At 66.4% G+C, this 56390-nt stretch carries 51 protein-coding genes, 1 tRNA gene and 3 pseudogenes (2 of these 55 only partly in view); 26 read left to right on the top strand and 29 right to left on the bottom strand.

Translation table 11 applies throughout. The annotated features are described in order from the left end of the window. From lipB to AABM56_RS05445, 11 genes are all read right to left on the bottom strand, one after another. Positions 1-334, bottom strand: partial view of a lipoyl(octanoyl) transferase LipB gene (lipB, locus tag AABM56_RS05495; protein ID WP_133863158.1) — the 5' portion only. It extends 323 nt beyond the left edge of the window; the window shows 334 of its 657 coding nt (coding positions 1-334); it begins with the start codon at positions 332-334; its stop codon lies beyond the left edge, outside the window. Further along, positions 334-609, bottom strand: a complete 276-nt coding sequence (locus tag AABM56_RS05490) for a DUF493 domain-containing protein (RefSeq protein WP_133863157.1) — start codon at positions 607-609, stop codon at positions 334-336. The genes lipB and AABM56_RS05490 overlap by 1 nt, the downstream gene beginning before the upstream one ends. 73 nt (positions 610-682) lie before the next feature. Beyond that, complete coding sequence (locus AABM56_RS05485; RefSeq protein WP_133863156.1) at positions 683-1843, bottom strand: D-alanyl-D-alanine carboxypeptidase family protein; 1161 nt, start codon at positions 1841-1843, stop codon at positions 683-685. A gap of 126 nt (positions 1844-1969) precedes the next feature. Continuing rightward, positions 1970-2959, bottom strand: coding sequence for a septal ring lytic transglycosylase RlpA family protein (locus tag AABM56_RS05480; protein ID WP_133863161.1), 990 nt, complete (start codon positions 2957-2959; stop codon positions 1970-1972). After that, a complete protein-coding gene (gene mltB / locus AABM56_RS05475; protein ID WP_027602476.1) occupies positions 2959-3981 on the bottom strand; it encodes a lytic murein transglycosylase B in 1023 nt (340 codons plus the stop codon). Before mltB ends, AABM56_RS05480 begins: the two co-directional genes overlap by 1 nt. Before the next feature lie 21 nt (positions 3982-4002). Next, positions 4003-5106, bottom strand: a complete 1104-nt coding sequence (gene rodA / locus AABM56_RS05470; RefSeq protein WP_133863160.1) for a rod shape-determining protein RodA — start codon at positions 5104-5106, stop codon at positions 4003-4005. A gap of 44 nt (positions 5107-5150) precedes the next feature. Then, the gene (mrdA, locus tag AABM56_RS05465) at positions 5151-7058 is read right to left on the bottom strand and encodes a penicillin-binding protein 2 (protein ID WP_133863155.1); all 1908 of its coding nucleotides are present in this window, start codon (positions 7056-7058) and stop codon (positions 5151-5153) included. A 12-nt stretch (positions 7059-7070) separates the two neighbouring features. Continuing rightward, entirely contained in the window at positions 7071-7538 is a 468-nt protein-coding gene (gene rlmH, locus AABM56_RS05460; protein ID WP_007159668.1) for a 23S rRNA (pseudouridine(1915)-N(3))-methyltransferase RlmH, read from the bottom strand. Between the two features lie 5 nt (positions 7539-7543). Beyond that, positions 7544-7894, bottom strand: a complete 351-nt coding sequence (gene rsfS / locus AABM56_RS05455; RefSeq protein ID WP_007159669.1) for a ribosome silencing factor — start codon at positions 7892-7894, stop codon at positions 7544-7546. A gap of 10 nt (positions 7895-7904) precedes the next feature. After that, complete coding sequence (gene nadD / locus AABM56_RS05450; RefSeq protein ID WP_133863154.1) at positions 7905-8567, bottom strand: nicotinate-nucleotide adenylyltransferase; 663 nt, start codon at positions 8565-8567, stop codon at positions 7905-7907. Next, positions 8567-9826 carry a glutamate-5-semialdehyde dehydrogenase gene (locus AABM56_RS05445; RefSeq protein WP_133863153.1) on the bottom strand — a complete coding sequence of 420 codons (1260 nt, stop codon included), beginning with the start codon at positions 9824-9826 and terminating at the stop codon, positions 8567-8569. Before AABM56_RS05445 ends, nadD begins: the two co-directional genes overlap by 1 nt. A 251-nt stretch (positions 9827-10077) precedes the next feature. Here AABM56_RS05445 and AABM56_RS05440 point away from each other — a divergent pair, with 251 nt between their 5' ends. The 6 genes and pseudogenes from AABM56_RS05440 (at position 10078) to AABM56_RS05415 (ending at position 20046) form a co-directional block, all read left to right on the top strand. Continuing rightward, positions 10078-13095 (top strand): cellulose synthase subunit BcsC-related outer membrane protein, encoded by a 3018-nt coding sequence (locus AABM56_RS05440; RefSeq protein WP_347883893.1) that lies wholly within the window; start codon positions 10078-10080, stop codon positions 13093-13095. A gap of 364 nt (positions 13096-13459) precedes the next feature. Next, on the top strand, positions 13460-14557 hold the full coding sequence (locus AABM56_RS05435) for a cellulose synthase operon protein YhjQ/BcsQ (protein WP_347883892.1): 1098 nt from the start codon (positions 13460-13462) through the stop codon (positions 14555-14557). A gap of 2 nt (positions 14558-14559) precedes the next feature. Then, positions 14560-15720 (top strand): annotated as a pseudogene (locus AABM56_RS05430) (glycosyltransferase); the annotation flags it as partial. An 8-nt stretch (positions 15721-15728) separates the two neighbouring features. Next, positions 15729-15986: pseudogene (locus AABM56_RS05425) on the top strand (cell division protein FtsQ); the annotation flags it as partial. A 62-nt stretch (positions 15987-16048) separates the two neighbouring features. Then, the gene (locus AABM56_RS05420) at positions 16049-17377 is read left to right on the top strand and encodes a bifunctional DedA family/phosphatase PAP2 family protein (protein ID WP_347883891.1); all 1329 of its coding nucleotides are present in this window, start codon (positions 16049-16051) and stop codon (positions 17375-17377) included. 101 nt (positions 17378-17478) lie between these two features. Further along, a complete protein-coding gene (locus AABM56_RS05415) occupies positions 17479-20046 on the top strand; it encodes an ATP-binding protein (RefSeq protein WP_133863149.1) in 2568 nt (855 codons plus the stop codon). Between the two features lie 30 nt (positions 20047-20076). On the opposite strand, the gene bfr is transcribed toward AABM56_RS05415, so the two are convergent. The 6 genes from bfr to AABM56_RS05385 form a co-directional block, all read right to left on the bottom strand. After that, complete coding sequence (gene bfr / locus AABM56_RS05410; protein ID WP_007159675.1) at positions 20077-20574, bottom strand: bacterioferritin; 498 nt, start codon at positions 20572-20574, stop codon at positions 20077-20079. Between the two features lie 120 nt (positions 20575-20694). Next, positions 20695-21585: a PA4780 family RIO1-like protein kinase gene (locus AABM56_RS05405; protein ID WP_017642530.1), complete on the bottom strand. Its 891-nt coding sequence runs from the start codon at positions 21583-21585 to the stop codon at positions 20695-20697. Between the two features lie 150 nt (positions 21586-21735). Then, on the bottom strand, positions 21736-22668 hold the full coding sequence (locus tag AABM56_RS05400; RefSeq protein WP_133863148.1) for a biotin-dependent carboxyltransferase family protein: 933 nt from the start codon (positions 22666-22668) through the stop codon (positions 21736-21738). Continuing rightward, positions 22665-23342 carry a 5-oxoprolinase subunit PxpB gene (gene pxpB, locus AABM56_RS05395; protein WP_133863147.1) on the bottom strand — a complete coding sequence of 226 codons (678 nt, stop codon included), beginning with the start codon at positions 23340-23342 and terminating at the stop codon, positions 22665-22667. The genes AABM56_RS05400 and pxpB overlap by 4 nt, the downstream gene beginning before the upstream one ends. Beyond that, complete coding sequence (locus tag AABM56_RS05390; RefSeq protein ID WP_133863146.1) at positions 23339-24085, bottom strand: 5-oxoprolinase subunit PxpA; 747 nt, start codon at positions 24083-24085, stop codon at positions 23339-23341. The genes pxpB and AABM56_RS05390 overlap by 4 nt, the downstream gene beginning before the upstream one ends. A gap of 105 nt (positions 24086-24190) precedes the next feature. After that, positions 24191-25111, bottom strand: a complete 921-nt coding sequence (locus AABM56_RS05385) for a LysR family transcriptional regulator (protein ID WP_017642534.1) — start codon at positions 25109-25111, stop codon at positions 24191-24193. Between the two features lie 272 nt (positions 25112-25383). Between AABM56_RS05385 and AABM56_RS05380 the strand changes: the two genes are divergently transcribed. From AABM56_RS05380 to AABM56_RS05350, 7 genes are all read left to right on the top strand, one after another. Further along, positions 25384-26091: a DUF969 domain-containing protein gene (locus tag AABM56_RS05380; RefSeq protein ID WP_133863145.1), complete on the top strand. Its 708-nt coding sequence runs from the start codon at positions 25384-25386 to the stop codon at positions 26089-26091. Then, positions 26088-27038, top strand: coding sequence for a DUF979 domain-containing protein (locus tag AABM56_RS05375; RefSeq protein WP_133863144.1), 951 nt, complete (start codon positions 26088-26090; stop codon positions 27036-27038). The genes AABM56_RS05380 and AABM56_RS05375 overlap by 4 nt, the downstream gene beginning before the upstream one ends. 8 nt (positions 27039-27046) lie before the next feature. Further along, entirely contained in the window at positions 27047-27685 is a 639-nt protein-coding gene (gene pcp, locus AABM56_RS05370) for a pyroglutamyl-peptidase I (RefSeq protein ID WP_347883890.1), read from the top strand. A 79-nt stretch (positions 27686-27764) separates the two neighbouring features. After that, a complete protein-coding gene (locus AABM56_RS05365) occupies positions 27765-29117 on the top strand; it encodes an MATE family efflux transporter (protein ID WP_263259683.1) in 1353 nt (450 codons plus the stop codon). Positions 29118-29181: 64 nt separating this feature from the next. Next, positions 29182-29319, top strand: coding sequence for a hypothetical protein (locus AABM56_RS05360; protein WP_166655952.1), 138 nt, complete (start codon positions 29182-29184; stop codon positions 29317-29319). Between the two features lie 120 nt (positions 29320-29439). After that, positions 29440-29985, top strand: coding sequence for a hypothetical protein (locus AABM56_RS05355; RefSeq protein ID WP_263259682.1), 546 nt, complete (start codon positions 29440-29442; stop codon positions 29983-29985). A 286-nt stretch (positions 29986-30271) separates the two neighbouring features. Next, positions 30272-31312: an acyltransferase gene (locus AABM56_RS05350; protein WP_133863140.1), complete on the top strand. Its 1041-nt coding sequence runs from the start codon at positions 30272-30274 to the stop codon at positions 31310-31312. A 152-nt stretch (positions 31313-31464) separates the two neighbouring features. On the opposite strand, the gene AABM56_RS05345 is transcribed toward AABM56_RS05350, so the two are convergent. The 6 genes from AABM56_RS05345 to queA all read right to left on the bottom strand — a co-directional run bounded on the left by AABM56_RS05345 (position 31465) and on the right by queA (position 37565). After that, the gene (locus tag AABM56_RS05345; RefSeq protein ID WP_347883889.1) at positions 31465-31992 is read right to left on the bottom strand and encodes a glycine zipper 2TM domain-containing protein; all 528 of its coding nucleotides are present in this window, start codon (positions 31990-31992) and stop codon (positions 31465-31467) included. 59 nt (positions 31993-32051) lie between these two features. Further along, the gene (secF, locus tag AABM56_RS05340; protein ID WP_133863138.1) at positions 32052-32957 is read right to left on the bottom strand and encodes a protein translocase subunit SecF; all 906 of its coding nucleotides are present in this window, start codon (positions 32955-32957) and stop codon (positions 32052-32054) included. A gap of 10 nt (positions 32958-32967) precedes the next feature. Then, entirely contained in the window at positions 32968-34836 is a 1869-nt protein-coding gene (gene secD, locus AABM56_RS05335) for a protein translocase subunit SecD (RefSeq protein WP_133863137.1), read from the bottom strand. A 64-nt stretch (positions 34837-34900) separates the two neighbouring features. Continuing rightward, positions 34901-35245, bottom strand: a complete 345-nt coding sequence (gene yajC / locus AABM56_RS05330) for a preprotein translocase subunit YajC (RefSeq protein WP_007162951.1) — start codon at positions 35243-35245, stop codon at positions 34901-34903. Between the two features lie 147 nt (positions 35246-35392). Continuing rightward, positions 35393-36511 (bottom strand): tRNA guanosine(34) transglycosylase Tgt, encoded by a 1119-nt coding sequence (tgt, locus tag AABM56_RS05325; RefSeq protein WP_051226203.1) that lies wholly within the window; start codon positions 36509-36511, stop codon positions 35393-35395. A gap of 10 nt (positions 36512-36521) precedes the next feature. After that, positions 36522-37565, bottom strand: a complete 1044-nt coding sequence (gene queA, locus AABM56_RS05320; protein ID WP_133863136.1) for a tRNA preQ1(34) S-adenosylmethionine ribosyltransferase-isomerase QueA — start codon at positions 37563-37565, stop codon at positions 36522-36524. 106 nt (positions 37566-37671) lie between these two features. Between queA and AABM56_RS05315 the strand changes: the two genes are divergently transcribed. Continuing rightward, a tRNA-Leu gene (locus AABM56_RS05315) sits at positions 37672-37756 on the top strand. Positions 37757-37864: 108 nt separating this feature from the next. Here AABM56_RS05315 and AABM56_RS05310 read toward each other — a convergent pair. After that, complete coding sequence (locus AABM56_RS05310; protein ID WP_133863135.1) at positions 37865-38194, bottom strand: DHCW motif cupin fold protein; 330 nt, start codon at positions 38192-38194, stop codon at positions 37865-37867. Positions 38195-38390: 196 nt separating this feature from the next. Between AABM56_RS05310 and AABM56_RS05305 the strand changes: the two genes are divergently transcribed. The 3 genes from AABM56_RS05305 (at position 38391) to AABM56_RS05295 (ending at position 39485) form a co-directional block, all read left to right on the top strand. Then, positions 38391-38561 carry a hypothetical protein gene (locus tag AABM56_RS05305; protein ID WP_263259680.1) on the top strand — a complete coding sequence of 57 codons (171 nt, stop codon included), beginning with the start codon at positions 38391-38393 and terminating at the stop codon, positions 38559-38561. A 35-nt stretch (positions 38562-38596) separates the two neighbouring features. Continuing rightward, the gene (locus AABM56_RS05300) at positions 38597-39064 is read left to right on the top strand and encodes a hypothetical protein (protein ID WP_133863134.1); all 468 of its coding nucleotides are present in this window, start codon (positions 38597-38599) and stop codon (positions 39062-39064) included. A 100-nt stretch (positions 39065-39164) separates the two neighbouring features. After that, positions 39165-39485 carry a hypothetical protein gene (locus AABM56_RS05295; protein WP_133863133.1) on the top strand — a complete coding sequence of 107 codons (321 nt, stop codon included), beginning with the start codon at positions 39165-39167 and terminating at the stop codon, positions 39483-39485. A 22-nt stretch (positions 39486-39507) separates the two neighbouring features. Here the strand turns inward: AABM56_RS05295 and lptG are convergent, their stop codons facing one another. After that, the gene (gene lptG, locus AABM56_RS05290; protein ID WP_133863132.1) at positions 39508-40569 is read right to left on the bottom strand and encodes an LPS export ABC transporter permease LptG; all 1062 of its coding nucleotides are present in this window, start codon (positions 40567-40569) and stop codon (positions 39508-39510) included. After that, on the bottom strand, positions 40566-41678 hold the full coding sequence (lptF, locus tag AABM56_RS05285; protein WP_133863131.1) for an LPS export ABC transporter permease LptF: 1113 nt from the start codon (positions 41676-41678) through the stop codon (positions 40566-40568). The genes lptG and lptF overlap by 4 nt, the downstream gene beginning before the upstream one ends. Positions 41679-41849: 171 nt before the next feature. On the opposite strand from lptF, the gene AABM56_RS05280 reads away from it, so the two are divergent. The 7 genes and pseudogenes from AABM56_RS05280 (at position 41850) to AABM56_RS05250 (ending at position 48460) form a co-directional block, all read left to right on the top strand. After that, positions 41850-43349 (top strand): leucyl aminopeptidase, encoded by a 1500-nt coding sequence (locus AABM56_RS05280; protein ID WP_133863130.1) that lies wholly within the window; start codon positions 41850-41852, stop codon positions 43347-43349. A 211-nt stretch (positions 43350-43560) separates the two neighbouring features. Continuing rightward, positions 43561-43989 (top strand): DNA polymerase III subunit chi, encoded by a 429-nt coding sequence (locus tag AABM56_RS05275; protein WP_133863129.1) that lies wholly within the window; start codon positions 43561-43563, stop codon positions 43987-43989. A gap of 4 nt (positions 43990-43993) precedes the next feature. Continuing rightward, positions 43994-44356: a hypothetical protein gene (locus AABM56_RS05270; RefSeq protein ID WP_133863128.1), complete on the top strand. Its 363-nt coding sequence runs from the start codon at positions 43994-43996 to the stop codon at positions 44354-44356. Positions 44357-44443: 87 nt separating this feature from the next. Beyond that, the gene (locus AABM56_RS05265; RefSeq protein ID WP_133863127.1) at positions 44444-47275 is read left to right on the top strand and encodes a valine--tRNA ligase; all 2832 of its coding nucleotides are present in this window, start codon (positions 44444-44446) and stop codon (positions 47273-47275) included. A gap of 159 nt (positions 47276-47434) precedes the next feature. Continuing rightward, the gene (locus tag AABM56_RS05260; RefSeq protein ID WP_133863126.1) at positions 47435-47725 is read left to right on the top strand and encodes a nucleotidyltransferase family protein; all 291 of its coding nucleotides are present in this window, start codon (positions 47435-47437) and stop codon (positions 47723-47725) included. Continuing rightward, positions 47709-48062 (top strand): annotated as a pseudogene (locus AABM56_RS05255) (DUF86 domain-containing protein). The gene AABM56_RS05260 and the pseudogene AABM56_RS05255 overlap by 17 nt, the downstream one beginning before the upstream one ends. 101 nt (positions 48063-48163) lie before the next feature. Then, positions 48164-48460 (top strand): winged helix-turn-helix domain-containing protein, encoded by a 297-nt coding sequence (locus tag AABM56_RS05250; RefSeq protein ID WP_347883888.1) that lies wholly within the window; start codon positions 48164-48166, stop codon positions 48458-48460. Between the two features lie 3 nt (positions 48461-48463). Here AABM56_RS05250 and AABM56_RS05245 read toward each other — a convergent pair whose 3' ends face one another. Beyond that, positions 48464-48778 (bottom strand): NGG1p interacting factor NIF3, encoded by a 315-nt coding sequence (locus tag AABM56_RS05245; RefSeq protein ID WP_133863123.1) that lies wholly within the window; start codon positions 48776-48778, stop codon positions 48464-48466. A gap of 167 nt (positions 48779-48945) precedes the next feature. Then, a complete protein-coding gene (gene purL / locus AABM56_RS05240) occupies positions 48946-52845 on the bottom strand; it encodes a phosphoribosylformylglycinamidine synthase (RefSeq protein ID WP_133863122.1) in 3900 nt (1299 codons plus the stop codon). Between the two features lie 316 nt (positions 52846-53161). Here purL and mltF point away from each other — a divergent pair, with 316 nt between their 5' ends. Continuing rightward, positions 53162-54646, top strand: coding sequence for a membrane-bound lytic murein transglycosylase MltF (gene mltF, locus AABM56_RS05235; RefSeq protein WP_133863121.1), 1485 nt, complete (start codon positions 53162-53164; stop codon positions 54644-54646). A gap of 331 nt (positions 54647-54977) precedes the next feature. Further along, complete coding sequence (locus AABM56_RS05230; RefSeq protein ID WP_309740940.1) at positions 54978-55946, top strand: IS110 family transposase; 969 nt, start codon at positions 54978-54980, stop codon at positions 55944-55946. Between the two features lie 73 nt (positions 55947-56019). Here the strand turns inward: AABM56_RS05230 and tcdA are convergent, their stop codons facing one another. Further along, positions 56020-56390, bottom strand: partial view of a tRNA cyclic N6-threonylcarbamoyladenosine(37) synthase TcdA gene (gene tcdA, locus AABM56_RS05225; protein ID WP_133862938.1) — the 3' portion only. The gene runs 415 nt beyond the window's last position; the window shows 371 of its 786 coding nt (coding positions 416-786); the start codon falls outside the window, past its right edge; its stop codon occupies positions 56020-56022.

The following is a 56390-nucleotide window of genomic DNA, read 5'->3' as shown; positions in this document are numbered from 1 at the left end:
GGCTGTCTTCCATGGCACTGACCAATTCTCGCACGCCCAGGCCCTTGCGGCGAACATCCAGCAGCACATAGGCGATGAGCTGACCGGGACCATGGTACGTGACCTGGCCGCCGCGATCGACCTGCACCACCGGAATGTCACCCACGGCGAGCAGGTGCTCGGGCTTGCCGGCCTGCCCCTGGGTGAAGACCGCGGGGTGCTGCAGCAGCCAGAGTTCGTCGGGGGTCGCGGGGACGCGCTCGTCGGTGAAGCGGCGCATGGCCTCCAGGGTCGCCTCGTAGGGCCGCAGGCCCCAGCGGCGCACGCCCAGGCTGGCCGGGGCGGGAGTGCTCATCAGATCACCATGTGCACGCGGCCGGTGGCGCGCAGATCCTGGTGGATGGCCTGCAGCTGATCCACGCCGGTGGCGGTGATGAGCACCTGTACGGAGAGGAAACGGCCGTTACGACTGTCGCGGGTCACCAGGGTGTCGCGCTCCAGATCCGGTGCATGGCGCTGGACGATGTCTAGCACCAGCTCGGCGAAGTCGGCACCGGCATCGCCGATCACCTTGATGGGATAGCGCGGGCAGGGAAATTCGATCTTTGGGGGTTGAACGTCTTCGGTCATGCGGACTTCCAGGCCGATCGCTGTCGGCAGGGGGTGAAAGGCCCGCGGATGCGGGCCTTTGCAGGGTGACGGATCAGTTGAACAAGCCGTAGAAGAACAGGCGAATGCTATCCCACAGGCGACGGAAGAGGCCACCCTCCTCGACCGGCTGCAGAGCAACCAGGTCGGCGGTGTGCACCACCTTGTCATCCAGCTTCACCTCGACCTTACCGATCACCTGGCCCTGGGCGATGGGTGCGATCAGCTGCGGATTGAGCACCATCTCGGCGTGCAGCTTCTTGGCCTGGCCGCGCGGCAGGGTCATGGTCAGGTCGTTGGCCAGACCGGCCTGGACTTCGCGGGTGTCCCCCTTCCATACCGGCGCCTTGGCCAGCTCGGTGCCCTTCTTGTAGAAGGACTGGGTTTCGAAGAAGCGGAAACCGTAGGTCAGCAGCTTCTGGGTCTCGGCGGCGCGGGCCTGTTCGCTGTTGGTGCCGAACACCACGGCGACCAGGCGCATGCCATCGCGCACGGCCGAGGCCACCAGGCAGTAGCCGGCTTCGTCGGTGTGGCCGGTCTTCAGGCCGTCGACGGTCTTGTCGCGCCACAGCAGCAGGTTGCGGTTGGGCTGCTTGATGTTGTTCCAGAAGAATTCCTTCTGGGAATAGATGGCGTAGTGCTGGGCATCGGCATTGATGATGGCGCGCGCCAGGATGGCCATGTCATGGGCCGAGGAATAGTGATTCGGGTCCGGCAGGCCGGTGGCGTCCATGAAGTGGGTGTTCTGCATGCCCAGCTTCTGCGCGGTGGTGTTCATCATGTCGGCGAAGGCGTCTTCGCTGCCGGCGATGTGCTCGGCCAGGGCGACGCTGGCGTCGTTGCCGGACTGGATGATGATGCCGTGCAGCAGGTCACCGACCGACACCTGGGTGCCGACCTTGATGAACATCCGCGAACCGCCGGTACGCCAGGCGTGCTCGCTGACGGTGACCATGTCCGATTCCTTGATGCGACCCCGGTTGATTTCCAGGGTGGCGATGTAGGCGGTCATCAGCTTGGTCAGGCTGGCCGGCGGCAGGCGCTGGTCGGAGTTGGATTCGGTGAGCACGGCGCCGCTGTTGGCATCCATGAGAATCCAGGCCTTGGCGGCCAGCTGGGGCGCTGCCGGAACCATTGTCTCGGCCGCCCAGACGGCCGGGACACAGGCGATCGTTACTAGGAGGAGCAGGCGTCGAGCGAGTTTTGCGATTGTCATCCGAATCTCTGAAAGGTTGGGGTATGGCAGGAGCAGCGGACCCAGACCGCTCGGTCCACGTCGATCCGCGCGAGGCGGATCACGACGGCTGGGGCCGGCGACTGGGCGTCATGAAGCATCCCTGCTTCAATCCGGTTGCACGAGAGACGCCTGACCCAGGCGGGCCACGCGTACGCTGTTCTGGAGCTGGGAGACCTCAGCCGGCTGGACCGGTCCGAGGCGGACCCGATGCAAGGTCTGCTGGTTGCGCACCGTCGAACTGATGAACACCGGGGCACCGGTCAGGTCGCTGAGCTTGTCCTTGAGCAATTCCGCAGCGTCCGGATTGGCGAAGGCCGCCACCTGCAGATAGAGCCCAGCGGCTGGGGCAGAAACGTTTTTTTTTGCGTCGACGGCCGCGGGCGTCACCGGTTCGGCATGCTGGTTGACCGGTGGCGTATAGGTCTCGATGGCGCCGAAGGTCTGCGTCTCGGTGGTCTTCTGGGCCACCGGTGCCTGGCGCGGCTGGGCCAGCACCATGGGCACCGCCTGGCCACGCTGGGCCCAGTACTGCTGCGGATCTATGCCTTCGACGCTGACCCGGGCGGTGCCAATCTCGGCGTAGCCGAGCTTCTTGGCGGCGGCGAAGGACAGGTCGATGACCCGGTCGGAATAGAAGGGACCGCGGTCGTTGACGCGCAGGATGACGCTGCGGCCGTTGTCCAGGTTGGTGACCCGCACATAGCTGGGCAGCGGCAGGGTCTTATGCGCCGCGGTCATGCCGTAGAGGTCGTAGGTCTCGCCGTTGGCGGTGGCCTGACCGTGGAACTTGGTGCCGTACCAGGAGGCGGTGCCGGTCACGCGGTAGTTGCGCGAATCGGTCAGCGGGAAATAGGTCTTGCCCAGCACGGTGTAGGGATTGTTCTTCAGCGGCCCGTTGTAGGGCATGGGCACGGCGTCGGGGATCCGGCTGACGTCCACGTCCCACCAGGGCGCGCCGTCACGGTGCGGACGCAGGTAGCCGCCCGGCCCGGCCACGCCCTTGCTGGTCGGCTTGGGCGCCTGGCTGGAGCAGCTCACCAGCAGCAGGCCGACGCCCAGGCAACCGGCCAGGCGCGCCAGGGCAGTCAGGCGCATCACGGCTTGGCACCCTCCGCGGCATGGCGCTCGGCGATGGCGTTCGCCAGATCGGTCACCGCCATGGCGTACATGACGCTGCGGTTGTATCGGGTAATGGCGTAGAAATTGGGCAGGCCCATCCAGTACTCCGGTCCCTTGTCTCCGTCGAGGCGGAACGAGGTTACACGCAAATCGTCACGCAGGGCAGGGTCTTGGGCGTTCCAGCCCAGGGCGCGCAGCTCGGCGACGCTCTTGACCGGCTCGATCCCGGCCACCACGCCCTCCTCCACCCGCTCGCCACTGACCTGGGCGCGGATGGCGGTCGGTCCGCGACCGGACCAGCCGTGGCGCTTGAAATAGTTGGCCACGCTGCCGATGGCGTCGGTGGGATCGGACCAGATGTTGATGTGGCCGTCGCCGTCGAAGTCCACCGCATAGGCACGGAAGCTGCCCGGCATGAATTGCGGCAGGCCCATGGCGCCGGCATAGGAACCGGTGAGGCTGAGCGGATCGACCTGCTGTTCGCGGGCCAATAGCAGGAATTCGCGCAGCTGGCTGCGGAAGAAGGGCGCGCGGGGCGGATAGTCGAAGGCCAGGGTCGAGAGCGCGTCCAGCACCCGGTAGTTGCCGGTGTTGCGACCGTAGAAGGTTTCCACGCCGATGATGGCGACGATGAACTGGGCCGGCACGTCGTATTCGCGCTCGGCGCGGGCCAGGGCTTCTTCGTGGGCCTTCCAGAAGTCGACGCCCTGGGCGATGCGCCGATCGGTGATGAAGATGGGCCGGTATTCGCTCCAGGGCTTGACCCGCTCGGCTGGTCGCGAGATGGCGTCGAGGATGGCCTGCTTGCGCTCGACCTCGCCGAACAGCGCCTGCAGCTGTTCCGGGGCGAAGCCATAGCTCTGACTCATCTCGGCGATGAAGTCGCGCGTCAGCGGTGCCGCGTCGTAGTCACCCGCGACGACGCCGGTCGTCACGCCCATCGCCCCCGCGAGCCCCAGGCTCAGCAGGCAGCGACGCATCCATCCCATTGTCGGCATCTAACCCTTCTTTGTTGCGTGTTAAACCTGGGCGATCCACTTGCGGTGCGTGTGGATCGACATCAAAACTCCGAACCCGGTGAACAAGGTGACCACCGAGGTGCCGCCATAGCTGATGAATGGCAGCGGTACGCCCACCACGGGCAAGAGCCCGCTGACCATGCCGATGTTGACGAAGACATAGACGAAGAAGGTCATGGTCACGCCGCCGGCGAGCAACTTGCCGAACAACGTCTGGGCCTGCACCGTGATGGTCAGGCCGCGACCGATCAGCAGCAGATAGAGCACCAGCAGCAGGCAGACGCCGACCATGCCGAACTCTTCGCCGAGGACGGCAATGATAAAGTCCGTGTGACTTTCCGGCAAAAAATCCAGATGAGACTGGGTACCCAGCAGCCAACCCTTGCCGAACACCCCGCCCGAGCCGATGGCGGCCTTGGACTGGATGATGTTCCAGCCGGCGCCCAGCGGATCCATCTCCGGATCGAGGAAGGTCAGGATCCGGCGCTTCTGGTAATCGTGCAGGACGAAGAACCACATGGCCACGGCCATGGGCACCGCGGCGCTCACCGCGCCGATCAGCCAGCGCCACTGCAGGCCGCCGACGAACAGCACGAAGCCGCCCGAGGCCAGCACCAGCATGGCGGTGCCAAGATCGGGCTGGTCGAGGATCAGCACGAAGGGCACCACCACCAGCGACAGGCTGATCAGGCTGTGCTTGAAGTTGGGCGGCAGGCTGCGCTTGGACAGGTACCAGGCCATCATCATGGGCATCAGCAGCTTCATGAATTCCGACGGCTGGAAGCGGATGACCCCGGGAATGTTGATCCAGCGGGTGGCACCCATGGCGTTGTGGCCCATGACGTCCACCACCACCAGCAGGGCCACGCCGATCACGTAGCCGAGGGGCACCCAGCGTGCCATGAAACGCGGTTCGAGCTGGGCGACGACGGCCATGGCCACCAGCCCGAGGCCAAAGGAGCTGGCCTGCTTGAACAGCAGGTCGAGATTGCGCCCGCCCGCGGAATAGAGGACGAACAGCCCGGTCGCCCCCAGCATCAGCAGCAGGATCAGCAGCGGCCCGTCGATGTGCAGGCGCTGCAGCAGGGTGGCGCGCCGCTTCATCACGTCCCCTTCGGGGATGGTGCGATCGAAGTTGGGAGCAAGACTCATGGCTGCACCTTGGTCGCGGCGGCGGTGGCCGCGGCGGTATTGGGCTTGGCGTACTCGGCCTTGAGATGGCCCTGGTCATCAAGCAGCCAGGCATCCAGTACCTGGCGCACCACCGGGGCGGCCACGCCGCTGCCCGACTCGCCGTTCTCGACCATCACCGCCACGGCGATCTGCGGATTGTCGGCCGGGGCGAAGGCGACGAACAGGGCGTGGTCGCGGTGCCGCTCCTTGAGCGCCGCCGAGTTGTACTTCTCGTTCTGGCGAATGGCGACCACCTGGGCGGTACCGCTCTTGCCGGCGATCCGGTACTGGGCGCCGACATTGATCTTGTGGGCGGTGCCGCGCGGATTCTGCACCACCATTTCCATGCCGTGGACGGCCCTGTCCCAGTAAGTCGGGTCCCTAAGCTCGATGTCGGGCATGGGATTGCTGTCCACCGGCGGTTGGCCATCGAGGGTCCTGGCGAGGTGCGGACGGATCCACTTGCCATGGTTGGCGATCAGGGTGGTGACCTGGGCCAGCTGCAGTGGCGTGGTCTGCATGTAGCCCTGGCCGATCCCGAGGATCAGCGTCTCGCCGGGGAACCAGGCCTGGCGGCGGGTGGCACGCTTCCACTGGCGCGAGGGCATCAGGCCCGGTGCCTCCTCGAACATGTCCAGGGAGACCTTCTGGCCGAGACCGAACTTGCCCATGTACTCGGAGAGGCGATCGATGCCGATCTTGTGGGCGAGATCGTAGAAGTAGGTGTCGTTGGATCTCATCAGCGCCATGTCCAGATCCACGTAGCCGTCGCCGCCGTGGTTCCAGTTGCGGTACTTGTGATCGTAGTTGGGCAACTCGTAGTAGCCCGGATCGAAGACCCGCGCCTGGGGCGTGGTGGCACCGCTGTCGAGACCGGCGATGGCCACCGCCGGCTTGATGGTCGAACCAGGTGGATAGAGGCCACGCAGCACCCGGTTGTAGAGCGGGCGGTCGATGGAGTCGCGTAGCTCGGAATATTCCTTGAAGCTGATCCCGGTGACGAAGGGATTGGGGTCGTAGCTCGGCTGGCTGACCATGGCCAGCACCTCGCCGGTCTTGGGCTGGATGGCGACGATGGCGCCACGGCGCCCACCCAGGGCGGCTTCGGCGGCGGCCTGCAGGCGTGAATCGATGGTCAGGACGATGTCCTTGCCCGGTTTGGGGTCGGTGCGATTGAGTACCCGCAGCACCCGGCCGCGGGCATTGGTCTCCACCTCTTCGTAGCCCACCTCGCCGTGCAGCTCGGGCTCGTAGAAGCGCTCCACGCCGGTCTTGCCGATGTGGTGGGTGCCGCTGTAGTTGACCGGATCCAGGCGCTTGAGCTCCTGTTCGTTGATCCGCCCGACATAACCCACCGAATGGGCGAAGTGCTCGCCCATGGGATAATGACGCACCAGTTGCGCCGTCACCTCGACCCCGGGCAGGCGGAACTGGTTGACGGCGATCTTGGCGATCTGCTCCTCGGTCAGTTCGAACAGCACCGGCACCGGCTCGAAAGGCCGCCGGCCCTGCTTCATGCGCTTTTCGAACAGCTCGCGGTCTTCCTCGGTCAGGCCCAGCACCTGCACCAGGGTATCGAGCGTCTGCCGCCAGTTGTCGGCCCGCTCGCGGGTGATGGTCAGGCTGAAGCTGGGGCGGTTGTCGGCGACGATGATGCCGTTGCGGTCGTAGATCAGGCCGCGGGTGGGCGGGATCGGCTGGACATGGACCCGGTTGTTTTCCGACAGGGTCGAGTGGTAGTCGTGCTGGATGACCTGCAGGTAGTACATGCGCGCCACCAGTACGCAGGCGAGCACGAGAAAGAGCACCGCCCCGACCGTCACGCGGGCGCGGACGAGCTGGGCGTCTTTCTCGTGGTCCTTGAGGCGTATGGGTTGCGACATCGCAGGTACGGACTACTTGTGATACGGATGGCCGGCCAGTACGGTCCAGGCGCGATAGAGCTGCTCACCGACGAGGATGCGCACCAGCGGATGCGGCAGGGTCAGCGGCGAGAGCGACCAGCGCTGTTCACTGCGCGCCTGCACCTCGGGCGCGAGACCCTCGGGACCGCCGACCATGAGGTTGACGGTGCGGGCTTCCAGGCGCCACTGCTGGAGTGTTTCAGCCAGTTGCTCGGTGCTCCAGGGCTTGCCGGTGACCTCCAGGGTCACCACGCGCTCGCCCGGTTGCACCTTGGCCAGCATGGCCTCACCCTCCTGGCGGATCAGCCGGGCGACGTCGGCGTTCTTGCCACGGGTCTGCAGCGGGATCTCGACGAGTTCCAGCGGCAGTTCCGGTGGCAGACGCTTGACGTACTCGTGCCAGCCCTCTTCGACCCAGCGCGGCATGCGCGAGCCGACGGCGATGAGACGCAGGCGCACCGGCGTTATTCGCCGTGGGCGGCGCGGCTCTGCTCGGCACCGCGCCAGAGGCGCTCGAGGTCATAGAACTCGCGGGTGGTCGGCAGCATCACGTGGACGACCACGTCACCGAGGTCGAGCAATGCCCATTCACCGCCTTCCAGGCCTTCGCTGCCCAGCGGGCGTACGCCCTGCTGCTTGACCTTTTCCAGCACGTTGTCGGCCAGCGACTTGACGTGGCGGCTGGAGGTGCCGCTGGCGATGACCATGATGTCGGTCACGCTGGTCTTCTCACGGACGTCCAGGGAGATGATGTCCTGGGCCTTCATGTCTTCCAGGGCGGCGATGGCCACCTGGACGAGTTGTTCGCTTTGCATGGTGTAACTCTTACCTCGGTTCGGAGGACGCCGGATAGAGGCCGTGCGTCCGGATGTAGTCAAGCACGGCATCGGGCACCAGGAAACGGATGGACTTCCCGGTGGCCAGGAGGCCGCGGATCTGGGTGGCGGACACCGCGAGCGGGTTCTGCCAGATAAAGGTGATCTGCCCGCCCGGCCCCTTCAGGGCCTGGGGATCGGGCTGACTGCGCGCCGCCAGGAAATCGCGCAATTCCTGGCAGGGCTCGCTGTCGGCGTCGGGTCGTTGCAGGACCAGGATGTGGCACAGCTCCAGCAATTCGCGCCAGCGGTGCCAGCCCGGCAGGCCGCAGAAGGCGTCCCAACCCAGCATGAGCAACAGCTGCACCTCATCGCCGAGTTCGGCGCGCAGGCTTTCCAGGGTCTCTATGGTATAGGAGTGGCGCGTCCGGCGCAGTTCCCGGTCATCGACCACCAGGGTCGCGACGTCGGCCACCGCCAGGCGCACCATCGCCAGGCGATCCTCGGCGGAGACGCTGGGCGCCTCGCGATGGGGCGGTCGGGCGCTGGGGATCAGCCGCAGTTCGTCCAGCGCCAGGGCCTCGGCCACCTCCAGCGCCGCGCGCAGGTGGCCGATGTGCACGGGATCGAAGGTACCGCCGAACAGGCCGATGCGGATGGGCAGGCTGCTCATCAGCTACGGACGTGACCGTCGCCGAAGACCACGTATTTCTCGCTGGTCAGCCCTTCCAGGCCCACCGGCCCGCGGGCGTGCAGCTTGTCGGTGGAAATGCCGATCTCGGCGCCCAGGCCGTATTCGAAGCCATCGGCGAAACAGGTCGGCGCATTGACCATGACCGAACTGGAATCGACTTCGGCCAGGAAGCGCCGCGAACGGCCGAGACTTTCCGTCACGATCGCATCGGTGTGATGGGAGCCGTAGTGGTTGATGTGCTCGATCGCCTGGTCCAGACCATCGACGATGCGGATGGACAGGATGGGCGCCAGATATTCGGTGGACCAGTCGGCCTCGGTGGCGGGCAGGGCCTGGATCAGGTCCCGCGTACGCTCGCAGCCCCGCAGCTCCACGCCCCTCTCTTCGAAACGGCGCGCCATGGCCGGCAGGAAGGCCTCGGCCACCTTGGCATCGACCAGCAGCGTTTCCATGGCACCGCAGATGCCATAGCGGTAGCACTTGGCGTTGAAGGCAATGGACTCGGCCTTGGCAAGGTCAGCAGCCTCGTCGACATAGACGTGGCAGATACCGTCGAGGTGCTTGATCACCGGGACGCGGGCATCGTTGCTGATGCGCTCGATCAGATTCTTGCCACCCCGCGGCACGATGACGTCGACGAACTCGGGCATGGTGATCAGGGCGCCGACGGCAGCCCGGTCGGTGGTCTCAACTACCTGGACTGCAGCGGCGGGCAAGCCGACCTCGGCCAGCCCTTTCTGAATGCAGGCGGCGATGGCGCGATTTGAGCGAATGGCTTCGGAACCACCGCGCAGGATGGTTGCGTTGCCCGATTTCAGGCAGAGACTGGCCGCGTCGATCGTCACGTTGGGCCGGGATTCATAGATGATGCCGATGACCCCCAGCGGCACACGCATCTTGCCGATCTGGATCCCCGACGGCCGGGCGCTCAGGTCACGAACGGCGCCTACCGGATCCGGCAGGGCGGCAACCTGCTTGAGGCCGTTGATCATCGCGTCGATCCGCGCCGGCGTCAGCGTCAGGCGATCAAGCAGTGCCGACTCGAGTCCAGCAGCCGTAGCGGCCGCGACATCCTCGGCATTGGCGGCGACCAGCGCTTCGCGATCGGCACCCAAGGCATCTGCAATGGCGTTCAGCGCCAGGTTCTTCTGGCCGGTGGACGTACGAGCGAGGACCCGCGACGCAGCACGGGCAGCCTGGCCAAGACGGGTCATGTAGGCGGAGACGGACTCGGTCATGGTCGGCGGCCTGCGGAAGACGGTGGGAAAGCCGCAGAGTATAGCGTCGCCGGGCCCTGCGCGGCCAGCGCCGGGGGGCCTGGCGGTGGCATTCGTCTGCGCTATTTGGTTGACTCGCCACGGCCTGTCGGGAATCATCCCCGGCTGTATTTGCCGTTCAGCTTGCGTTCAGCTATTCCCTAATAGCCGAAATCGTTCCAGCTCTGCGCCAGGTGCTGCAGCGACGCCTACCAGCCTTCACGGAAAGAACCATGCCCAAGCACCTCACCTTGTCCCTTGGTCTGCTCGCCCTGCTGATCCATGCCGACGCGACCTGGGCCGCCGCTGCCGACGCCGCGCCGACCGCGGCCGCCGTCCAGGCGCTGGAAGCCCAGCTGAAGAAGACGCCCCAGGATCCGGATGCCCTGGGCAAGCTGGGCAGTGCCCGCCTGGCGCAGCAGCGCTGGACCGATGCCGAGCAGTTGCTGACCCAGGCCGTGCAGAAAGGCGGCAAGACCTGGCAGCCGGCGCTGGACGAGGCGCGCTACCATCACCTGCTGGAACGCGCCCACGCGGCCGAGAACAAACGCGAGCTGGACCAGGCACGGGATCTCAGCGTGGAAGCCATCCGGCTGAAGCCCGAAGCGGTCGAGGCGCAGCTGTTCCTCGCCGGCATCCAGAGCCAGAAACGCCAATGGGAACTGGCCGAGGCCACCTACCGCCAGGTGCTGATGCGCGAGCCGGCCAACGTCGACGCCTACTATGGGCGCATCGCCGCGCTCAACGAGCTGGGCCGCACCGAAGAAGCCCTGCAACTCACCAAGAATCTGCAGCCGAGCGCCAAGAGCCCGATCAAGGGCCTGGATCGCCTGCGCGCCGGCCAGGCCATGCAGGAAGCCGAAGCCGCCGAAGCGCGGGGCGATCTGCAGGGCGCCTCGCGGCTGTTCGAACAGGCGCGCAAGGAAGCCCCGGAAGATCCGTGGCTGCGCCTGGCTCAGGCCCGCCTGGAGGTCCGCCAGGGCCGGCCGCGCGCCGCCCGCGATCTGGTGGACAGCCTGGTCAAGGATGGCGCCCAGCGCCCCGAGGTGCTCTATGCCAGCGCCCTGCTGTCCAACGAGCTAGGGGAATACCCGCGCGCCATGCAGACCCTGATGCGCATTCCCCAGGCGCAGCGTTCGCCGGACATGAACGCCCTGGCCGCGCGCATCACCTTCAACGAACAACTGGCCGAGACCGTAGCCCTGGCCAAGCAGGGTCGCCGCGAGGAAGCGCGCAGCCTGATGCAGCGCCTGGAAGCCCGCGCCGGGCGCAATCCGGATCTGATCGGCGACCTGGCCGAAGCCTTCGCCACCGCCGGCGATCCCGAGCACGGCCTGGCCCTGCTCAAGCCGATGATCACCGGCGATACCCGCCCGGCACCCGCCATGCAGCTGCACTACGCCAGCATCCAGCTGCAGCTGAACCAGGACCAGACCGTGGGCAACGTCCTGCGCGACCTGCAGGGCGTGGTGCTCGACAGCGGCGAAAAGCAGCAGTACGACGACCTCCTCGCCCGCTACCGCATCCGTCAGGCCGATCGCCTCACCGACCAGGGCAAGCTGGCCGCCGCCTACGACACCCTGGCGCCGGCGCTCAAGGCCCGTCCCGACGACAAGGCCGCCCAGGCCGCCCTGGCGCGCATGTACCTGGCCAGCGGCGACACCCAGAAGGCCCGCCAGCTCTATCGCGACGTGCTCAGCGACCAGCCGAAGGACGCCGAGCTCTATCTGGGCGCCGCCGAAATCGCCGCCAAGTCCCAGGACAGCGTCACCGCCCGCCAGTACCTGGACCAGGCGGTCAAACTCGGCCAGAGCGATCCCCTGGTGCTGCGCCGCGCCGCCCTGCTCTACCGCGACATCGGCATGGCCGGCACCGCGACCGGCCTGCTGGAGCAGGTGGTGCAGGTGGAGCGCAAGGATCGCGAATCCGCGGCCCGCGCCGCCGGCGCCAGTGACAACCCCTTCGCCACCCTGCCCGGGCAGACTCGCAGCGATGACGCCCTGGCCGCCGTTCCGGCCGCCGCGGGTGGCAACGCCGGCGGCGCCGACTACGCCTGGAGCGATCCGCTGCAGGCGCAGAAGGCTGCCAACAACCCCTTCAACGACCTGTCCGTGGTACCTACCAGCAGCCTGTCGAGCAGCCTGGCCACCGAGCAGATCCTCGGCCAGTTGCAGCGCGAGCGCAGCATCCGCATCACCCAGGGCCTCAGCGTACGCAGCTACGATCCCAGCGGCAGTTCGCGCCAGACCACCGTCAGCGCACCGCTGGAGATCTCCTTCCCCGCCGGCGACCAGCGTCTGGCCGTGCGCGTCACCCCGACCCGCATCAACGACAGCAGCAGCGACGGCAGCCAGAAGGAAAACGGCGTAGCGGCGTCCATCGCCGTGGAAGATGCCGGGCGCGGGCTCAAGGGCGACATCGGCGTCTCGCCGGTGGGCCTGAGATACAGCACCGTGGTCGGCGGCGCGACCCTGGAACGCCCGCTGAGCAGCCTCAGCGAGAACCTGCTCTATGCCCTGAGCGTGTCGCGGCGTTCGGTGACCGATTCCCTGGCGTCCTACGGCGGCATCCGCGATCCGCGTACCGGCCAGGAGTGGGGCGGCGTCACCGCCAACGGCGGCCTGGCGCGGCTGAGATACGACGATGGTCGTTACGGCTCCTACATCTACGGCGCGGCCCATCGCCTGACCGGTCATGACGTCAAGAACAACGACCGCTTCGAGATCGGCACCGGCGTCTACTACTACCTGCGCAATGGCCCGGACAGCCTGTTCACCGTGGGCCTCTCGGCCACCGCGATCGGCTATGACAACAACCAGAACCACCTGACCTACGGTCATGGCGGCTACTTCAGCCCGCAGCGCTACTTCGCCATCGGCGTACCCCTGGTGTGGGCACAGCGGGGCGATCTCTGGGCCTATCAGGTGCAGGGCATGCTGGGCGTGCAGACCATTCGCCAGGACGCCGCGGATCGCTATCCGGACGACGCTGCCCTGCAGGCGGCCGCGGAAGCCGCCGGCGAAGGCCAATACGGCAGCAAGAACAAGACCGGCGTGGCCTACAGCCTCTCCGCCAATGGTGAATACCGCCTCAGCGGGCAGTTCGCCCTGGGCGGTCGCCTGGGCATGGACAATTCCCAGGACGAGCGCGACGTCAACGGCAACCTCTATCTGCGCTACTTCTTCGAAGAGCAGGAAGGCCGACCGCAACTCTCGCGGCCACAGCCCTACCGCTCGCGCAACGAGGAATAAGGAAAAAGGCCCGCACCCGCGGGCCTTTTTTTGCCTCGGACACGCGGCTCGTCACCGCCGGAACGACCGCTCGTCCCCGCGTTCGTCGCCATCGCGACCGCCCCGTCCCCGGGCCGCGCCTTTCGTCCGCACGGCGCCAGGCGTGACGTTGACGGCTGCTTGAGGTGATCTAAACATTGAAGTGAACCGGCGCTAAAAAGCGAGACTATCCGTTCGCTCCGCTTCAATGCCCGCATACGCATTTTCAATTGGTGCGTCACGAACTCCGCGTGACAGTATCCGCAAAAAATGACACCTGATGGCTTTTAGCCATAATTTTGACGTCAAGCACCTGTCCAGACCCTTCACCTTTTCGGAATCCGCCATGGTCCGTTCGCTGGATATTGCCAATCTGTTCCGCTCCTTCGGCGGTGATCCCCAGCGTTACCATGAGTTCGACGCAGCCGAACCGGCGCTACAAACAGCGTCCACGCCGGCTGTGGCCCAGCCACAGCCACAGCCACAGCCACAGCCACAGCCACAGCCACAGCCAAAGATTGTGCCGAGCGCCCAGGGCGAAGCGGTCATCACGATGGCCGAGGCGGCCAGCCAGGCGGAACCGGGCGACCTGCCTCCGCTGTCGCGGGAGCTGGCGCAGCTGCATAGCAGCCGCCAGGCCAGCCAGGCGGTCGTCGCCCTGGATCAGGCGCTGAGTCGCGCGCTGCCGCCGCTGGCCAATCCGGTCCTGGCGTTGATGTCGGCGCGCGGCGGCACGGGCAAGACGGTCATCGCCGCGGGGCTGGCCCAGACGCTGAGCCGCAGCGGTCAACCGGTGCTGCTGGTGGAGCTGGATAGCCAGAACGTGCTGTCTTCGCTGTTGCTGCAGGAAGCTTCGTCCACCACCGGCTCGATCAGGACGCCGCTCTCCGTCTGCCTGGCGGTGGACGACCGCCTGCGCCTGATGCCCTTCGGCGCTCCCGACGAGCTGGATCTGCAGGCCCTGGAACAGGCCCTGGCCACCGACACCCAGTGGCTGACCCGACGCCTGCAGGCGCTGGACGTCCCGGCCGATACCCTGGTGATCCTCGATTGCCCCACGGGCTCGACGCCCCTGAGTCGGCAGGCCATGGCTCTGGCCACCCGGATCCTGGGGGTAACGACCGCGGATGCGACCGGCTACGCCAGTCTGCCGCGCCTCGAACGCCAGTGGCAGCGCTGCAGCGGTCAGGTCACTCCGCTGCACCTGCTCAACCGGGTCGCTCCCGCCCGGCCCCTGAGCCAGGACATCGCTGCCATCGTCGCGCATTCCTGGGGCGAACGCCTGCTGGGTGTTCTGCCGGAAAGCCCCGACCTGGAACAGGCCCTGGCGCTGGGCCAGGGTCTGGCCAGCGTCCAGGACGCCTGGGCGCGCGGCCTGGCCGAGCTGGGCGAGGAATTGCTGGGCGATCGCCGCTCGCCCGCGCTGCACGCCGCGCGCGCCTAGCCATGAGCGTTCTCGACCGCCTGGAACAGGTTCGCCAGCGCCGCGCAGCGCGCGCTGCCGAGGCAACGCCCACCCCGCCAGTGGCGCCGCTCTGGCTGCAGCTGCTGGCCTGGACAGCCGCCGCGCTGCTGGGCGTCCTGCTGGTGAGCGTGCCCCTGGCACTGGAAGAGCAGGCACTGTTCGCCATCGGCTGCTTTGGCGCGGCCCTGCTGCTGCGCCGGCTGCCCGGACGGCTGCCGGTGATCGCGCTGATCCTGCTGTCGCTGCTGGCGTCGCTGCGCTATCTCTACTGGCGCCTGACCAGCACCCTGGGCTTCGAGACGCCGCTGGAAATGGTGCTCGGCTACGGGCTGGTGGCCGCCGAACTCTATGCCCTGGCGGTGCTGGTGTTCGGCTATCTGCAGACCATCTGGCCGCTGCGCCGCACGCCGGTCCCGCTGCCCGCCGATCCGGCCGCCTGGCCTACAGTAGACGTCTTCATCCCCACCTACAACGAAGCCCTGAGCATCGTGAAGCTGTCGATCCTGGCGGCCCAGGCCATCGACTGGCCGCGCGACAAGCTGCGGGTGCACGTGCTGGACGACGGCCGGCGCGAGGACTTCCGCCATTTCTGCGCGACCGCCGGCGTCTCCTACCTGGTGCGCGAGAACAACGAGCACGCCAAGGCCGGCAATCTCAATGCGGCGCTGAAGGTCACCGACGGCGAATACATCGCCATCTTCGATGCCGACCACGTGCCGACGCGTTCCTTCCTGCAGGTCTGCCTGGGCTGGTTCCTCAAGGACCCACAGTTGGCCATGCTGCAGACCCCGCACTTCTTCTTTTCCCCCGATCCCTTCGAGAAGAATCTCAAGACCTTTCGCACCGTGCCCAACGAGGGCGAGCTGTTCTACGGCTTGGTGCAGGATGGCAACGACCTGTGGAACGCCACCTTCTTCTGCGGCTCCTGCGCGGTGATCCGCCGCACCATGCTGGAAGAGGTCGGCGGCGTGGCCACCGAGACGGTGACCGAGGACGCCCACACCGCGCTCAAGCTCAACCGGCTCGGCTACAACACCGCCTACCTGGGCATTCCCCAGGCCGCCGGTCTGGCCACCGAAAGCCTGTCGCGCCATATCGCCCAGCGCATCCGCTGGGCCCGCGGCATGGCGCAGATCTTTCGCATGGACATGGCGACCTGCCCAACGTCGCGGTGATCGGCACTTCCTTCTCGCGCAATTCCAATTTCCTGCCGTTCCTGGAGCAGGCCCTGGGCGCCAGCGTCGGGCGCTTCGCCAAGGACGGCGGGCATTTCGCCGGCGCGGCGCGCGAATACTTCGCCAGTCCCGCCTTCCGACAAACCCCGCCACAGTTATTGGTCTGGGAAATTCCCGAGCGCGATTTACAATCGCCCGGCCCCGAGGCGTTGCGTCTCGATCCGCGTCCTTGAGGCAACCAAGGCTTTCCCCATGGGTCTGAGGACGCAACCCCCAGCCCCCAGGAAGCCTTTCGATGACGGAACTGCTAGACGGCCTGACCCAGTGGATCAACCAGCACCACCAGTGGCTGGGCGTGGCCATCTTCATCATCTCCTTTCTCGAGTGCCTGGCCCTGGCCGGGCTGGTGGTACCCGGCACGGTGATCCTGTTCGCCGTGGCCATCGCCGCCGGCAATGGCGCGCTCAACCTCTTCGATACCCTGCTGCTGGGCTTTCTCGGCGGCATCCTCGGCGACGCGGTGTCCTATTTCATCGGTCGGCGCTTCCATGAAGGCATCCGCCGCCTGCCTGGACTGCGCACCCATCCGGAATGGATCGGCTCGGCCGAGGGCTTCATCCACAGATACGGCGTGGCCAGTCTGCTGGTGGGTCGTTTCATCGGTCCGCTGCGCCCGCTGCTGCCGCTGATCGCCGGCATGCTCGACATGCCCCTGGTCAAATTCGTCAGCGTCAGCCTGGTAGCCGCCGCCGGCTGGTCCATCGCCTATCTCGGCCCGGGCTGGGTGACCGGCGCGGCCTTCCGCCTGCCGCTGCCGGAGGGCTTCTGGCAACAGGCCGGCATCGTCTTCGGTGGCGCCGCGGTGCTGCTGACGGTGGTGGCCCATGGCGCCTGGCGCGAGCGCGCCGGCACCACGCTGATCAGCGGCGCCCTCTGCCTGGCCGGGCTGCTGGCCCTGCTGTTCGGCTGGCACCACCTGCGCGCCTTCGACGAAGGCCTGATGGCGCTGGTCCAGGAGCATCGCGAAGGCTGGCTCAACCTGGTCGCCGTGGTCATCACCCGCATGGGCGATTTCCGCACCCAGCTGATCCTCGCCGCCGTGCTGATCCTGGTGCTGGCCGCCTACCGCCAGTGGCGCCCGCTGCTGTTCGCCCTGGGCACCACCCTGGGGAGCGCCCTGGCCAACGGCCAGTTGAAGAATCTGCTGGCCCGTGCGCGCCCCGACGTGCTCGCCGAGCCGCTGACCACCTACAGCCTGCCCAGCGGCCACAGCTCGGCCTCCTTCGCCTTCTTCCTGACCCTGGGCATCCTCGTCGGGCGCCGCTACGGTCCGCGCGGGCGCCTCGCCTGGCTGGTGATCGCCGCCCTGCCAGCGGTACTCATCGCCCTCAGCCGCGTCTACCTGGGCGTGCACTGGCCCACCGACGTCCTCGCCGGTGCCCTGCTCGCCGGGGGCTTCTGCGGCCTGAGCCTGGCGCTGCTGCAGAAGACCGGCGGCAATCGCCTGGAGCCGATTCCGACGCGGACCTGGTGGGTGCTGCTGCCACTGGTGGTGCTGGTGCTGGCCTTCGCCGCCGGCTGGGCCCTGCCAGCGGCCATCGAGCGCTATGCGCCCCGGCTGTAAGGCCGCCGCTAGCCAAAAAATCCGCTCAGGTTCCTGCAGTTTCGCCTCTCTTGTGGTCTGAACGCCTGGAATTGCAGAGGTAGCCGGGGGAGGCTCGATAGATGGCAGCGCAGATTGCCGACTGGAACGAACTGGACTTTCTCGCCGGCGGCGGCGAGATGGGTGCCCGCTTGCGCACCCACGACTGGTCGGATTCGCCCCTGGGCCCGCCGTCGCAGTGGCCGCAATCGCTGCGCTCGGCACTGAGCATCTGCCTGAATTCCAGCTTTCCCACCGCCATCTACTGGGGCCCCGACCTGCTGCTGCTCTACAACGATGCCTGGGCACCGATTCCCGCGGAACGTCACCCCTGGGCCTTCGGACGTCCCGCCCAGGAGGTCTGGCAGGACATCTGGCCGGTGGTCGGACCGCAGTTCGAGCAGGTCCTGAGCAGCGGCCAGGGCTTTTCGGTCTTCGACCAGTTGCTGCCGATGGTGCGCCAGGGCGTGGCCAGCGAGACCTACTGGAACTACAGCTTCACGCCGATTCGCGGTGAGGGCGGCGAGATCGCCGGGATCTTCAACCAGGGCCACGAGACCACCCAGCGCATCCTCGACGAGCGCCGGCGCGCCGCCGAGGCCGCGCGCCAGCGGCGGATGTTCGAGCAGGCGCCCGGCTTCGTCGCCATCGTGCGCGGGCCGGACCACGTCTTCGACTTCGTCAATGTCGCCTACAGCCGCCTGTTCGATGGCCGGCCCCGTGAAGGCCTCACGGTGCGCGAAGTCTTTCCCGAATTGCAGAGTCAGGGCTACCTCGAGTGGCTCGAACAGGTCTATCGCAGCGGTCGCCGCTTTGTCGCCGAGCACCAGCCCCTGCGCCTGGAGACCGTGGGCGAACCGGTCCGCACCCTGTATCTGGATTTCATCTACGAACCCCTGACTGATGAAACCGGCCAGGTGATCGGCATCTTCTGCCAGGGGCAGGATGTCACCGAGGCCCATCTGGCCCGGGCTGCCCTGGAAGCCAGCGAACGACGCTTTCGCACCGCCCTGGAAATCGAGACGGTGGGCGCCCTCTGCTTCGATGCCGAGGGGCGGCTGATCGATGCCAATGACGCCTTCCTGCGCATGAGCGGCCATGACCGCGCGGATCTGGCCGCCGGGCGCATCGTCTGGCCGGCACCGAGACTGCCACGCGCCGACGCCCAGGCGCCGCCCGAGGAGCGTTGCTATCGACGCCGCGACGACTCGACCGGCTGGGCTCTCGTGGCCGCCAAGCGCCTGCCCGATGGCAGCGCCTTCGAATTCCTGGTCGACATCAGCGACCGCAAGCAGGCCGAAGCCGAGTTGCGCGAGGAAACCCGCACCCTGGAAGCCCTCAAGCGCATCGACACGGAACTGGCCAGCGAGCTGGATCTGGCGCATCTGGTGCAGACCGTGACCGATGCCGGGGTGGAATTGACGGGCGCCCGCTTCGGCGCCTATTTCAGTCATCAGGTCACCGACGATGGCGGCGGCCTGCGGCTCTTCACCCTATCCGGTGCCGAGCGCGTCGATTTCGAGTGCCTTGGTGAGCCCGGCGCCACGGCCATGTTCGCCCCCACCCTGGAGAACGCGGGCGTGGTGCGAGCCGACGATGTGGCTACCGATCCGCGCTATGGCCAGTCCGCACCGCACCAGGGCCTGCCGCCCGGACACCCGCCGGTGCGCAGCTATCTGGCCGTCGCCGTGGTGGCCCGTGACGGGACGGTGCTGGGTGGACTCTTCTTCGGCCATCCCGAACCAGGGCGTTTCAGCCTCCGCCACGAACGACTGATGGCGGCCCTGGCCGCTCGCGCGGCCATCGCCATCGAGCAGGCCCAGTTGTTCCAGGCGGTGCGTACCGCCAACGAGACCCTCGAACAGCGCGTCATCGAGCGCACCGCCGAGCTTACCCAGGCGCAGCAGGCGCTGCATCAGGCGCAGAAGATGGAAGCCATCGGCCAGTTGACCGGTGGCATCGCCCATGACTTCAACAACCTGCTGGCCGGCATCATCGGCAGCCTGGAACTGATCGAGCGCCGTCTGCAGCAGCAGCGTACCGACCAGCTCGACCGGCTGCTCGGTGGCGCCCAGGCCTATGCCGCACGCGCCGCCTCCCTGACCCAGCGGCTGCTGGCCTTTTCCCGGCGGCAGACCCTGGAACCCAAGCCCACCGACGTCAACGAGCTGATGCTGGCCATGGAGGAATTGATCCGCCGCAGCGTCGGCCCGGCGATCGACGTCCAGGCCGAACCGGCGGAACCGCTGTGGTCCACGGTGATCGATGCGGTGCAACTGGAAAGCGCCCTGCTCAACCTGGCGATCAATGCCCGGGATGCCATGCCCCAGGGAGGACAGCTGCGGTTGTCCACGGCCAATCTGCCCGAGGACGCGCCTGGGCGACCGGACGATCTGCCTGCCGGAGACTATGTGCGGGTCAAGGTAAGCGACACCGGTAGCGGCATCGCGCCGGAGATCCTGGAACGGATCTTCGATCCCTTCTTTACCACCAAGCCACCGGGTCAAGGCACCGGATTGGGCTTGTCCATGGTGCATGGCTTCGTGCACCAGTCGGGTGGCCAGATCCAGGTCGATACCACGCCTGGCGTGGGGACCTGCATCTCGCTCTATCTGCCGCGAGCGCCGGAGGGCGACGCCCGCACGTCCTGAGCGACGCCTGGCGGCGCCGCTCAGCCGATGCTAGAGGCCGGCACCATGGGGCGTGGTGCCGCCCTTCATCTGCGATTGCAGGTAGTTCTGCAGGCCGATCTTGTCGATCAGGCCCAGCTGCTGCTCCAGCCAGTAGGCATGATCTTCCTCGGTGTCTTCCAGCTGCACCACCAGGATCTCGCGGGTGACGAAGTCCTTGTGCTGGTTGCACAGGGCCACGCCCTGGGCCAGGGCTTCCCGTACCTCGTATTCCAGCGCCAGGTCGGCGCGCAGCATTTCCGGTACGGTCTGGCCGACAGTGATGGCATTGGGACGCATGTCCGGCGTGCCTTCGAGGAACAGGATGCGGCGCAGCAGCGCATCGGCATGCTGGGTTTCCTCTTCCATCTCGTGGCCGATCCGCTCGTACAGGCGCATCAGGCCCCAGTCCTCGTACATCCGCGAATGGATGAAGTACTGGTCGCGCGCCGCCAGCTCGCCGCGCAGCAGCTGGTTGAGGTAGTTGATGACGTCCGGATGGCCTTGCATGAAAAGAGTCCTGTGCTGTTCAGTGCCCAGTTTAGCGCGCTGGCGCCCAGAGGACGCCGTTCATCGCCCGACCACTGGGGCCGTTCGTCTCATCGCAGCGCTAATCGTTCTGCTTCACGATCAGCTTAGCCAGGGCGGCGGCGGCTCTTCGCGCACGCTGGGCTCATCCTGTTCGCGACGCGCCGCCTGCCGTCGTTCCTCGTCACGCCGCGCCGCCTCGATCTCGCGCATCACCGCATGGACATCGGCCTGGTCTTCGCGCTCGGCGAACTCGCCGGTCAGGCGGGTATTGGCGAACAACTCGCCCTTCTCGAACAGCGCCCACATCTCCGGCGCATAGCGGGTCGTGCGCAACTCAGGCGCGAAGCGGCCGAAGTAGAGCGCCATGTTCTCCACATCCCGCGCCAGCAGGCGGAAGGCGTGGTTGTTGCCGGCCGCGTCCACCGCCTGGGGCAGGTCGATGATGACCGGGCCGTCCTCGGCCAGCAGCACGTTGAATTCGGAAAGGTCGCCGTGGACCAGTCCGGCGCAGAGCATGCGCACGATCTGGCCGATCATCAGCTCGTGATAGCGCAGTGCTTCCTCGGCGGTGAGGGTCACGTCGTTGAGTCGCGGCGCGGCCTCGCCATTGCCGTCGGTGACCAGGTCCATCAGCAGCACACCGTCGAGGAAGTCGTGGGGCTTGGGTACCCGTACCCCGGCGTCGGCCAGGCGATAGAGCGCCGTCACCTCGGCGTTCTGCCAGTTGTCCTCGCGCTCGCGCCGACCGAACTTGGAGCCCTTGGCCATGGCGCGGTTTTCCCGACTACCACGCACCTTGCGCCCCTCCTGGTACTCGGCGGCCTGGCGGAAGCTGCGCTTGTCGGCCTCCTTGTAGACCTTGGCGCAGCGCACCTGGCTGCCGCAGCGCACCACGTAGACCGCCGCCTCCTTGCCACTCATCAGGGGCCGTATCACCTCATCGACCAAGCCGTCCTCGATCAACGGCTCGATGCGTTTGGGAGTTTTCATCGCCGGTTCCAGCTCCTTCTTGTCGGTCGTCACAGGGGGACGTATGAGGCAAGTTTCAAGCCAGACGCCGAGAAAGGGAAGTCGGCGTCGCCCCTGAGCGTGCGACTCATCGAAGCGGACAAGATTCCTCGGCCGTGACCGACTGCGTGTTCAACCCCCGAAGAAGGCCAGGAAACGCCGCCACTCGGCCTGGGCCACGGCCAGTTCCACCGGGGCGAAGCGAACCTCGTGATGGGCCGGGCACTGGGCCAGGCGCGCCAGATCCAGTGGATGGATGAAGCCCAGCAGCGGATAGCCGCCCATGGTCTGGCGATCGGCCATGAGCACGATGGGCTGGCCGTCGGGCGGTACCTGGATGGCACCGGTCACCACCCCCAGCGACCACTGGCGGCGGGGCGGCGCCAGGGGTACGTCGCCAGCCAGGCGGATACCCATGCGATCGGATTGCGGACTGATCCGCCAGGGTTGCGTGAACAGCGCCTGCTGCTGCGCCGGTCCGAAGGCCTCGGCGTCGCCGCCAAGGATCACCCTCAACGTCGGCACCTGGCGATAGTCCGGCACGAAGCGCGCAGCCGGACCGCAGCCGTGGCTATGCAGCGCGCTCACCGCCGCACAGGTCAGCCGCTGACCGGCCGCGAGCGGCGCGCCCCTGCCCTCCAGCCCGCCCAGGCCTTCGCGGCGATTGCTGGCCACGCTGCCCAGGGTCGCCGGCGCCTGGAAACCGCCACCGGCGGCGGCCAGGTAGGCGCGCTGTCCGGCCTGGGCGAAGCCCAGGCGCAGTCGCGTGCCGGCCTGTACCGGAAAGCACGACCAGGCCGGCAGCGGCTCGCCATCCAGCCGGGCGTCCAGCGGCGCACCGGTCAGCGCCAGCCAGGTGTCGGTCTCGCTTTCGAATTCGGCACCGCCCAGGGCGATCTCCAGCAGCGGCGCCGTTACCGGATTGCCCACCAGCCGATTGGCCCAGCGCGCGGCATGGCCGTCCATGGGCCCCGAGGGCGCCACGCCCAGGTGTTGCCAGCCCTGGCGCCCCAGATCCTGCAACAGGGTCAGGGGACCGGACTTGATGACCTTGAGACCGCTCATGGCTGACCTCCCTGGGCGCGAAAGGCGGCTTCGTCCACCGGGACGAAGCGCACCCGATCCCCGGGCGCCAGCAGGCACGGCGGTTCGGCCTGGGCATCGAAGACCGTCCACAGGCAGCGGCCGATGAGATTCCAGCCGCCCGGCGAGGCCTGCGGATAGACCGCTGTCTGGCGCTCGGCGATGGCCAGACTGCCGGCGGGCACGCTGGTACGCGGCGTGCTGCGCCGAGGCAGCGCCAGGCGCTCGTTCAGCTCGCCGAGAAAGGCGAAGCCCGGCATGAAGCCGATGGCGCCCACCTGATAGTCACGCCCACTGTGGAGGCCAATGACCTCGGCCGCGCTCAGGCCACAGCGCTCGGCCACCTCGGTCAGATCGGGTCCGGCATAGAGCGTCGGCACCTCGTGCAGGCGCCCGTCCTCGCCCGCCTGCGCGGCGCCCGGCCAGTCGGCCAGCAGGGGGTCGAGGCCGGCCTGCAGCTCGACCAGGGTCAGTTGCAGGGGATCGTAGTGCACCAGCAGGCTGGTCCAGCCCGCCACCAGATCGGTCACCGCCAGGCCGAAGCGCTGGCGAATCCGTTCGCCCAGGCGGGCGATACGCGGGGGCAGCTCGGCGTCGGGATGCTCGGCCAGCTCGAGCAGCAGCGCCGCGACGCCGAAGGGTTTGCCGACGATCATAGGGCATCCAGTGCGGCGCGCAGCCGGCGCAGCACTGCCAGGGATTCGGCATTATCGCCATGCACGCAGAGGCTGTCGGCCTGCAGCCGCATGGGCTGGCCATCGAAGCCGGGAAAGTCTTCGCCCCGGGCGATGGCGACGGCCTGGGCCAGGATGCGCTCGGGGTCATGGTGAACGGCGCCAACCTGGCCACGCGGCGCCAGGGAACCGTCGGCCAGATAGGCGCGATCGGCGAAGGCTTCCAGCAGCAACGGCACCCCGGCGGCCTCGGCCAGTCGGCGCTCGCGGTCATTGTCGGCCTTGGCCAGCACCATCAGCGGCAGCCCCTGGCGATAGCGGGCGCAGGCAGCGAGCGCGGCGGTGAGCAGGGCATCATCCTTGACCAGGGCGTTGTAGAGGGCGCCATGGGGCTTCACGTACTCGACGCGCACGCCTGCGGCGCGGCAGAAGGCGTCCAGAGCGCCGATCTGGTAGAGAATCATGGCTTCCACCTCGGCCGGGGTGCAGGCCATGGGCCGCCGACCGAAACCCACCAGGTCGGGGTAGGCCGGATGGGCGCCGATCTGCACGTCATTGGCCACCGCCAGGGTCACGGCGCGCTGCATGGTCAGGGGATCGGCGGCGTGGAAGCCGCAGGCCAGGTTGGCCTGGTCGACCAGGGGAATGGCATGGGCGTCGTCGCCCATGGACCAGGCACCGTAGCTTTCACCGGAATCGCAATTGAGCAGCAGGCGAGCGGACATGACAGGATCCTCTGAGGAAGTAGCTGGAGTGTCGGAAAGCCGGGGCGCCGCTGTCCAACAAAAGATTCCGGGCGCTGGCGATAAGAAGCCGTTGAAACACCCGGGCTAGACCAGCACCGGCAAGGCGCGCTCCGGGCCCAGCCGCGTACACCAGTCGGCCACCACCGTCTGGCTCAGGGCCACCACCGCCTCGCTCAGCGCCAGGCCAGCGCCGCCATGCCAACTGGCCTGGACATCGAAGGGCGGCGGCCCGGCCAGTGGCAAGGGCATCAGGCTGCCACGGGCCAATTCCTCGATCACCAGGGCCGGCGGCAGGGCGCCGATGCCGAAGCCCTCGCCCATCAGTTTGATGATGGCCGCCACCGAATTGATGCAGCAGACCCGTGGTTCGGCGATGCCCTCGCGCTGTAAGAGGCCGAGGATGTCCTGGTGCGGTCGCGAATGGCGGGAAAAGGTGATCAGGCGCTCGCCAGCCAGTTCGGCCAGATTGGCGTAGGGTCGCGCCAGATGACTGTCGCTGGCCACCAGCCAGCGCACCGGGTAGCTGGCCAGGTGCAGATTGCGGATGCCCTCGGCGCGCAGCAGATCGGTTTGGAAGATCAGGTCGAGCTGCCCCCGCGCCAGTTGCTCGGCCAGATTCAGCGCCGTGTCCGCGGTCAGCTCCAGCTCGATGGCGGGATAGCTCTGGGTGACCGCGGCGATCAGCTGATCCAGCCAGCTGTGGATCACCGTATCCATCACGCCGATGCGCAGGCGGCCCTCCAGGGTCTGGCCATGGCCCAGGGCCTCGTGCAGCTCGCGCTGGGTGGCCAGCATCCGCTCGGCGTAGCCCAGTACCCGATGACCCTCGGCGGTCAGGCTCACGCCGCGGGAATCGCGCAGGAACAGCTGCACGCCCAGTTCGCTCTCCAGCACAGCGATGCGACTGGAGATGGCAGCCTGGGTGGTGGACAGCTTTTCCGCCGTCAGGCGAAAACTGCCGAGCCGGGCGACCCAGACGAAGGTATCAAGAAAGCGCAGATTCATGGGGACCTCGACAAGGCTATCCCGCCACTTTACCCCCACCAGCAGCCTTGTCTGCCCCGCTTTTCCCTATCGGCGGCGAACAGTTTTATTTGCTGGACGCCACCTCCACCGGCGGCGAAAGATGCCAGCCGGCGTTATGCCACATGACGCCTGACAACAATAACGAGCCGTGCCAGGGGCACTGCCTGGATCAGCCGAAGCCGTCCGCGGCTTCCTACCGTCCGCCGCACCGTCTGCCCGGAGCGCGGTGGACCCGCTGGAGACATCCACCCATGCAAACCACCCTCAACCTCTGGCCGCTGCTGGGCGTGCTGGTCATCGTGGTCGGCTTCGTGCTGAGATTCAATCCGCTGCTGGTGGTCGCCCTGGCCGCCGTGGCCACCGGGATCGCCGCCCAGTTCAGCCCCGAGGCGCTGCTCGCCGCCATCGGCACCGGCTTCATCAAGGCGCGCGCCCTGCCGCTGATCATCCTGCTGCCGCTGGCGGTGATCGGCCTGCTCGAACGCCACGGCCTGCGCCTGCATGCGCAGAACTGGATCGCGCGCTTTCGCAACGCCACCGTCGGCCGCCTGCTGATCTTCTATCTCTTCGTCCGCGAGACCACCGCGGCCCTGGGGCTGACCAGCCTCGGCGGCCATCCGCAGATGGTGCGGCCGCTGCTGGCGCCCATGGCCGAAGGCACCGCCGAAAAGATCCACGGCCGTCTGCCCGAGGCCCTGCGCCAGCGGCTGCTGGCCTTTTGCGCCGCCACCGACAACGTCGGGCTGTTCTTTGGCGAGGACATCTTCGTCGCCTTTGGCGCCATCGCCCTGATGCACACCTTCCTGCTCGGCGCCGGACTCGATGTCGAACCCCTGCACATTGCCCTCTGGGGCATTCCCACGGCGCTCTGCGCTTTCTTCATCCATGCCCTGCGCCTGCACCGCTTCGATCGCCAGCTCTACCGCGAGCTGACCGCGCGCAAGGAGGTGCAGCCATGATCCTGTCGATCCAGTATCTGTTCTGGCTGGCCGGCGCCATCCTGGCGCTGACCGCGGTCATGACCCTGGCCGATCGTCAGCATCCCAAGCGCTGGACCAGCGGCCTGTTCTGGAGCCTGTTCAGCCTGGTCTTCCTCATCGGCGATCGCCTGCCGCCGGCCTGGGTGGGCGCCGGGGTGCTGCTGATGGCGGTGCTGGCCGGTTGTGGCGCAGTGGGCAGTGGTCACCACGTGACGCGCCCCGAACGCGAGACCCGTGCCAGCGCCGGCCGCCTGGGCAATCGCCTGTTCATTCCGGCCCTGGCCATTCCGGTGGTGACGGTGATCGGCAGCGTGCTGCTCAAGGACGTGCAGATTGCCGGCCTGCCACTGCTCGATCCCAAGAACGTCACCTTCGTCTCCCTCGGCCTGGGCGCCCTGGTGGCCCTGGCGCTGGCCTGCTGGCTAACCCGTGACACCCCGATCCAGGCGATGCGCGAGTCGCGCCGCCTGACCGATGCCCTGGGCTGGTCGCTGGTGCTGCCCCAGGCCCTGGCCATGCTCGGCCTGGTCTTCACCGACGCCGGCGTCGGCAAGGCGGTGGCGCACCTGGCCACCGCCTACGTGGCCCTCGATCTGCGCCTGGTGGCGGTGGTGGTCTATGTGGTGGGCATGGCCGCCTTCACCGTCATCATGGGCAACGGCTTCGCCGCCTTCCCGGTGATGACCGGCGGCATCGGCGTGCCGGTGCTGGTGGGCGTCTACCACGCTGATCCGGCGGTGATGGCCGCCATCGGCATGTTCTCCGGCTACTGCGGCACCCTGATGACGCCCATGGCGGCCAACTTCAACATCGTCCCGGCGGCCCTGCTGGAACTGGACGACAAGAACGCCGTGATCAAGGCCCAGGTCCCCACCGCCCTGGCGGTGCTGGCCTGCAACGTGGTGCTGCTCTATCTGCTGATGTGAGGTATCCCATGACCCTGTTGCTCACCGGTTTCGCCCCCTTTGGCGGCGAGGCCCTCAACCCCTCCTGGGAAGCCGTGCGCCGCCTGGATGGCGAACGTCTCGGTGATCTACCGGTGGTCGCGGCGCAGCTGCCGACCGCATTCGGCGCGGCGCTCAGGGTGCTGGATGAGCTGCTCGACCGCCATCGGCCGACCCTGGTGGTGGCGGTCGGCCAGGCCGGCGGGCGGGCCGAGCTGTCGCTGGAACGCATCGCCATCAACGTCGACGATGCCCGCATCCCCGACAATGCCGGGCGCCAGCCGATCGACGAGCCGGTGGTGGCCGGCAGCCCCGCGGCCTACTTCAGCACCCTGCCGATCAAGGCCATGACCCGGGTCCTGCGCGACGCCGGCATCCCCGCAGCGGTGTCCCAGACCGCCGGCACCTTCGTCTGCAACCACGTCTTTTACGGCCTGCAGCATCGCCTGCAGGGCAGCGGGGTACGCGGTGGCTTCATCCACATCCCCTACCTGCCGGCCCAGGCCGCACACCAGCCCGGGGCGCCGTCCATGGCCCTGGAGACCCTGGTCGCCGGCCTACGCCTGGCGCTGACCTGCGCGGCGACCACCCAGGCGGATCTGCGCGAAGGTGGCGGGCAACTGGACTGACACCCGCAGGCGCGGCAGCGGAGGACCACCCGGTCCGGCTGGCCTACAATGCGCCCTCCGCCGCCGCTGCGATTAGCCCATGTCCACCCTGCTTGCCGACTGGCGTCATCCCCTGCTGCACCGTCGCGTCTGGGCCCTGGCCGCGCCGATGATCCTGTCCAATCTCAGCGTGCCGCTGGTGACCCTGGTCGACAGCGCCATCGCCGGCCATCTGCCCGAAGCCCGCCAGCTCGCCGCGGTGGCCATGGGCGGCGCCTTCTACACCGCCCTGCTCGGCATCCTCGGCTTCCTGCGCATGGGCACCACCGGTTTCGCCGCCCAGGCCAGCGGGCGGCGCGACGGCGCCGCCCTGCGCCAGATCCTCCTGCAGGCCGGGCTGCTGGGAGTGGGCCTGTCGCTGCTCCTGCTGCTGGCCGCCAGCCTGGCGCTGGAACCGCTGCTCGGCTGGCTCGGCATGGATCCCGCCTTCGCCGACCTGGCCGCGCGCTTCCTGCACCTGCGCCTGCTCGGCCTGCCTGCCGCGCTGCTCAGCTACGCGGTGATCGGCTGGCTGCTCGGCACCCAGGATGCGCGCACGCCGCTGGTGCTGCTGCTCACCACCAATGCCCTGAATCTGCTGCTGGTGACCGGCTTCGTGCTCGGCCTCGGCGCCGGGGTAGAGGGCATCGCGCTGGCTTCGGTCCTGGCGGAATGGAGCGGCATGCTGCTCGGCCTCTGGCTGGTGCTGCGCCGTCTGCGGCTGTGGCCCGGCCGGATAGACCGTCCGGCGCTGCGTCGCCTCGCCAGCTGGCGGCCGCTGCTGGCGGTCAATCGCGACATCTTCATCCGCTCCCTGGCGCTGCAGGCGGTATTCCTGCTGTTCGCCGCCCAGGGCGCCCAGCTGGGCGAGACCACGGTGGCGGTCAACGCCCTGCTGCTCAATGGCCTGCTGGTCACCGCCTTCGCCCTCGACGGCCTCGCCCATGCGGTGGAGGCCCTGGCCGGTCATGCCCTCGGCGCCCGCGAAGGCGCCACTCTGCGCCGGGTGCTGGTGATCGCCGGCGGCTGGTCGCTGCTGGCCAGCCTCGGCTTCGCCCTGGCTTTCGCCCTCGGCGGCGATCTGTTCGTCGCCCTGCAGAGCGACATCGCCGAGGTGCGCCAGGCGGCCCACGCCTACCTGCCCTATCTGGCCGTGCTGCCGCTGATCGCCATGATCAGCTACCTGCTGGACGGCCTCTTCATCGGCGCCACTCGTGCCCGGGAGATGCGCAACTCGATGCTGCTGGCCCTGCTGCTGGCGCTGCCGCTTGGCGGCCTGCTGCGCGGCCTCGGCAATCACGGCCTGTGGCTGGCCTTTCTCGCTTTCATGGCGCTGCGTGGCCTGATCTCCGCGCTGCTCGCCTGGCGCCTGGCCCGCCGCGAAGGCTGGCTCAGCGACGACGGCGGCGGATGATCCTGCGGAACCGCCGGGGCGGCGCTCCCCTCAAAGTCGGACATCCCCTGCCGAGAGCGCTGCCATGAGCGAAGACACCCGCGATCAGGACCCCCTGGACACCCCCGCCGACGGCGACGACGTCCCCGAGCACCAGAAGCCGGAAAATCTGGAAAAGCTCAAGGATTACGGCAAGGATCAGATTCCGCCCGGCATCGCCTGACGCCAACCCTGAACCCCTCGACAAAAGCCGTCGACAGCGGTGGCAAAGCCCCGGCGGAGCTCTTAGCATCCGTCGGGTTGAGTGGGCCTGCGGGCCTTCGTGAAGGGAATCCAGATCACCATGACCGTCAGGTCCTACCTGTCGCCTCTTCTTGCGCCCCTGTTGGCGCTGCTGGTGCTCGCCCCCGCGCCGGCCAGGGCCGTGGACGGCTACGCCGGCATTGCCTTCGGCACCGACCAGAAGGCCTTTCTGGCGAAAAAGCTCTGCACCTTCCAGCCGCGCAAGATCGATGTGGTCGGCGTCGAGTATTTCGAATGCACTGACCTCGGCTTCGCCGGTGAAAAGGTCGAGGCCGGCGCCTTCTTCATCGATGGCCGCTTCCTGCGCCTGTCCATCGTCACGCCCCTGGCGCAGTCCTTTCTGATTGCCGAAGGCCTCACCCAGAAGTACGGCAAACCCTCCTCCCAGTCGTCGGCCGCCGCCTTCGAGCGTCTGAACCAGGACGACAACGCCCAGGCCTATCTGGCCTTCGATCACGACACTGTCGTCTACAAGTTCAGCGCCCAGGCGGCGCGCAAGAAGCAGGTCCTGCTGATCTATACCTCGCCGCGCTACGAGCCTCTGCTCAAGGAGAAGCAGCTGCAGTTCGTCAAAGATTCCCTCTAAACATCCGGTTACAGCTCGTCGGACAATTGCCCCTCGGGCGGCCAAAGTGTCGTCCCGGTCACGCATCGCCGGAAACAGGCCATGAACAATGGCAGATAGCCACGGTCAGAACGCGGGCAAGGAGCCCCTTCCTGTAACCGGCTACTTACGGACGTCGTTCCTTCGGGAGTCCTACCATGACCGAACCTGTCGCCACGCGCGCCCTGGCGCCGCAGCGTCCCTGCTTTCGTTTGCCCCAGTGCTTTGGCCTCAGCTGCACAGGTTCTCTTTTGAAAAGGATCATTCAATGAACACTCGCAATCTCTGGGTCGACTATGCGAAAGCCATAGGCATCGTGCTGGTCGTCTATGGCCATGTCGTCCGCGGCCTGCTCAACGCCGGCATCCTGCAGGACGCCGAATTCCACGGCCTGGTGGACAGCGTCATCTACAGCTTCCACATGCCGCTGTTCTTCTTCCTGTCCGGCCTGTTCTTCTACAATTCCTTCGTCAAGCGCGGCACCGGCGGCCTGCTGGTGAACAAGATCGACACCATCGTCTATCCCTTCCTGGTGTGGTCGCTGCTGCAGGGTTCGGTGGAAGCGCTGATGTCGCGCTACACCAATGGCGGTGTGAGCTTCAGCGAAGTCCTGACGGTCTGGGAACCACGCCAGCAGTTCTGGTTCCTCTATGCGCTGTTCCTGGTGTTCTGCCTGGCCATGCTCGCCTATCGCTGGGCCAAGCCGCTGGCCTTCTTTGCCGTGTTCGCCTTTGGCGCCCTGGTCTATCTGTTCCAGAACGCCGGCCCGGAAGACTTCTTCTTCACCTTCACCGCGCAGAACTTCGTGTTCTTCGCCTTCGGTGTCTGGTTCAACAACTTCAAGCAGGCCATCGAGGAACAGGCCGGCCGCGTGATGCTGGGTTCGGGTCTGCTGTTCGTGGTGCTCGAATACTGGTTCCACGGCCTGCTGGGCCTGGTCTACACCGATCGCGGCCTGGCCACCTTGGTCCTGGCGCTGAACGGCATCGTCTTCGTCAGCGCCACCTGCATGGTGCTGGCGCAGCGGCCGCTGCAATGGGTACTCACCCTGGGCGCGCTGTCCATGCCGATCTACGTGATGCACGTGCTGAGCGGCAGCGGCGCTCGCATCATCCTGAGCAAGGGCCTGCATATCAACGACGGCCTACTGCATATCGTCGCCGGCTGCGCCTTCGGCATCCTGGTGCCGGTAGCCATCGCCAAGCTGCTGGAAGCCCGCGGCATCAACGGTCTGTTCGAGGCGCCGGCGTGGATCTCCGCCCGGCGGTGGCTTCGGCCCAAAGCAGAAACCCCCCGCCCCGCCGTCTGAGTGATGGCACCGGCCAGGCGCCCTGCGCGCCCGGCCGGAGCGACAGCCCTCTCGAATCGCCGCGCAAGCGCCAACAAAAAACCCGCTACCAGTTGCCTGGTAGCGGGTTTTTTGCTGGTTGAAGCCCTGGGGACTTCAGCCGCTAGCGCGGATCACTGGCTGGCCAGCACCTGGCCGTTCTTCACTTCCAGCTGCTTGCCCGGCTCGTGGTCCATGCGGACCTGGCCGATCTTGCCATCCAGCAGGTACTTGACGTCGTAGCCGACCACCTGGTCCTTGCTGTCGTTGACCGTGCTGCAGCGGGTCTGGCTGGTAGTGTAGGTGTCGCGGTTCTGCATGTATTCCTGACTCTTGTTGCCGGCGTAACCACCGCCAACAGCACCGGCGATAGTCGCCAGGGTCTTGCCGCTGCCGTTGCCGACCTGGTTGCCCAGCAGGCCGCCGACGACCGCGCCTACGGCGGTTCCGGCGATCTGGTGTTGGTCCTGAACCGGCCGACGGTGAGTCACCGCGACCTCCTTGCAGACCTCGCGCGGAGTCTTGACCGTTTCCTTGACCGGCTGGACGGCTACGACCTCGGCATACTGAGGCCCGCGGTCGACGAAACTGTACGCCACGGCGCCACCTGCGGTGGCGACGATGGCTCCCAGAACCGTACCTACGAGCATCGACTTGTTCACTACAACCTCCTGACTACTCTGTCATAGCGGGCACCTGGCCCTTTGCCATGCCTGGGACATCAGGGACGCTCGTCGAGTTCCTTGGCTTGCGGCGGGATCAGGTCTTCGCTCTTCAGGTCCAGCCAGATCAGCACCACGTTGGCGATATAGATCGACGAGTAGGTACCGGCCAGCACGCCGATGAACAGCGCCAGCGAGAAGCCGAACAGGTTGTCGCCGCCAAAGAACAGCAGCGCCGCCACGGCCAGCAGGGTCGAGATCGAGGTCGCCAGGGTACGCAGCAGGGTCTGGGTGGTCGAGACGTTGATGTTCTCGATCAGATTGGCCTTGCGCAGCACCCGGAAGTTTTCCCGCACCCGGTCGAACACCACGATGGTGTCGTTGAGCGAGTAGCCGATGATGGCCAGGACCGCCGCCAGCACCGTCAGGTCGAAGGTGATCTGGAAGAACGACAGCAGACCCAGGGTCACCACCACGTCGTGCACCAGCGAAAGGATGGCGCCCACGGCGAACTTCCACTGGAAGCGGAAGGCCACGTAGACCAGGACGCTGCCCAGGGCCAGCAGCATGCCCAGGCCACCCTGGTCACGCAGCTCCTCGCCCACCTGCGGACCGACGAACTCGGTACGGGTCAGGGAGAAGCGCTCGGTGCTCGCCTTCTGCAGCGCGCCGGTCACCTGCTGGCCCAGCTGCGGGTTGTCACCCGGCATCCGCACCAGCACATCGGTGGTGGCGCCGAAGCTCTGCACCACCGCCTCTTCGAAGCCGGCGCCCTGCAGTTGCTGACGGATCTTGCCGAGATCAGCCGGCTGCTCGTAGCGCAGCTCGATCAGGGTACCGCCGGTGAAATCCAGGCCGAAGTTGAGCCCCTTGTAGAACCAGCTGAACAGCGCCAGAACGGTCAGGAGCGCGGTGATGGCGAACGCGATATTGCGTACGCCCATGAAGTTGATGGTCTTTTTCATCGGCGCGTCCTCAAATCCACAGCTTCTTGACGTTCCGGCCGCCATAAATCAGGTTGACCATGGCACGGGTCACGAAGATGGCGGTGAACAGGGAGGTGAAGATACCCAGCGACATGGTCACGGCGAAGCCCTTGACCGGCCCGGTGCCCATGGCGAACAGGATGGCGCCCACCAGCAGGGTCGTCAGGTTGGAGTCCAGGATCGCCGTGAAGGCGCGACTGAAGCCCTCATGGATGGCGCGCTGGATCGGCATGCCGTTGGCGATCTCTTCGCGGATCCGCGAGAAGATCAGCACGTTGGCGTCCACCGCCTGGCCCATTGTCAGGACGATACCGGCGATACCCGGCAGGGTCAGGGTGGCATGCAGGATGGACATCAAGGCCATCAGCAGCACCATGTTGAAGCCCAGGGCGACCGTCGCCAGCAACCCGAAGAAGCGGTAGATGGCGATCAGGAACAGCGAGACGAAGACCATGCCCCACAGCGAGGCATCGATGCCCTTCTCGATGTTGTCGGCGCCTAGGCTCGGGCCAAGGGTGCGTTCTTCGGCGAAGTACATGGGTGCGGCCAGGCCACCGGCACGCAGCAGCAGCGCCAGTTCCGAGGCCTCGCCCGAGCCATTCAGGCCGGTGATGCGGAAGCTGTTGCCCAGGGCCGACTGGATGGTCGCCAGGCTGATGATGCGCCGCTCTTCCTCGAAGCCGGGCACCGCCACTTCCTTCTGCACGCCATCCACGGTCTGGGTGGTGTAACGGGTGACCGGACGCTGCTCGATGAACACCACGGCCATGCTGCGGCCGACGTTGCTGCGAGTAGCGCGGTTGATCAGATCGCCGCCATGGCCATCCAGACGGATGTTGACCTGGGGCCGGCCGTTTTCGTCGAAGCTGGCCGAGGCGTCGGTGACCTGGTCACCGGTGATGATGACGTTACGCTCCAGCGGCACCGCAGGGCGACCGGGCTCGCGGAATTCGAAGCTCTCGGTGGAGGCCCGCGGGGTGTCCGCCGTGGCGGCCAGGCGGAATTCCAGGTTGGCGGTCTTGCCGAGGATGCGCTTGGCTTCGGCGGTGTCCTGCACGCCCGGCAGCTCGACCACGATGCGGTCGGCGCCCTGACGCTGCACCAGCGGCTCGGCCACGCCCAGTTCGTTGACCCGGTTGCGCACCGTGGTCAGGTTCTGGGTGACGGCATAGTTGCGGATCTCGCGCAGCTTGGCCTCGGTCAGCTGCAGACGCAGCACCTGCAGGTCACCTCGAGTATCGGTGGTCAGCTCGAAATCAGTGTAGTTCTTGCGGATCAGGCTCTGCGCCTGCTGCAGGTCGGCGGCGTCGGTGAAGCCGAGCTGCAGGGCACCGTTCTGGTCGGGCATGCTGCGATAGCGCACCTTCTCGCGACGCAGCAGGGTCTTGACCTCGTTGTCATAGACCTTCAGGCGCGCATCCACGGCCTTGTCCATGTCAACCGCCAGCAGGAAGTGCACACCGCCGGACAGGTCCAGGCCGAGCTTCATCGGGCTGGCGCCCAGCTTGCGCAGCCACTGCGGCGTGGTAGGAGCCAGGTTCAGGGCGACCACGAAGTCGTCGCCGAGGGTACGTCGGACCACTTCTTGGGCCGGCAGCTGATCGTCGGCGCGGGTCAGGCGGATCAGCACCCGGCTGCCATTGGCGTTGAGATCACTGGACTTCACGGCGAGCTTCGCCTGCGCCAGGGCCGCGTCTACACGCTGGACCTCGGCGGGGGTCACCGCGCGTTCGGTGCTGGAAGCGCTGATCTGCAGGGCCGGATCGTCGGGGTACAGATTAGGAACCGAATAGATGGCGCCCACGACCAGTACGGCCAGGATCAGCAGGTACTTCCAGAGGGGATATTTGTTGAGCATGACACCGCCCGAGATAAAGGCGGGGCGCCTTGCGCGCCCCGGTGTTAGCTAGATTGAGGAAGGCTCAGAGCGCCTTCAGGGTGCCTTTCGGCAGGGTCGCGGCGATGGCGCCCTTCTGGAATTTCAGTTCGACGTTGTCGGACACTTCCAGCACCACGAACTCGTCGGTGACCTTGTTGATGCGGCCGGCGATACCACCGGTGGTCACCACTTCGTCACCCTTCTGCAAGCCGCCGATCAGGTTCTTGTGATCCTTGGTGCGCTTGGCCTGGGGACGCCAGATCAGGAAATAGAAGATCACCACGAAGCCGATCAGGAAGATGAACTGAATGTATTCACCTCCCGGTGCAGCGTTGGCGGCCGGCGCGGCAGCTTCCTGGGCCTGGGCCGTGGAAATCAGAAAACTCATTGCACTACTCCTTGCAGAGTTGGATGACGGAAAAAGAAGAGATGCCGGGGGTCGCTCGCAGCCGTTCCGACCGCCTCGGGACCCCGCTCACGCACCTGGCGAAGGACGCGCGAGCGCCGTTTCGCCTGGACGATCGGACAGGGGCTTTCAGCGGTCGAGCGGCGGCGTAGGCAGGCCGCGCCGTGCATAGAAGGCGTCCACAAAGTCGGCCAATTTACCCTCTTGGATAGCCTGGCGCAAACCGGCCATCACGCGCTGGTAATACCGCAGGTTGTGGATCGTATTCAGCATACTCCCCAGCATTTCCCCGCATTTATCCAGATGGTGCAGATAGGCCCGGGAGAAATGTTTGCAGGTGTAACAGTCGCAGGTGGGATCCAGCGGCGTCTCGTCGTGACGGTGCACGGCGTTGCGCAGCTTGAGCACGCCGGTGTCGATGAACAGATGGCCGTTGCGGGCGTTGCGGGTGGGCATCACGCAGTCGAACATGTCGACGCCGCGGCGCACGCCTTCCACCAGGTCTTCCGGCTTGCCCACGCCCATCAGGTAGCGCGGCTTGTCCGCCGGCAGGTGCGGTGGCAGGAAGTCCAGCACCCGGATCATCTCTTCCTTGGGCTCACCCACCGACAGGCCGCCGATGGCATAGCCGTCGAAGCCGATGCCTTCCAGCCCTTCCAGGGATCTCAGGCGCAGTTCTTCGTGCATGCCGCCCTGGACGATGCCGAACAGCGCCGAGGGATTGTCGCCATGGGCTTCCCGGGAGCGCTTGGCCCAGCGCAGCGACAGTTCCATGGAGCGACGCGCGGTGTCGAAGTCCGCCGGATAAGGCGTGCACTCGTCGAAGATCATCACGATGTCCGAGCCCAGGGCGCGTTGCACCGCCATGGATTCCTCGGGGCCCATGAAGACCTTGGCGCCGTCCACCGGCGAGGCGAAGTAGACGCCCTCCTCCTTGATCTTGCGCAGCGCGCCCAGGCTGAACACCTGGAAGCCGCCGGAATCGGTGAGGATCGGCCCCTGCCACTGCATGAAGTCGTGCAGGTCGCCATGGCGCTGGATCACCTCGGTCCCGGGCCGTAGCCAGAGATGGAAGGTGTTGCCGAGGATGATCTGGGCACCGATATCGGCGACGCTGTCGGGCAGCATGCCCTTGACCGTGCCGTAGGTACCGACCGGCATGAAGGCCGGGGTCTCGACCACGCCGCGGGGAAAGGTCAGGCGACCGCGACGGGCCTTGCCCTCGGTGGCCAGCAATTCGAAATTCATGAAACTCATATCAGCTCTCCGGGCCCTGGGCCCCGGGATTGCGGGTGATGAACATGGCGTCGCCATAACTGAAGAAGCGATAGCCCTCGGCCACGGCCGTGGCATAGGCGGCCATGGTCTCGCGGTAACCGGCGAAGGCCGACACCAGCATCAGCAGGGTCGACTCGGGCAGGTGGAAGTTGGTCACCAGCGCATCGACCACGTGGAAGGGCCGGCCGGGATAGAGAAAGATGTCCGTCTCGCCGGCGAAGGCCTGGAGCTCGCCGTCACGGGCGGCGCTTTCCAGCGAACGCACGCTGGTGGTGCCGACGGCGATCACCCGGCCGCCACGGGCGCGGCAGGCGGCCACGGCATCCACCACGGCCTGGTCGACCTGCAGCCACTCGCGGTGCATGTGGTGGTCTTCGATCTTTTCCACCCGCACCGGCTGGAAGGTACCGGCACCGACGTGCAGGGTGACGAAGGCGGTCGCCACGCCCTTGGCGCGGATGGCCTCCAGCAGCGGCTCGTCGAAGTGCAACCCGGCGGTGGGCGCGGCCACCGCGCCGGCATTGCGCGCATAGACGGTCTGGTAGCGCTCGCGATCCTCGGCTTCGTCGGGCCGGTCGATATAGGGCGGCAGCGGCATGTGACCGACCCGCTCCAGCAGCGGCAGCACCGGCTCGGCGAATTTCAATTCGAACAGCGCCTCGTGGCGCGCCACCATCTCGGCCTCGGCACCGCCGTCGATGAGGAGGCGGCTGCCCGGCTTGGGCGACTTGCTGGAACGCACATGGGCCAGCACCCGCTCTTCGTCCAGCACCCGCTCCACCAGGATCTCCACCTTGCCGCCACTGGCCTTCTGGCCGAACAGCCGTGCGGGTATCACCCGGGTGTCGTTGAACACCATCAGGTCGCCAGGTCGCAGATAACCCAGCAGATCGGCGAAGTGGCGATGACTCAGCTCACCGCTGGGGCCGTCGAGCACCAGCAATCGACTGCCGCGGCGCTCGGCCAGCGGATGACGGGCGATGAGGGATTCGGGAAGGTCGAAATGGAAGTCGGCGACGTGCATGGCAGGTAGATCTCGAAAGGCCGCACAGCTTACCGGAAGCGACCTTTTTCACCAAAGCACTTTGGATTGACCGGGCCTGCCCGCGTCCCTATACTCCGCCGCCATTGCCCCGGTGGCGGAACCGGTAGACGCGGCGGATTCAAAATCCGTTTCCGAAAGGAGTGGGAGTTCGAGTCTCCCCCGGGGCACCAAGTTGTACCTTCCAGGCCGCCTCTGAGAGGCATGGAAACTGAAGAAACCGCCCCTTGAGGCGGTTTTTTTGTGCCTGGTGCGCCCTGGTCGCGGCGTCGATACGAGCCTCAATCCACGACGAATAACCTAGCCCCAGTAGCGGTCGAGGATCTGTGAGCCTCTGCATTGTCGGCCACCTGGTAACTCATGCCGGCGGTCAAGGTGAAGACGCGACCATCGGCCAGCTCGGTATCCAGCCGACCCTCCAGGCAAAGCAGGATGTGTCCCTTGCTGCACCAGTGATCGGCAAGGTAACCCTCACTGTACTCGACCATGCGGACTCGTATTGCCCCAAACTGGCAGGTACGCCAAAGCGCCAAGCCGGTCGTTCCCGCATGGACTACAGGTTCGATTTTCGACCAATCAGTGGTCCCGAATGGAATGTCGCTCAGTTGCATGACGGCCATTACCCGGGGCAGGAAGGGTATGTTACCCGGGCAGCAAGACGGCCAAGCGATACAGATTGGACGAATTCCGAAGGTACGCAGCACTGCATAAAGTGCGGTTCCTGTACCTTCCAATGCGCCGACTCCCACTGATCGGGCACGTCCTTGATCACCCCACTCCCGCTTTCATCATGAGGAAGGATGCCTGTTGAAATGGATATCGCTTGGCTTCGCGCTGCTGCTGTCCGGCTGCAGTCACTACAGCGATGCCGGCCCGCTCTGCGAGCCGAGTCCGCTGAGCGGTGAGGACTGCCAGAAGCGGCAGCCAGTCGGCAACTATCTGATGGACAAGTATCGGGAATGGCAACGTTACCAGTAGGCTGGTCCCTGCCTGAGCTTTGCCGAGACCGGAAGATGCGTCTGTGCCCTCCCCTGCTGCTCGTCCTACTGCTGATCCTGGGTGGCTGCGCCGTGCAGCAACCGGCCCAGCCAGCCGGTGCCGGCATAGACCTGAGTCGCTCGCCCAGCTGGACGCTGCAGGCCCGGTTGCACAGCGCCCTCTATGGCTGCGAGTTGCTGGTGCTGCATGGCAACAACGCCCGCCTGGCGGGCGAGCAAGGGCGGCTGGCGGACTTTCGTCGGCGGCTGAGCAGTTGCCAGACCCAGGCCGCTGCCGAAGAAAAGCAGGCCGCGGACCAGTTACCCGCCGGCCAGGATCGACTGCTGCGCAATGCGCAGAAGGCCTATCTGGCCGCCTGGCAGAGCTATCTGGCCGGGCTCACCATCGATCATCCGGCCGACTTGCAGCAGAAGCAGTCTTATCTTAAGGCGCGTTCAGCGCTGCTCGACGTGGCGACAGAAGCACCCGGACATCCGCGCTGAGCCCCAGAAACGACCGGATAGCCAGCTGACCACCGGCAGCTGAAACGCAGGGGCAAAGCATGCAATAGTAAGACATCGATACGGACGCGAGATCTTGCGCATGGAAACGCTCTCCCCCCTCTCCCAGGTGGCGGTCAAGGACCTGGAAACGGCCCAGGCCCCCGCCCGCTTCTCCCCGGCCTTCATCGAGCGGCTGCTCTCGCGCTGCGAGACGCGCATGGACGAGATGGAAGCCTGCCCCGACATGAGCGCGGATCTGCGCCTGATTCACATGCAGAACGTCGATCTGCTGGTGCGTACCGTGGTGGGCGAATGCCGCCATCGGGATCAGATCCGCCGCGTGCAGCGGATCCTGAATTTCTGCGAAGCGCACGCCGGCTGGTTGCAGCCGCAGCCGGCAGCGAGCAAGGGCGCCGCCTAGCGAGCGGCGCCGCCGGGTGGCCCTAGCCGGCCCGGCGCAGCAACAGCACCCCGGCCACGGCGCAGAGCAGCGCCGGTGCCAGCACGGCCAGCAGCGGCGAGAAGCCGAACACCAGGCTGGAGGGCCCGAGCAGATCCTGGAAGATCCGCAGGGCGAAGCCGATGATCACCCCGGTGAAGATCCGCTGGCCCAGGGTCACCGAACGCAGCGGACCGAAGATGAAGGAGATCGCCATCAGCACCAGGGCGGCGGTCACCAGCGGCTGGAAGATCTTCGACCAGAACGCCAGCCAGTAGCTCTTGTTGCTCAGCCCCTGATCGGCCAGGTAGTGGATGTACCACCACAGCCCGGAAATCGACAGCGCATCCGGCTCCATGATCACGGTGTCGAGCACCTGCGGCGTCAGCTCGACGTTCCAGATCACCTTGGGCTCCTGACGGATGCTGGTCTGGCGATTGCCGAAGTCGGTGATGCTGACGTTTTCCAGCTCCCAGTGATCGCCGCGATAGATGCCGCGCTGGGCGAAGCTGGATTGCAGCAGGTGGCGATTGTCGTCGAATTCGTAGCGCGTCACGCCCAGCAGCAGGCCATTGGGCTGCACCGCGTTGACGTGGGTGTACTCGTGACCCTGACGATGCCAGAGGCCATGGCGCGAGCTCTGCGCCTTGCCGGCGCTCTGCGCCAGGGCGCGGCCGCTCTGCGCCAGGTTTTCCGACCAGGGCGCCACGTACTCACCGACCAGGATGCCGGCGATGAGCAGCACGAACATCGGCTTCATCACCGCCCAGACGATGCGTCCCAGGGAAACACCGGCGGCGCGCATCACGATCAGTTCGCTGCTGCTGGCCAGGGTGCCCAGGCCGATCAGGCAGCCGATGAGCGCGGCCATGGGCAGCATCTCGTAGGCGCGCCGCGGCGAGGTCAGGAGGACGAACTTGAGCGCCTCGGCGACGCCGTAGTTGTCATCGAAGTCGCCGAGCTGGTCGATGAAGGCGAACAGCAGGGCCAGACCGACGATCACGCCCAGCACCGCGAGGATGCTGACGAAGACGGTGCGCCCTATGTACCAGTCGAGCTTGTTCATGCCGCTACCTCCGGCTTGTGACCGCGCAGACGCGCCTTGAGCGGTTCCCAGAAGGCCAGCAGCAGGCCGAGCACCAGGAACAGCAGGTGCACGCCCCACAGGCCGATGGCCGGCGGCAGGCGGCCCTTGTCCAGGGCGCCGCGGGCGGCGATCAGCAGCGACAGGTAGGCCATGTACAGCAGGATCGCCGGCAGCAGCTTGAGGAAGCGGCCCTGGCGCGGATTGACCTTGGCCAGGGGCACGGCGATGAGGGTCACGATGAACACCAGGATCGGCAGCGACAGCCGCCATTGCAGTTCGCCGCGATACTGCAGCTCGTTGCTGCGCATGAGTTCGCCAGTGGTGACGGCGTCACGCTCGCTGATGTCCTCGCTGACCGCGGGCTTGGGCAGGAGCACGCCATAGGTGTCGTACTGCACCGCGCGGTAGTCGGCCTGGCCGGGGACGCCGTCGTAGCGGAAGCCGTTCTGCAGGATCAGGTAGCGACTGCCGTCCGGGTGAATTTCCTGCCGGCCGGTGTCGGCCACCAGCACGCCCACGCCGCGGTCCTTGCCGCCAGCGGTGGAGGTGTTGCGCTCGGAAATGAAGACGCCGCCCAGCTGGCTGCGATCCGCCGAGAGGCGCTCGGTGTAGGTGACCCGCGAGTTGTCCCGCAGCGACTGGAAGCGGCCGGGTTCGAGGGTGTCGAACTCGGTCATGGCGTCCTGCTGGTTGAGGATGGTGGTGACCTTCTGCACGCCCAGGGGCGCCAGCGACAGACTCAGCCAGGCAACCACCAGGGCCACCAGCGCGGCGGGCGCCATGCTGTAGGCCAGCAGGCGGCGCGGACTCAGGCCGGTGGCGGTGAGCACGGTCATCTCGCTGTCCAGGTACAGCCGGCCATAGGCCAGCAGGAAGCCGAGGAAGAGTCCTAGCGGTAGGATCAGCTGAAGGAAGCCGGGGATGCGGTAGGCCATGATGAGCAGCAGCACACCCGGATCCAGCAGGCCCTGGGCCGCCTGGGCCAGGTACTTGATGAAGCGGCCGCTCATGATGATCACCAGCAGCACGGCACTGACCGCACCGAGGGTGGTGAGAACTTCTCGAGACAGATAGCGGAAGACGATCAAACAGGATTCTCCAGGGTTGTCAGGCTCTGGCGCGAACGCTCACACTAGCTCGGCTGCATGGCTTGCGTTGCAAGGCCCACCCGTTGAAGGCCGATCGCCGGGAAAGGCCCTGGCGAAAGCCCCGCATTATATCCTGCGAACTCATGTGTTTGTCTTGGGGAGCTTCTCCTAATGGAATTCGTCGTCAAAAACGCTCGTCCGGAAACCCTGAAAACCGCCACGCTGGTCGTGGCCGTCGGTGAAGGCGGTGCGCTCGACGCAGCGGCCAGCGCCGTGGACGCTGCCACTTCCGGCGCCCTGAGCGCGGCCGTCAAGCGCGGCGACATCGCCGGCAAGGCCGGCCAGACCCTGCTGCTGACCAACCTGCCTGGCCTCAAGGCCGAGCGCGTGCTGCTGGTGGGTAGCGGCGCCAGCGAAGGGCTGTCCGACCGCCAGTACCGCAAACTGGCCAGCGGCGCCCTGAGCGTGCTCAAGAGTCTGGGCGGCAGCGACGCCGCCATCGCCCTCGGCGATGTGCCGGTCAAGAATCGTGACGGCTATGCCCGCCTGCGCCTGCTGGCCGAGACCCTGGCCGATGGCGACTATGTCTTCGATCGCTTCAAGAGCAAGAAGGCCGAGCCGCGGCCGCTGAAGAAGCTGACCCTGGTCACCACCAAGGCCTCCCAGCCGGAAGCCGAACGCGCCCTGGCCCATGCCCTGGCGATCACCCACGGCACCGCTTACGCCAAGGACTTCGGCAACCTGCCGCCGAACGTCTGCAACCCGGTCTATGTGGCCGATCAGGCCAAGGCCCTGGGCAAGCAGTTCAAGGACGCGGGGCTCTCCGTCGAGGTGCTCGACGAGAAGAAGATGCGCGAACTGGGCATGGGCTCTTTCCTCGCCGTGGCCCAGGGCAGCGCCCAGCCGCCGCGCCTGGTGGTGCTGCAGTACAAGGGCGGCGCCAAGAATGCCCAGCCCTACACCCTGGTCGGCAAGGGCATCACCTTCGACACCGGCGGCATCAGCATCAAGCCCAGCGCCGGCATGGACGAGATGAAGTACGACATGTGCGGCGCCGCCAGCGTCCTGGGCACCTTCCGCGCCCTCATGGAGCTCAAGCCGGCGATCAACGTGGTGGGCCTCCTGGCCCTGGCCGAGAACATGCCCAGCGGCACCGCTACGCGTCCGGGTGACATCGTCACCAGCATGAGCGGCCAGACCATCGAGATCCTCAACACCGACGCCGAAGGCCGCCTGGTGCTGTGCGATACCCTCACCTACGCCGAGCGCTTCCAGCCCAAGGCGGTGATCGACATCGCCACCCTCACCGGCGCCTGCATCACCGCGCTGGGTTCGCTGGTCTCGGGCCTGATGGGCAACGACGACGCCCTGATCGACCAGGTCAAGCAGGCCGGCGATCGCGCCGACGACCGCGTCTGGCAACTGCCGCTGCACGACGAATACCAGGAGCAGCTGGACAGTCCCTTCGCCGACATGGCCAACATCGGCGGCCCCAAGGCCGGCACCATCACCGCCGGCTGCTTCCTGGCGCGCTACGCCAAGGCCTATCCCTGGGTGCACCTGGACGTGGCCGGTACCGCCTGGATCAGCGGCGGCAAGGACAAGGCCGCCACCGGTCGTCCAGTCCCGCTGCTGGTGCAGTACCTGCTCGACCGCACCGCCGAGGCCTAAGCACCTGCTCAAAGTCTGCTGCGCGTCGGCCAAACGGCGTTGAAAAGACCTTCGGAATGCTCATTTACGTTTTGTAAACTCCGCTTCCTCAGGTCTTTTCGCCTTGTTTGGCTCTAGCTCGCGAGACTTTGAACACGCGCTAACGCCTATAGAGGCCGCGACGCCCCTACGTCGCGGCCTTGCCGTTCCCCCCCCTTCTTCGTGATCCGCCATGACCCGTGTCGACTTCTATGTTCTACCCTCCACCGATCCCGCGGCGCGGCTGGCCTTCGCCTGTCGGCTGGTGGACAAGGCCTGGAAGCAGGGCATGCCGGTCTATGTGCACTGCGCCGACGCCGAGCAGCGCCAGCGCCTGGATGACCAGCTGTGGGCCTTCCGCCCGGACAGCTTCGTTCCCCACGATCTTGCGGAAACATCCAGCGACAGCCCGGTGGTGCTCGGCCTGACCACGCCCGCCGAGCAGAGGGGTGAACTGCTGATCAACCTCAGTCTGGCGCCGCCGCCCTGCCATGCGGGTTTCGCCCGGATCGCCGAAGTGGTCGTCGAGGCCCCCGAAGTCCGCCAGGCGATGCGCGAAGGTTTTCGCTTCTACCGCAAGCTTGGCTATGCTCTACAGGATCATCAGCTGTCACGTGTCTGATTTCATGACCAGCACCAAGCCTCCCGCGCACGTCCTGCAAGACCTCGAAGCCATCCGCCAGGTGCTCGACAAGAGCCGTAACACGGTCCATCCGAGCAGCGCCGATGGCATCCCCATCCTCTCCGATGTCATAGCGCCCAGCGCCGAGCGGCTCAAGGCCATTCCGCCGCTGCTCGACCAGATCGTGCCGGACGTCATCGCAGAGGTGACGCCCAGCGCGCCCCATGAAGACCTGGCCCAGGTGCGCCTGCGCCAGGAAGCACCGACCATTCTTCAGGAACTGCTCGACGAGCAGTTGCCACGCCTGGAAGCCGAATTGCAGCGCCGTCTCCAGCAGCGCCTGGAAGAACTGCTGCAGCGTCCCTGAGCGCGGGGCGCCAAGGCGCCCTGCCGTCGGCGGGCCGGAGTCGCTATACTCGGAGGCTTTCCTCTTCCAGCGACAAAAGCCCCCTCCATGGACAAGACCTACCAGCCGCACGCCATCGAAACCTCCTGGTACCAGACCTGGGAACGCCAGGGCCATTTCGCGCCCCAGGGGTCGGGCGAGCCCTACACCATCATGATCCCGCCGCCGAACGTGACCGGCAGCCTGCACATGGGCCATGGCTTCAACAACGCCATCATGGACGCCCTGATCCGCTTCCGCCGCATGCAGGGTCGCAACACCCTCTGGCAGCCGGGCACGGACCACGCCGGCATCGCCACCCAGATGCTGGTGGAACGCCGCATCGGCGCCGAGGGCCTGTCGCGCCATGACCTGGGCCGGGAGAAATTCCTGGAGAAGGTCTGGGAATGGAAGAACGAATCCGGGGGCAATATCAGCCGGCAGATCCGCCGCCTGGGCTCCTCGGTGGACTGGTCGCGCGAGCGCTTCACCATGGACGAGGGCCTCTCCGAGGCGGTCAAGGAAGCCTTCGTGCGCCTGCACGAGGACGGCCTGATCTATCGCGGCAAGCGCCTGGTCAACTGGGACACCAAGCTGCACACCGCCATTTCCGACCTGGAAGTGGAAAGCCATGACGAGAAGGGTCATCTCTGGCACCTGCGCTATCCGCTGGCCGATGGCGCCCGCACCGCCGAGGGCATGGACCATCTGGTGGTCGCCACCACCCGCCCCGAGACCCTGCTGGGCGATGCCGCCGTGGCCGTGCACCCGGAAGACCCGCGCTACAAGGACCTGATCGGCCAGTACGTCGAGCTGCCCCTGGTGGGCCGGCGCATCCCCATCGTCGGTGACGACTACTGCGACCCCGAATTCGGCACCGGCTGCGTCAAGATCACCCCGGCCCACGACTTCAACGACTATGAAGTCGGCAAGCGACACAACCTGCCGCTGATCAACATCTTCGATGCCGATGCGGCCGTCCTCCCCGGCGCCCAGGTGTTCAACCTGGACGGCAGCGTCAACGGCATGTTCGACGCCACCCTCCCCACCGCCTACGCCGGGCTGGACCGCTTCGAGGCGCGCAAGCGCATCGTCGCCGACCTGGAGGCCGCCGGCCGCCTGGAAAAGATCGACGACCACGCCCTCAAGGTGCCCAAGGGCGACCGCTCCGGCACCGTGATCGAGCCCTGGCTGACCGACCAGTGGTACGTTTCCACCAAGCCCCTGGCCGAGAAGGCCATCGCCGTCGTCGAGAGCGGCGAGGTGCAATTCGTGCCCAAGCAGTACGAGAACATGTACTTCAGCTGGATGCGCGACATCCAGGACTGGTGCATCAGTCGCCAGCTCTGGTGGGGCCACCGCATTCCCGCCTGGTACGACCAGGCCGGCAACGTCTACGTCGGTCGCGACGAGGCCGAGGTACGCGCCAAGCACAACCTGGGTGACATCGCCCTGCGTCAGGACGACGACGTGCTGGACACCTGGTTCAGCTCAGGCCTGTGGACCTTCTCCACCCTGGGCTGGCCCGAGCAGACCGAGGCGCTGAAGACCTTCCACCCCACCGACGTGCTGGTGACCGGCTTCGACATCATCTTCTTCTGGGTCGCCCGGATGATCATGCTGTCCACCCACCTGACCGGGCAGATCCCGTTCAAGACCGTCTACGTCCATGGCCTGGTGCGCGATGGCCAGGGCCAGAAGATGTCCAAGTCCAAGGGCAACGTGCTCGACCCGCTGGACATCGTCGACGGCATCGACCTGGACACCCTGCTGGAGAAGCGCACCAGCGGCCTGATGCAGCCCAAGCTGGCCGAGAAGATCGCCAAGCAGACCCGCGCCGAATTCCCGGACGGCATCGCCAGCTACGGCACCGATGCCCTGAGATTCACCTTCTGCTCCCTGGCCACCACCGGCCGCGACGTCAAGTTCGACATGGGTCGCGTCGAGGGCTACCGCAACTTCTGCAACAAGCTGTGGAACGCGGCGAACTTCGTCATGGAGAACGTCGAGGGCCAGGATACCGGCGTCAACGACGAACCGGTCGAGCTGTCCTCGGTGGATCGCTGGATCATCTCCCAGCTGCAACGCACCGAGGCCGAGGTGACCCGTCAGCTCGACGCCTTCCGTTTCGACCTGGCCACCCAGGCGCTCTACGAATTCGTCTGGGACGAGTACTGCGCCTGGTACCTGGAACTGGTGAAGCCGGTGCTGTGGGACGAGAACGCCTCCATCGAGCGTCAGCGCGGCACCCGCCGTACCCTGGCGCGGGTACTGGAAGTGGTGCTGCGCCTGGCGCATCCCTTCATGCCCTTCATCACCGAGGAAATCTGGCAGCGCCTCAAGGCGCCGGCCGGTGTCCAGGGCGAGACCCTGATGCTGCAACCCTGGCCGGTGGCCAACGAGGCGCGCATCGATGCCGCCGCCGAAGGCGACATCGAGTGGGTCAAGGCGCTGATGCTGGGCGTACGGCAGATCCGTGGCGAGATGAAGATCTCCATGGCCAAGCGCATCGACATCATCGTCGCCAATGCCAGTGCCGAGGACCAGCGCCGCCTGGCCGACTTCGAGCCGCTGCTGAACAAGCTGGCCAAGCTGGAATCGGTCCGCGTCCTGGCCGCCGGCGAGGAAGCGCCGATGTCCGCCACCACCCTGGTAGGCGAGATGGAAGTGCTGGTGCCCATGGCTGGCCTGATCGACAAGGACGCGGAACTTACGCGCCTGGACAAGGAGATCGGCCGCCTGGAAGGCGAGGTCAAGCGCGTCGGCGGCAAGCTGGCCAATGAAGGCTTCGTCGCCAAGGCCCCGGCCGAGGTGCTGGAGAAGGAGCGCGCCAAACTGGCCGAAGCCGAGCAGGCCCTGGCCAAGATGGTGGACCAGCGGCAGCGCATCGCGACGCTGTAACGCAAACGCCGCAGTCGGAGACGACTGCGGCGTTTTCCCTCATGCAGGTCGGTCAGCCGTCACCCCACTGCCTGGGAAGCCGACAACGAGGTAGCGAGTTGGAAGCCCCTGCCGATCCATGCCAGACTGACTCGAATCTCCTCTGCCGAGGTCAGGACCTTGGAACGCGACGTCATTCTGACCAAGCTTCGCCTCAGCAAGCCCTATCTGGCCGCGCGCTACGGGCTGGTTTCACTCGCCCTGTTCGGCTCGGCGTCGCGAGGAATGGCCAGAGCCGACAGTGACATCGACATCCTGGTCGACTTCGACGGACCGGCCACCTCGGAGCGTTACTTCGGCGTGCAGTTCCACCTCGAAGATCAGCTGGGGCACCCCGTCGATCTGGTTACTGAAAAAGCGCTACGCGGCGAGTTACGTCCGCTCGTGGAGCGAGATGCCATCCATGTCTGAGGAGCGCCTCTGGACTTTCTATATAGAGGACATGATCGACTTCACTGAGAAGGCCATTACCTATTGCGCGGGATTGAGCAGGACTACCTTCGTGGCCAATACCCTGGTCTATGATGCGACGCTGCGCAATCTCGAGTTGATCGGCGAGGCGGCGACACGCATCCCAGCGGTAGTGCGTGAGAATTACCCAGACATTCCCTAGCGCCAGGTCATAGCGACGCGCAATCGACTGATCCATGGTTACCTGGGTATCGACGACGACATCCTCTGGAGCATCATCCGGGACGATCTGCCCGGGCTGCTGGATCAGCTTCGCGCCGTGAGAGACGCTAACTGAGGGTGCCTTGAGCCGGACGGAAGACACGCTTTCCCCACGAGTCTCAGATCCTCTTCCAACTGTTTTGAAATCAACGCTTAGCGCTCATCAGGACCAATGACATGGACGTGAGCAAGACCAAGACCAGCTTCTATCGCCGCCTCTATGTGGCCTGGCTGGTGGCCAGCGGCACCGCCACCAGCGTGCCGGCGTTGATGGCCGCTACCGGGATGCCAAGGCGCACGGCCCAGGACACCCTGCTGGCGCTGGCCGATCTGGATATCGACTGTCAGTTCGTGCAGGGCGACGGCGCCCGCAACAACGCCGGGTGCTACGAGATCCGCGACTGGGGCGCGGTGGATCCGCGCTGGGTCGAGCGTGAGTTGCCGCGGATCAGGACGGTTCTGGGTTATCCCTGAACCCTAGAAATTCAGCACCTGCACCACGTCATAGGCCGGCGTCTCATAGGGATGCGCCCCCTTGAGCGCCGCCACGGCCTGGCGGGCGACTTGCTCGTCGGCCAGCACCAGTTCCACCCGCCATTCGGCGACCTGTTCGAGACTGCCCTGCTCGCCCAGGTGCGGCTGGCTGCCCGGCAACGGGCGGAACTGGCCGAGGCCCTGGACCTGCCAACAACAGCTGTCGTACAGACCGATGCGGCCAGCGCCCACGGCGAAGATCGCCTGCTTGACGGCTTCCAGGTGAGAGTCGGGGACATAGAAGCAGAGTTTGAGCATGGTGACGCTCTCCGGCTGGGTGGCCCTCACCCCAGCCCTCTCCCTGAGGGAGAGGGGGTAAGAGCGCAGCGGCGGATGCCGGGTGGCTCGCCGTCGGTTTGGAAGAGAGCCTATGAGCCAGGCTCACCCGACCGCAGGTCGAGCAAGTCTGGCCAGACGCCGAACCCTTAGTCCACCCAGACCCGCGCATTGCGGAACAGGCGCATCCAGCCGCCGTCCTCGCCCTGCCAGTCGGCAGGAATCCAGGAGTTCTGCACGGCCCGGAAGCAGCGCTCGGGGTGCGGCATCATCAGCAGTACGCGACCGTCCTGGCTGGACAGCCCGGTGATGCCCAGCGGCGAGCCGTTGGGGTTGGCCGGATAGGTCTCGGTGACCTTGCTGTGGCCATCGACATAGCGCAGCGCCACGGTGCCGGAGACGTCAGCGGCGACCAGCGCCTGCTGGTCCGGATACTCGGCGAAGCCTTCGCCGTGGGCGATGGCGATGGGCAGCCGCGACCCGGCCATGCCGGCGAGGAACAGCGAGGGCGAATCCTGCACCTGGACCATGGCCACCCGCGCCTCGAACTGCTCGGAGCGGTTGCGCACGAAGCGCGGCCAGAATTCGCTGCCAGGCACCAGCTCGCGCAGGTTGGCGACCATCTGGCAACCATTGCACACGCCCAGGGTGAAGGTGTCGGTGCGCTCGAAGAACTGCTGGAAGCCGTCACGGGCACGGGCATTGAACAGGATGGACTTGGCCCAGCCACCGCCGGCGCCGAGGACGTCGCCATAGGAGAAGCCGCCACAGGCGACCACGCCCTTGAAGTCCGCCAGGTCGATGCGGCCGGAAAGGATGTCGCTCATGTGCACGTCGATGGCGGCGAAACCGGCGCGATCGAAGGCCGCGCCCATCTCCACCTGACCGTTGACGCCCTGCTCGCGCAGGATGGCGACCTGCGGCCGCACGCCCTTCTTGATGTAGGGGGCGCAGATGTCTTCGTTGGGGTCGTAGGCCAGCTTGGCCGACAGCCCCGGATGATCCTCTTCCAGCAGGGCATCGAATTCCTGCTGGGCGCACTCGGCGTTGTCGCGCAGGCGCTGGATCTGGAAGCTGGTCTCGCTCCAGACGCGCTGCAGCATGCGCCGCTCGGCCTGGTAGAGGTGCTCGTCGTGGTAGTGGATGTTGATCTCGTAGCCGTTGACCGGGTTGCCGATCACCGCCACGCAGTCTTCCAGACCGGCCGCGCTGAACTGGGCCAGCACCTCGTGGGTGAAGTCCTGGGGCACCTGGATGACGGCGCCCAGCTCCTCGGCGAACAGCGCGCGGGTCAGTTCGTCACGGTCGGCGGCCAGGGCGTCCAGGCGCAGGGCCAGGCCGCAGTGACCGGCGAAGGCCATTTCCACCACCGTGGTGATGAGGCCACCGTCGGAACGGTCGTGGTATGCCAGCAGCAGGCCGTCCTGATTGAGACCCTGGATCACCGCGAAGAAGGCCTTGAGGTCTTCGGCCTGGTCGACGTCGGGGGCCTGCTGGCCGAGCTTGCCGTGGGTCTGGGCGAGGATGGAGCCGCCCAGGCGATTCTGGCCGCGACCCAGATCGATGAGGATCAGGTCGGTCTGGCCCTTGTCCAGGCGCAGCTGGGGGGTCAGGGTACGGCGGATGTCCTGCACCGGGGCGAAGCCGGTGATCACCAGCGACAGCGGCGCGGTGACGCTCTTGTCTTCGCCACCGTCCTGCCAGCGGGTCTTCATGGACATGGAGTCCTTGCCGACCGGGATGGTGATGCCCAGCTGCGGGCACAGCTCCATGCCCACCGCCTTGACGGTTTCATAGAGACGCGCGTCTTCGCCGGGGTGGCCAGCAGCGGCCATCCAGTTGGCGGACAGCTTGATGTCGCCGAGCTTCTCGATGCGCGCGGCGGCCAGGTTGGTGATGGTCTCGCCGATGGCCATGCGGCCGGAAGCAGGCGCGTCGAGCAGCGCCAGCGGGGTGCGCTCGCCCATGGCCATGGCTTCGCCGGTGTGGACGTCGAAACTGGTGGCGGTCACGGCGCAGTCGGCCACCGGCACCTGCCAGGGGCCGACCATCTGGTCGCGGGCGACCAGGCCGGTGATGGTGCGGTCGCCGATGGTGATCAGGAAGCTCTTGCTGGCCACGGCCGGGTGGCGCAGGACGCGCTCCACCGACTCGGTCAGGTCCAGCCCGGCGCCGTCGAAGGCGTCGCCCAGTTCGGCTTCCCGGGTGGCGCTGCGGTGCATGCGCGGCGGCTTGCCGAGCAGGACGTCCAGCGGCATGTCCACGGCGTTGTTGCCGAAGTGGCTGTCGGCCACGGTCAGCTGGCGCTCCTCGGTGGCTTCGCCGACCACGGCGAAGGGGCAACGCTCGCGTTCGCAGATGGCCTTGAAGGTCTCGAAGTTCTCGGCGTCCACGGAGAGCACGTAGCGCTCCTGGGACTCGTTGCACCAGATCTCCAGCGGACTCATGCCCGGCTCGTCGTTGGGCACGTTGCGCAATTCGAAACGACCACCGCGACCGGCATCGTTGACCAGCTCGGGGAAGGCGTTGGACAGGCCGCCCGCACCCACGTCGTGGATAAAGGTGATGGGATTGTTTTCACCCAGCTGCCAGCAGCGGTCGATGACCTCCTGGCAGCGGCGCTCCATTTCCGGGTTCTCGCGCTGCACCGAGGCGAAATCCAGGTCGGCGGAGCTGGCGCCGGTGGACATGGACGAGGCCGCGCCGCCGCCCAGGCCGATCAGCATGGCCGGACCACCGAGCACGATGAGCTTGCCGCCCACCGAGATGTCGCCTTTCTGTACATGGTCGGCGCGGATGTTGCCCAGGCCGCCGGCGAGCATGATCGGCTTGTGATAGCCGCGCACCTCGGGACCGCGGGGGGTCTCGACCTGCTGTTCGAAGGTGCGGAAGTAGCCAGCCAGGGCCGGGCGACCGAATTCGTTGTTGAAGGCGGCGCCGCCCAGCGGGCCCTCGATCATGATGTCCAGCGGGGTGACGATGCGCTCGGGCTTGCCGTAGGGCTGCTCCCAAGGCTGTGTGAAACCGGGGATGTTCAGGTTGGAGACGGTGAAGCCGGTCAGGCCCGCCTTGGGCTTGGAGCCGCGACCGGTGGCGCCTTCGTCGCGGATCTCGCCGCCGGAACCGGTGGAGGCGCCGGGGAAGGGGGCGATGGCGGTCGGGTGGTTGTGGGTTTCCACCTTCATCAGGATGTGCACGGGCTGGCTGTGCGCGCCGTACTCGCGGGACTCGGCGTCGGGATAGAAGCGCCCGGCGGTGAAGCCTTCCATGACCGCGGCGTTGTCCTTGTAGGCGGACAGCACGCCGGCGCGGTTCAGCTCAAAGGTGTTCTTGATCATGCCGAACAGCGACTTCTCCTGGCTCTCGCCGTCGAGGTCCCAGCTGGCATTGAAGATCTTGTGCCGGCAGTGCTCGGAGTTGGCCTGGGCGAACATCATGAGTTCGATGTCATGGGGATTGCGCCCCAGGGCGGTGAAGCTCTTGACCAGGTAGTCGATCTCGTCATCGGCCAGGGCCAGGCCCAGCTCGAGATTGGCCTGCTCCAGGGCAGCGTGACCACCGCCGAGCACGTCCACCGCGGTGAGCGGCCTGGGCGTGGCATGGCTGAAGATGTCGGCGGCGGCGTCCAGAGTCGGCAGCACGCGCTGGGTCATGCGGTCATGCAGGGCGGCGGCCAGCTGCGCGTGGGCAGCGGCGTCCAGTTCGCCGGCGACATAGTAGGCCACGCCGCGCTCCAGGCGCTCGATCTGCGCCAGGCCACAGTTGTGGGCGATGTCGGTGGCCTTGCTCGACCAGGGCGAGATGGTGCCCAGGCGGGGCACGATGAGGAACAGCGCGCCGCTGGGTTCCTGCTGGGGGACGCTGGGGCCGTATTGCAGCAGTCGGCCGAGGATGCCCTCTTCCTCCGCGCTCAGGGTGCCGGCGACTTCGGCGAAATGAACGAACTCGGCATAGAGCCCGGAGACACCGGGAACCAGGCGAGTCAGCTGGTCGAGAAGTTTGCCGTGACGGAACGAAGAAAGAGCGGGAGCGCCGCGCAGGATCAGCATCGGGGACAGCCTCGGGGCCAAGTCACTTTGGGGCCGTGCATTCTAGCCTAAAGGCGCGCCGGGGACACCTTCCGGCGACGAGGGTTCATGCAGCCTTACCACCACTCTTGTATGTATAAAATGGGCGCTGTGCCACTTCTCGCGTATACTGCCCGCCGTTACGGCCTGCCGCGCCCCATGGACGCGGCTCCCCATTGGGCTCAGGATAGAGCCTTTGGCCGGACCGGTGGCGCGGAGCGTCCCGACCATAACGAGTGCCCGGAGGGGCCGACCGATGAGGCGCGTCAGCAAGGCGCCAGTGCCGTTTTGATGCCGTATGGCCGAGCTAGCCCATTTGAATAGAGCCTTCAAGCGATTCGCCTGGCTTACCCTGCCCTTCCTCGCCTTGCTCATGAGCTGCGGGGAGGCCGACGTGCCTGCGCCGCCCAAGCCGACCGCGCTGGAGCAGGTGCAGCAGGCGGGTGTGCTGCGCGTGGTGACGCGCAACAGTCCGGCGACCTACTTCCAGGACCGCAACGGCGAGACCGGTTTCGAATACGAACTGGTCAAGGGCTTCGCCGAATCCCTCAAGGTGCGCCTGGAAATCAGCACCGCCGACAACCTCGACGACCTCTTCAATCGCCTGACCGCGCCGGACGGCCCGGTGATCGCCGCGGCCGGCCTCACGCCCTCGGTCAATCGCCAGAATCTGAAATTTTCCCGCAGCTATCTGGACGTGGTGCCCCAGGTCATCTACCGCAACGGCACCGTCCGCCCCAGCACCCCCAAGGATCTGGTCGGCAAGCGCATCCTGGTGCTCAAGGGCAGCAGCCAGGCGCAGCAGCTCAGGGCGTTGCAGGCTCAGGTAGCGGGACTCACCTTCGACGAATCCGATCAGGTGGAGGTCAGCGACCTGTTGCGCATGGTCGACGAAGGCCAGATCGACCTGACTCTGGTGGATTCCAACGAACTGGCCATGAACCAGGTGTACTTTCCCAACGTGCGGGTGGCCTTCGACCTGGGCGACAACCAGGGCCAGGCCTGGGCACTGCAACCCGGGGAGGACAACAGCCTGCTCGATGCGGTCAACGCCTACCTGGACAAGGTCCGCCGCGACGGCACCCTGCAGCAGCTCAAGGAGCGCTACTACGGTCACGTTGACGTCCTTGGCTATGTGGGCGCCTACACCTTCGCCCAGCACCTGCAGGAACGCCTGCCCAAGTACGAGAAGCACTTCCGCAAGGTGGCGCAGAAGCATCAGCTGGACTGGCGCCTGCTCGCCGCCATGGGCTACCAGGAGTCGCTATGGACCCCGGACGCCACCTCCAAGACCGGGGTGCGCGGCCTGATGATGCTGACCAACAACACGGCCCAGGCCATGGGCGTCGCCAACCGCCTGGATCCGGAGCAGAGCATCACCGGCGGCGCCAAGTACTTCGACCAGATCCGCGACGAGTTGCCCGACAGCATCCACGAACCGGATCGCACCTGGTTCGCCCTGGCCACCTACAACATCGGCATCGCCCATATCCTCGACGCCCGCCGGCTGGCCGAATCCCAGGGCCTGGACCCGGATCGCTGGCTGGACGTGAAGAAGATGCTGCCGCGCCTGGCGCAGAAGCAGTGGTACAGCAAGACCCGCTACGGCTACGCCCGCGGCGGCGAGACGGTGGAGTTCGTGCAGAACGTGCGCCGTTATTACGACATCCTCACCTGGACCACCCAGCCGCAGATGGAAGGTCAGCAACTGGCCAAGACCGGCCTGCACGTCCCCGCCATCGCCGACGACCGCCCCGCCCGGGAAACGCCCCAGGATATGTGAGGGCCGCCGCGCTCGAACCCTCGTAGCGTGGAAAACCGCGCCAGCGTTTTCCACCGGCAACCTCCGGCACCATCCCGCGTGGACAAGGCTGCGCCGTTGTCCACCCTTGTATCTCGACGACAGCCTCCTTAGGGGGGCATAGTCCCCGACTGATCATCGGGGGAGGATGGCAGGCCGTGTCCACCCTTAAGCCTTTGAGCTTGCAACGTAGATAGGTCGCCTCCTCCACACCCATCCCCGAGTCCGAACGGTATCTAGAGCCTCCAGAGCTCGTATTGCACAAGGTTGGACGGGATGACGTGATCGTGTCGCATCTGAAGGAGGAGACATCATGGCCGTAATCGGTGTTGATATCGCCAAGCGCAGCTTCGATCTGGCGGTCCTGCAATCCAATGGCAAGCACCGGACCAAGGGCAGGCTGAGCAACGATCCGTCAGGCTTCGCGGTCTTTGCCGACTGGCTGCAACAGCATGCCGAGCCAGGCGCTTGGATCGTGATGGAGGCCACGGGCACCTATCACGAAGCGCTCGCCGAGCATTTCCATGCGCTGGGCTACCGAATCGCCGTGCTCAATCCGGCACAGATCGCTCGCTATGCGCAAAGCCAATTGCAGCGCAGCAAGACGGACAAACTCGACGCCAAGCTGATCGCCACCTATGGCCAGCGGCATGAAGACAGCCTGCGGGCCTGGCACCCGGAGCCTGTGTCCATCCGCACGCTTCGCGCGCTGACCCGGCGCCTGGAGGATCTCCAATCGCTACGGCAGATGGAGCTCAATCGGCTCGAGGTCAGCCCGGAAAAAGTCCAAAACTCGATCCAGGCGGTCGTGCAGCGGCTCGATGAGCAGATCGCCTGGACGCTCGAACAGATCAAACGGCATATCGACGATGACCCGGACCTGCGCGGCAAACGTGATCTGCTGGTGAGCATAGACGGCATCGCCGACAAGACCGCCGCCCTGATCCTGGCGGAGCTCGGCGATATCGGTCGCTTCGCCGATGCCCGCGCCGTGACCGCCTTTGCCGGTTTGAACCCACGCCTACAGGAATCAGGTCTTTACCGCGGCCATACCGGCATCTCGCGCATGGGATCGGTCCGCTTACGAAGTGCGCTATACCTACCCGCCGTCGTGGCGCTGACCTACAACCCGGCTATCAAGGCGCAAGCCGAGCGTCTGAAAACCAGGGGGAAGAAAGGTAAACAAACCGTCTGTGCCGCCATGCGCAAGCTGCTGACCATCGCCTATGGCGTGCTCAAATCGGGCAAGCCTTTCGATCCTGCTTTAGCGATTGCACACTGAGGGGCGAAGACGGTATCTACATAGCTGAACGTCGGTTGGGCTTCGCCGAGCTCCACCCAACCGACGAAAAGCCCTACCCCCTGGGTTTCTGGATCAACTTGTCCACGGCGCGGGCCGCGGCGACCATGCCGAAGGTGGCGGTGACCATCATCACCGCGCCGAAGCCGCCAGCGCAGTCCAGGCGGACGCCTTCGCCGACGAAACTCTTCTGCTGGCAGACGCTGCCGTCCGGCTTGGGATAGCGCAGCTGCTCGGTGGAAAAGACGCAGGGCACGCTGTAGTGGCGGCTGGGATTGCGCGAGAAGCCGTAGTCGCGACGCAGCAGCGAGCGCACCCGCGAGGCCAAGGGGTCGTTGTAGGTGCGATTGAGGTCGACCACCTGGATCTGGGTGGGATCGATCTGACCGCCGGCGCCGCCGGTGGTGACGATGGCGATCTTGCGTC

This window comes from Pseudomonas aestiva (genome assembly GCF_039908605.1).
GTDB lineage: Bacteria > Pseudomonadota > Gammaproteobacteria > Pseudomonadales > Pseudomonadaceae > Chryseomonas > Chryseomonas aestiva.
The sequence above is the reverse complement of the archived record's forward strand: the minus strand, read 5'-3'. Positions and strand labels throughout refer to the sequence as shown.

What these genes read in the sequence shown, in the direction of transcription:
- mltF (WP_133863121.1), top strand. Translation starts at nt 53,162, where the DNA reads ATGGCCGAGCTAGCCCATTTGAATAGAGCCTTCAAGCGATTCGCCTGG.
- AABM56_RS05445 (WP_133863153.1), bottom strand. Translation starts at nt 9,826, where the DNA reads ATGACCGAGTCCGTCTCCGCCTACATGACCCGTCTTGGCCAGGCTGCC.
- mltB (WP_027602476.1), bottom strand. Translation starts at nt 3,981, where the DNA reads ATGCCGACAATGGGATGGATGCGTCGCTGCCTGCTGAGCCTGGGGCTC.
- AABM56_RS05480 (WP_133863161.1), bottom strand. Translation starts at nt 2,959, where the DNA reads ATGCGCCTGACTGCCCTGGCGCGCCTGGCCGGTTGCCTGGGCGTCGGC.
- AABM56_RS05405 (WP_017642530.1), bottom strand. Translation starts at nt 21,585, where the DNA reads ATGAAAACTCCCAAACGCATCGAGCCGTTGATCGAGGACGGCTTGGTC.
- AABM56_RS05245 (WP_133863123.1), bottom strand. Translation starts at nt 48,778, where the DNA reads ATGCTCAAACTCTGCTTCTATGTCCCCGACTCTCACCTGGAAGCCGTC.
- AABM56_RS05420 (WP_347883891.1), top strand. Translation starts at nt 16,049, where the DNA reads ATGACGGAACTGCTAGACGGCCTGACCCAGTGGATCAACCAGCACCAC.
- queA (WP_133863136.1), bottom strand. Translation starts at nt 37,565, where the DNA reads ATGCACGTCGCCGACTTCCATTTCGACCTTCCCGAATCCCTCATCGCC.
- AABM56_RS05440 (WP_347883893.1), top strand. Translation starts at nt 10,078, where the DNA reads ATGCCCAAGCACCTCACCTTGTCCCTTGGTCTGCTCGCCCTGCTGATC.
- rodA (WP_133863160.1), bottom strand. Translation starts at nt 5,106, where the DNA reads ATGAAGCGGCGCGCCACCCTGCTGCAGCGCCTGCACATCGACGGGCCG.
- lptG (WP_133863132.1), bottom strand. Translation starts at nt 40,569, where the DNA reads ATGAACAAGCTCGACTGGTACATAGGGCGCACCGTCTTCGTCAGCATC.
- AABM56_RS05360 (WP_166655952.1), top strand. Translation starts at nt 29,182, where the DNA reads ATGAGCGAAGACACCCGCGATCAGGACCCCCTGGACACCCCCGCCGAC.
- AABM56_RS05230 (WP_309740940.1), top strand. Translation starts at nt 54,978, where the DNA reads ATGGCCGTAATCGGTGTTGATATCGCCAAGCGCAGCTTCGATCTGGCG.
- AABM56_RS05415 (WP_133863149.1), top strand. Translation starts at nt 17,479, where the DNA reads ATGGCAGCGCAGATTGCCGACTGGAACGAACTGGACTTTCTCGCCGGC.
- nadD (WP_133863154.1), bottom strand. Translation starts at nt 8,567, where the DNA reads ATGAGCAGCCTGCCCATCCGCATCGGCCTGTTCGGCGGTACCTTCGAT.
- tgt (WP_051226203.1), bottom strand. Translation starts at nt 36,511, where the DNA reads ATGAATTTCGAATTGCTGGCCACCGAGGGCAAGGCCCGTCGCGGTCGC.
- AABM56_RS05280 (WP_133863130.1), top strand. Translation starts at nt 41,850, where the DNA reads ATGGAATTCGTCGTCAAAAACGCTCGTCCGGAAACCCTGAAAACCGCC.
- AABM56_RS05310 (WP_133863135.1), bottom strand. Translation starts at nt 38,194, where the DNA reads ATGCAACTGAGCGACATTCCATTCGGGACCACTGATTGGTCGAAAATC.
- AABM56_RS05355 (WP_263259682.1), top strand. Translation starts at nt 29,440, where the DNA reads ATGACCGTCAGGTCCTACCTGTCGCCTCTTCTTGCGCCCCTGTTGGCG.
- rsfS (WP_007159669.1), bottom strand. Translation starts at nt 7,894, where the DNA reads ATGCAAAGCGAACAACTCGTCCAGGTGGCCATCGCCGCCCTGGAAGAC.
- mrdA (WP_133863155.1), bottom strand. Translation starts at nt 7,058, where the DNA reads ATGTCGCAACCCATACGCCTCAAGGACCACGAGAAAGACGCCCAGCTC.
- pxpB (WP_133863147.1), bottom strand. Translation starts at nt 23,342, where the DNA reads ATGATCGTCGGCAAACCCTTCGGCGTCGCGGCGCTGCTGCTCGAGCTG.
- AABM56_RS05390 (WP_133863146.1), bottom strand. Translation starts at nt 24,085, where the DNA reads ATGTCCGCTCGCCTGCTGCTCAATTGCGATTCCGGTGAAAGCTACGGT.
- bfr (WP_007159675.1), bottom strand. Translation starts at nt 20,574, where the DNA reads ATGCAAGGCCATCCGGACGTCATCAACTACCTCAACCAGCTGCTGCGC.
- AABM56_RS05270 (WP_133863128.1), top strand. Translation starts at nt 43,994, where the DNA reads ATGACCAGCACCAAGCCTCCCGCGCACGTCCTGCAAGACCTCGAAGCC.
- AABM56_RS05250 (WP_347883888.1), top strand. Translation starts at nt 48,164, where the DNA reads ATGGACGTGAGCAAGACCAAGACCAGCTTCTATCGCCGCCTCTATGTG.
- AABM56_RS05275 (WP_133863129.1), top strand. Translation starts at nt 43,561, where the DNA reads ATGACCCGTGTCGACTTCTATGTTCTACCCTCCACCGATCCCGCGGCG.
- AABM56_RS05350 (WP_133863140.1), top strand. Translation starts at nt 30,272, where the DNA reads ATGAACACTCGCAATCTCTGGGTCGACTATGCGAAAGCCATAGGCATC.
- AABM56_RS05265 (WP_133863127.1), top strand. Translation starts at nt 44,444, where the DNA reads ATGGACAAGACCTACCAGCCGCACGCCATCGAAACCTCCTGGTACCAG.
- AABM56_RS05435 (WP_347883892.1), top strand. Translation starts at nt 13,460, where the DNA reads ATGGTCCGTTCGCTGGATATTGCCAATCTGTTCCGCTCCTTCGGCGGT.
- AABM56_RS05385 (WP_017642534.1), bottom strand. Translation starts at nt 25,111, where the DNA reads ATGAATCTGCGCTTTCTTGATACCTTCGTCTGGGTCGCCCGGCTCGGC.
- pcp (WP_347883890.1), top strand. Translation starts at nt 27,047, where the DNA reads ATGACCCTGTTGCTCACCGGTTTCGCCCCCTTTGGCGGCGAGGCCCTC.
- AABM56_RS05485 (WP_133863156.1), bottom strand. Translation starts at nt 1,843, where the DNA reads ATGACAATCGCAAAACTCGCTCGACGCCTGCTCCTCCTAGTAACGATC.
- AABM56_RS05490 (WP_133863157.1), bottom strand. Translation starts at nt 609, where the DNA reads ATGACCGAAGACGTTCAACCCCCAAAGATCGAATTTCCCTGCCCGCGC.
- yajC (WP_007162951.1), bottom strand. Translation starts at nt 35,245, where the DNA reads ATGAGTTTTCTGATTTCCACGGCCCAGGCCCAGGAAGCTGCCGCGCCG.
- secD (WP_133863137.1), bottom strand. Translation starts at nt 34,836, where the DNA reads ATGCTCAACAAATATCCCCTCTGGAAGTACCTGCTGATCCTGGCCGTA.
- AABM56_RS05295 (WP_133863133.1), top strand. Translation starts at nt 39,165, where the DNA reads ATGGAAACGCTCTCCCCCCTCTCCCAGGTGGCGGTCAAGGACCTGGAA.
- purL (WP_133863122.1), bottom strand. Translation starts at nt 52,845, where the DNA reads ATGCTGATCCTGCGCGGCGCTCCCGCTCTTTCTTCGTTCCGTCACGGC.
- AABM56_RS05375 (WP_133863144.1), top strand. Translation starts at nt 26,088, where the DNA reads ATGATCCTGTCGATCCAGTATCTGTTCTGGCTGGCCGGCGCCATCCTG.
- AABM56_RS05400 (WP_133863148.1), bottom strand. Translation starts at nt 22,668, where the DNA reads ATGAGCGGTCTCAAGGTCATCAAGTCCGGTCCCCTGACCCTGTTGCAG.
- AABM56_RS05300 (WP_133863134.1), top strand. Translation starts at nt 38,597, where the DNA reads ATGCGTCTGTGCCCTCCCCTGCTGCTCGTCCTACTGCTGATCCTGGGT.
- secF (WP_133863138.1), bottom strand. Translation starts at nt 32,957, where the DNA reads ATGAAAAAGACCATCAACTTCATGGGCGTACGCAATATCGCGTTCGCC.
- AABM56_RS05365 (WP_263259683.1), top strand. Translation starts at nt 27,765, where the DNA reads ATGTCCACCCTGCTTGCCGACTGGCGTCATCCCCTGCTGCACCGTCGC.
- AABM56_RS05380 (WP_133863145.1), top strand. Translation starts at nt 25,384, where the DNA reads ATGCAAACCACCCTCAACCTCTGGCCGCTGCTGGGCGTGCTGGTCATC.